Source organism: Pseudomonas guariconensis, from assembly GCF_015680235.1.
Classification (GTDB): domain Bacteria; phylum Pseudomonadota; class Gammaproteobacteria; order Pseudomonadales; family Pseudomonadaceae; genus Aquipseudomonas; species Aquipseudomonas guariconensis_A.
In genome coordinates, this window is record NZ_JADLJL010000040.1 from 1 (window position 1) to 42,307 (window position 42,307).

At 64.7% G+C, this 42,307-nt stretch carries 45 protein-coding genes and 3 pseudogenes; 20 read left to right on the plus strand and 28 right to left on the minus strand.

Features of this window, described 5'->3' with window-relative positions:
• Positions 1-336: 336 nt before the first annotated feature.
• The gene (locus tag IRZ56_RS20375) at positions 337-1,239 is read right to left on the minus strand and encodes a LysR substrate-binding domain-containing protein (protein WP_196146596.1); all 903 of its coding nucleotides are present in this window, start codon (positions 1,237-1,239) and stop codon (positions 337-339) included.
• A gap of 133 nt (positions 1,240-1,372) precedes the next feature.
• Between IRZ56_RS20375 and IRZ56_RS20380 the strand changes: the two genes are divergently transcribed.
• Positions 1,373-1,984: an FMN-dependent NADH-azoreductase gene (locus IRZ56_RS20380; protein WP_196146597.1), complete on the plus strand. Its 612-nt coding sequence runs from the start codon at positions 1,373-1,375 to the stop codon at positions 1,982-1,984.
• A 176-nt stretch (positions 1,985-2,160) separates the two neighbouring features.
• Here the strand turns inward: IRZ56_RS20380 and IRZ56_RS20385 are convergent, their stop codons facing one another.
• The 4 genes and pseudogenes from IRZ56_RS20385 to IRZ56_RS20395 all read right to left on the minus strand — a co-directional run bounded on the left by IRZ56_RS20385 (position 2,161) and on the right by IRZ56_RS20395 (position 5,682).
• The gene (locus IRZ56_RS20385; RefSeq protein WP_196146598.1) at positions 2,161-3,339 is read right to left on the minus strand and encodes an MFS transporter; all 1,179 of its coding nucleotides are present in this window, start codon (positions 3,337-3,339) and stop codon (positions 2,161-2,163) included.
• A gap of 197 nt (positions 3,340-3,536) precedes the next feature.
• Positions 3,537-5,123 carry an ABC-F family ATPase gene (locus tag IRZ56_RS20390; RefSeq protein WP_196146599.1) on the minus strand — a complete coding sequence of 529 codons (1,587 nt, stop codon included), beginning with the start codon at positions 5,121-5,123 and terminating at the stop codon, positions 3,537-3,539.
• Positions 5,124-5,143: 20 nt separating this feature from the next.
• Positions 5,144-5,330: pseudogene (locus IRZ56_RS23540) on the minus strand (site-specific integrase); the annotation flags it as partial.
• A gap of 94 nt (positions 5,331-5,424) precedes the next feature.
• Complete coding sequence (locus IRZ56_RS20395; protein ID WP_196146600.1) at positions 5,425-5,682, minus strand: hypothetical protein; 258 nt, start codon at positions 5,680-5,682, stop codon at positions 5,425-5,427.
• Positions 5,683-5,892: 210 nt separating this feature from the next.
• On the opposite strand from IRZ56_RS20395, the gene IRZ56_RS20400 reads away from it, so the two are divergent.
• The 5 genes from IRZ56_RS20400 (at position 5,893) to IRZ56_RS20420 (ending at position 8,470) form a co-directional block, all read left to right on the plus strand.
• A complete protein-coding gene (locus IRZ56_RS20400) occupies positions 5,893-6,387 on the plus strand; it encodes a hypothetical protein (protein ID WP_196146601.1) in 495 nt (164 codons plus the stop codon).
• A 166-nt stretch (positions 6,388-6,553) separates the two neighbouring features.
• Positions 6,554-7,078 (plus strand): anti-virulence regulator CigR family protein, encoded by a 525-nt coding sequence (locus tag IRZ56_RS20405; RefSeq protein WP_196146637.1) that lies wholly within the window; start codon positions 6,554-6,556, stop codon positions 7,076-7,078.
• A 130-nt stretch (positions 7,079-7,208) separates the two neighbouring features.
• The gene (locus IRZ56_RS20410) at positions 7,209-7,421 is read left to right on the plus strand and encodes a hypothetical protein (RefSeq protein WP_196146602.1); all 213 of its coding nucleotides are present in this window, start codon (positions 7,209-7,211) and stop codon (positions 7,419-7,421) included.
• Positions 7,422-7,550: 129 nt separating this feature from the next.
• Positions 7,551-7,877: a hypothetical protein gene (locus tag IRZ56_RS20415; protein WP_230381298.1), complete on the plus strand. Its 327-nt coding sequence runs from the start codon at positions 7,551-7,553 to the stop codon at positions 7,875-7,877.
• A gap of 92 nt (positions 7,878-7,969) precedes the next feature.
• A complete protein-coding gene (locus IRZ56_RS20420; protein ID WP_196146603.1) occupies positions 7,970-8,470 on the plus strand; it encodes a methylated-DNA--[protein]-cysteine S-methyltransferase in 501 nt (166 codons plus the stop codon).
• A gap of 8 nt (positions 8,471-8,478) precedes the next feature.
• On the opposite strand, the gene IRZ56_RS20425 is transcribed toward IRZ56_RS20420, so the two are convergent.
• Both IRZ56_RS20425 and IRZ56_RS20430 read right to left on the minus strand, forming a co-directional pair.
• Complete coding sequence (locus tag IRZ56_RS20425; protein WP_196146604.1) at positions 8,479-8,721, minus strand: hypothetical protein; 243 nt, start codon at positions 8,719-8,721, stop codon at positions 8,479-8,481.
• A 143-nt stretch (positions 8,722-8,864) separates the two neighbouring features.
• Positions 8,865-9,380: a DUF3016 domain-containing protein gene (locus IRZ56_RS20430; RefSeq protein WP_196146605.1), complete on the minus strand. Its 516-nt coding sequence runs from the start codon at positions 9,378-9,380 to the stop codon at positions 8,865-8,867.
• A 78-nt stretch (positions 9,381-9,458) separates the two neighbouring features.
• Between IRZ56_RS20430 and IRZ56_RS20435 the strand changes: the two genes are divergently transcribed.
• Positions 9,459-10,154, plus strand: coding sequence for a metallophosphoesterase (locus IRZ56_RS20435; RefSeq protein WP_196146606.1), 696 nt, complete (start codon positions 9,459-9,461; stop codon positions 10,152-10,154).
• Here the strand turns inward: IRZ56_RS20435 and IRZ56_RS20440 are convergent.
• Together IRZ56_RS20440 and IRZ56_RS20445 are read right to left on the minus strand one after the other, a co-directional pair.
• A complete protein-coding gene (locus IRZ56_RS20440) occupies positions 10,132-10,752 on the minus strand; it encodes a LysE family translocator (RefSeq protein ID WP_196146607.1) in 621 nt (206 codons plus the stop codon). The genes IRZ56_RS20435 and IRZ56_RS20440 overlap by 23 nt on opposite strands.
• Positions 10,753-11,016: 264 nt before the next feature.
• Positions 11,017-11,826 (minus strand): annotated as a pseudogene (locus tag IRZ56_RS20445) (helix-turn-helix domain-containing protein); the annotation flags it as partial.
• Positions 11,827-11,960: 134 nt separating this feature from the next.
• Here IRZ56_RS20445 and IRZ56_RS20450 point away from each other — a divergent pair.
• Positions 11,961-12,584, plus strand: a complete 624-nt coding sequence (locus IRZ56_RS20450; protein WP_196146608.1) for a LysE family translocator — start codon at positions 11,961-11,963, stop codon at positions 12,582-12,584.
• A 145-nt stretch (positions 12,585-12,729) separates the two neighbouring features.
• Here IRZ56_RS20450 and IRZ56_RS20455 read toward each other — a convergent pair whose 3' ends face one another.
• The 14 genes from IRZ56_RS20455 to IRZ56_RS20520 all read right to left on the minus strand — a co-directional run bounded on the left by IRZ56_RS20455 (position 12,730) and on the right by IRZ56_RS20520 (position 29,017).
• Positions 12,730-13,005, minus strand: a complete 276-nt coding sequence (locus IRZ56_RS20455) for a peptidylprolyl isomerase (RefSeq protein WP_196146609.1) — start codon at positions 13,003-13,005, stop codon at positions 12,730-12,732.
• A gap of 35 nt (positions 13,006-13,040) precedes the next feature.
• A complete protein-coding gene (locus tag IRZ56_RS20460; protein ID WP_196146610.1) occupies positions 13,041-14,996 on the minus strand; it encodes an acetoacetate--CoA ligase in 1,956 nt (651 codons plus the stop codon).
• Positions 14,997-15,133: 137 nt separating this feature from the next.
• On the minus strand, positions 15,134-15,613 hold the full coding sequence (eco, locus tag IRZ56_RS20465) for a serine protease inhibitor ecotin (RefSeq protein ID WP_196146611.1): 480 nt from the start codon (positions 15,611-15,613) through the stop codon (positions 15,134-15,136).
• A 56-nt stretch (positions 15,614-15,669) separates the two neighbouring features.
• Positions 15,670-16,440, minus strand: a complete 771-nt coding sequence (gene hbdH, locus IRZ56_RS20470; RefSeq protein WP_196146612.1) for a 3-hydroxybutyrate dehydrogenase — start codon at positions 16,438-16,440, stop codon at positions 15,670-15,672.
• 10 nt (positions 16,441-16,450) lie between these two features.
• Positions 16,451-17,842 carry a GntP family permease gene (locus IRZ56_RS20475; protein WP_196146613.1) on the minus strand — a complete coding sequence of 464 codons (1,392 nt, stop codon included), beginning with the start codon at positions 17,840-17,842 and terminating at the stop codon, positions 16,451-16,453.
• Between the two features lie 260 nt (positions 17,843-18,102).
• Positions 18,103-19,500 (minus strand): sigma-54 interaction domain-containing protein, encoded by a 1,398-nt coding sequence (locus tag IRZ56_RS20480; protein WP_196146614.1) that lies wholly within the window; start codon positions 19,498-19,500, stop codon positions 18,103-18,105.
• Positions 19,501-19,566: 66 nt separating this feature from the next.
• The gene (locus IRZ56_RS20485) at positions 19,567-20,583 is read right to left on the minus strand and encodes an ABC transporter permease (RefSeq protein ID WP_196146615.1); all 1,017 of its coding nucleotides are present in this window, start codon (positions 20,581-20,583) and stop codon (positions 19,567-19,569) included.
• Positions 20,583-21,641, minus strand: a complete 1,059-nt coding sequence (locus IRZ56_RS20490) for a microcin C ABC transporter permease YejB (protein ID WP_196146616.1) — start codon at positions 21,639-21,641, stop codon at positions 20,583-20,585. The genes IRZ56_RS20485 and IRZ56_RS20490 overlap by 1 nt, the downstream gene beginning before the upstream one ends.
• Complete coding sequence (locus IRZ56_RS20495; RefSeq protein WP_196146617.1) at positions 21,638-23,479, minus strand: extracellular solute-binding protein; 1,842 nt, start codon at positions 23,477-23,479, stop codon at positions 21,638-21,640. Before IRZ56_RS20495 ends, IRZ56_RS20490 begins: the two co-directional genes overlap by 4 nt.
• Before the next feature lie 127 nt (positions 23,480-23,606).
• Positions 23,607-23,888, minus strand: a complete 282-nt coding sequence (locus tag IRZ56_RS20500) for a peptidylprolyl isomerase (RefSeq protein ID WP_084857752.1) — start codon at positions 23,886-23,888, stop codon at positions 23,607-23,609.
• Between the two features lie 78 nt (positions 23,889-23,966).
• Positions 23,967-25,028, minus strand: a complete 1,062-nt coding sequence (locus IRZ56_RS20505; protein ID WP_196146618.1) for a 3-deoxy-7-phosphoheptulonate synthase — start codon at positions 25,026-25,028, stop codon at positions 23,967-23,969.
• A 664-nt stretch (positions 25,029-25,692) separates the two neighbouring features.
• Positions 25,693-26,844 carry an acyl-CoA dehydrogenase family protein gene (locus IRZ56_RS20510; RefSeq protein ID WP_196146619.1) on the minus strand — a complete coding sequence of 384 codons (1,152 nt, stop codon included), beginning with the start codon at positions 26,842-26,844 and terminating at the stop codon, positions 25,693-25,695.
• A 16-nt stretch (positions 26,845-26,860) separates the two neighbouring features.
• A complete protein-coding gene (locus IRZ56_RS20515; protein WP_196146620.1) occupies positions 26,861-27,925 on the minus strand; it encodes an enoyl-CoA hydratase/isomerase family protein in 1,065 nt (354 codons plus the stop codon).
• 189 nt (positions 27,926-28,114) lie between these two features.
• On the minus strand, positions 28,115-29,017 hold the full coding sequence (locus IRZ56_RS20520) for a bile acid:sodium symporter family protein (protein ID WP_196146621.1): 903 nt from the start codon (positions 29,015-29,017) through the stop codon (positions 28,115-28,117).
• 285 nt (positions 29,018-29,302) lie between these two features.
• Between IRZ56_RS20520 and IRZ56_RS20525 the strand changes: the two genes are divergently transcribed.
• The 7 genes and pseudogenes from IRZ56_RS20525 to IRZ56_RS20555 all read left to right on the plus strand — a co-directional run bounded on the left by IRZ56_RS20525 (position 29,303) and on the right by IRZ56_RS20555 (position 34,587).
• Positions 29,303-30,184, plus strand: a complete 882-nt coding sequence (locus IRZ56_RS20525) for a Dyp-type peroxidase (RefSeq protein WP_196146622.1) — start codon at positions 29,303-29,305, stop codon at positions 30,182-30,184.
• Between the two features lie 312 nt (positions 30,185-30,496).
• Positions 30,497-30,616: pseudogene (locus IRZ56_RS20530) on the plus strand (KGG domain-containing protein); the annotation flags it as partial.
• 62 nt (positions 30,617-30,678) lie between these two features.
• The gene (locus IRZ56_RS20535) at positions 30,679-30,867 is read left to right on the plus strand and encodes a hypothetical protein (protein WP_196146623.1); all 189 of its coding nucleotides are present in this window, start codon (positions 30,679-30,681) and stop codon (positions 30,865-30,867) included.
• An 18-nt stretch (positions 30,868-30,885) separates the two neighbouring features.
• Positions 30,886-32,214, plus strand: coding sequence for an iron-containing redox enzyme family protein (locus tag IRZ56_RS20540; protein WP_196146624.1), 1,329 nt, complete (start codon positions 30,886-30,888; stop codon positions 32,212-32,214).
• Entirely contained in the window at positions 32,214-33,167 is a 954-nt protein-coding gene (locus IRZ56_RS20545; protein ID WP_196146625.1) for a methyltransferase, read from the plus strand. Before IRZ56_RS20540 ends, IRZ56_RS20545 begins: the two co-directional genes overlap by 1 nt.
• Before the next feature lie 5 nt (positions 33,168-33,172).
• A complete protein-coding gene (locus tag IRZ56_RS20550) occupies positions 33,173-34,324 on the plus strand; it encodes a carboxylate-amine ligase (protein WP_196146626.1) in 1,152 nt (383 codons plus the stop codon).
• 29 nt (positions 34,325-34,353) lie between these two features.
• Positions 34,354-34,587, plus strand: a complete 234-nt coding sequence (locus tag IRZ56_RS20555) for a PLD nuclease N-terminal domain-containing protein (protein ID WP_196146627.1) — start codon at positions 34,354-34,356, stop codon at positions 34,585-34,587.
• 104 nt (positions 34,588-34,691) lie between these two features.
• Here the strand turns inward: IRZ56_RS20555 and IRZ56_RS20560 are convergent, their stop codons facing one another.
• From IRZ56_RS20560 to IRZ56_RS20570, 3 genes are read right to left on the minus strand one after another with little or no spacing between them, the layout of a single operon-like run.
• Positions 34,692-35,135, minus strand: coding sequence for a DUF421 domain-containing protein (locus tag IRZ56_RS20560; protein WP_196146628.1), 444 nt, complete (start codon positions 35,133-35,135; stop codon positions 34,692-34,694).
• A gap of 8 nt (positions 35,136-35,143) precedes the next feature.
• Entirely contained in the window at positions 35,144-35,650 is a 507-nt protein-coding gene (locus IRZ56_RS20565) for a hypothetical protein (protein WP_196146629.1), read from the minus strand.
• 15 nt (positions 35,651-35,665) lie between these two features.
• Positions 35,666-36,169 (minus strand): CinA family protein, encoded by a 504-nt coding sequence (locus IRZ56_RS20570; protein WP_196146630.1) that lies wholly within the window; start codon positions 36,167-36,169, stop codon positions 35,666-35,668.
• A gap of 189 nt (positions 36,170-36,358) precedes the next feature.
• Between IRZ56_RS20570 and IRZ56_RS20575 the strand changes: the two genes are divergently transcribed.
• The 3 genes from IRZ56_RS20575 to IRZ56_RS20585 all read left to right on the plus strand — a co-directional run bounded on the left by IRZ56_RS20575 (position 36,359) and on the right by IRZ56_RS20585 (position 38,332).
• Positions 36,359-37,264, plus strand: a complete 906-nt coding sequence (locus IRZ56_RS20575; RefSeq protein ID WP_196146631.1) for an SDR family oxidoreductase — start codon at positions 36,359-36,361, stop codon at positions 37,262-37,264.
• A 78-nt stretch (positions 37,265-37,342) separates the two neighbouring features.
• Positions 37,343-37,480, plus strand: a complete 138-nt coding sequence (locus IRZ56_RS20580; RefSeq protein ID WP_196146632.1) for a PSPA7_2676 family Cys-rich small protein — start codon at positions 37,343-37,345, stop codon at positions 37,478-37,480.
• Positions 37,481-37,489: 9 nt separating this feature from the next.
• Complete coding sequence (locus IRZ56_RS20585; RefSeq protein ID WP_196146633.1) at positions 37,490-38,332, plus strand: Ku protein; 843 nt, start codon at positions 37,490-37,492, stop codon at positions 38,330-38,332.
• A gap of 44 nt (positions 38,333-38,376) precedes the next feature.
• On the opposite strand, the gene IRZ56_RS20590 is transcribed toward IRZ56_RS20585, so the two are convergent.
• The gene (locus IRZ56_RS20590; RefSeq protein ID WP_196146634.1) at positions 38,377-38,625 is read right to left on the minus strand and encodes a hypothetical protein; all 249 of its coding nucleotides are present in this window, start codon (positions 38,623-38,625) and stop codon (positions 38,377-38,379) included.
• Positions 38,625-41,129, minus strand: coding sequence for a DNA ligase D (gene ligD / locus IRZ56_RS20595; protein WP_196146635.1), 2,505 nt, complete (start codon positions 41,127-41,129; stop codon positions 38,625-38,627). The genes IRZ56_RS20590 and ligD overlap by 1 nt, the downstream gene beginning before the upstream one ends.
• 158 nt (positions 41,130-41,287) lie before the next feature.
• On the opposite strand from ligD, the gene IRZ56_RS20600 reads away from it, so the two are divergent.
• Both IRZ56_RS20600 and IRZ56_RS20605 read left to right on the plus strand, forming a co-directional pair.
• Positions 41,288-41,764 (plus strand): phosphotransferase system, HPr-related protein, encoded by a 477-nt coding sequence (locus IRZ56_RS20600; RefSeq protein ID WP_196146636.1) that lies wholly within the window; start codon positions 41,288-41,290, stop codon positions 41,762-41,764.
• Positions 41,765-41,766: 2 nt separating this feature from the next.
• Positions 41,767-41,997, plus strand: a complete 231-nt coding sequence (locus tag IRZ56_RS20605; protein ID WP_084857788.1) for a metallothionein — start codon at positions 41,767-41,769, stop codon at positions 41,995-41,997.
• The last annotated feature ends 310 nt before the right edge of the window (positions 41,998-42,307 follow it).

The following is a 42,307-nucleotide window of genomic DNA, read 5'->3' on the forward strand; positions in this document are numbered from 1 at the left end:
GCCAGGCATCCATGCCTGGCACCCACCTGCGCAAGGCTTCCACTCGGCCTCCTGACGTCGCGTTTGGTGGCGCCTGGGCTATCGCGTATCACAAGCAAAGGCAACAGAAGGGCTGCTTGGTAGGATCAAGTTACTGTGCTGTTGTGATCAGAATCTTGGCTGCCTTTGCCTTAATGATTGGGCCGCTACGCGCCCCATCGCGGCACAAGGCCGCTCCTACAGGATCACGCAAACCTCGCCATTGGCGGGTGGCCTGTGGGAGCGGGCTTGTCCCGCGATGGGCTTCGCTCGGTCCGTCAGCAATTACACGTGCAAGCACCTGGTTCGCCTAGATGCTCACACATAGCGCTCCCCACAGGCCTCGAACGAAGCCGCCAGATGGTCGATCCACACACGCACAGCCGGCAGCAGGCCACGTCGGTGTGGGTACACCGCCTGCAACCAACCACCAGGCAACGACCAGTCCGGCAACAGGCGTACCAGCTCACCGCGCTCCAGTTCCTCCTCGCAGTACATGCTCGGCAGTGCGGTGAAGCCCAGCCCTGCACGCACGGCGGCCTTTCGCACCACGAAATCATCAATGGCCAGGCGCGGCTCAAGGGCGACTTCTTGTTGTTCGCCACCCGCCCCGATCAGGCGAAAATGCACTAGTCGATCCGCCTCCGTGGCGCCCAGCACCGGCAGGCCGGTAAGTTGTGACGGGTGGTGCAGATGGTCGGCGAAGCCTGGTGCCGCCACCAGTTGCATCTGCGCCTGGCGCAGGCGGCGGGTGACCAGGGCCGGGTCTTCGTCGCCCAGGTCACGTACGCGCAAGGCCACGTCGATACCTTCAGAAATCAGGTCGACCCGTCGGTTGAGCAGCACCATGTCCAATTGCACCAAGGGATAGTGCTCGAGAAAACGGCTGACCACCCCTGGCAGGAATGCGTGGGCCAAGGCCACGGGACACGACACCCGCAAACGCCCCCGCGGCTCGCTGCTCATGCTCGCCACTGCTTCGTCAGCAGCCTCCGCCTCCAGCAGCATGGCCTGGCAATGGTGCAGGTAGCGCTCGCCTACGGCAGTCAGTTTGAGTTGCCGGGTGGTGCGCTGCAGCAAGCGCGTGCCCAGGCGTTCCTCCAGCTCGGCGATACGCCGGGAAAGCCGCGACTTAGGGATGCCGAGCTGGCGACCGGCGGCGGCGAAACCACCGGCCTCGACCACGCGGGCGAAGTAGAAGAGGTCGTTGAGGTCCTGCATGGGGTTGTTCCATTGTTCTACTGATGGGACAAACTAACGCATTTTTGCCGACTTATCAGCTATTAGCTGGCTCTGTAGGATTCTCCCCAACGTGATCGCCCACCGCCGCGGTCTTCATTCACAGGAGAGTCCCATGAAACTGTTGCATATCGATTCGAGCATCCTGGGCGACAATTCCGCCTCCCGCCAGCTGAGCCGCGAAGTCGTCGAAGCCTGGAAAGCCGCCGATCCGAGCATCGAGGTGGTCTACCGTGACCTGGCGGCCGACGCCATCAGCCACTTCTCCGCCGCCACCCTGGTTGCCGCAGGTACCCCTGAAGAGATGCGCGACGCCGCCCAAGCCCATGAAGCCAAGCTGAGCGCCGAGACCCTGGAAGAATTCCTTGCCGCCGACGCCGTGGTGATCGGTGCGCCGATGTACAACTTCAGCGTGCCGACCCAGCTCAAGGCCTGGATCGATCGCGTCGCCGTCGCCGGCAAGACCTTCCGCTACACCGAAGCCGGCCCGGAAGGCCTGTGCGGTGACAAGAAAGTGATCCTGGTGTCCACCGCCGGTGGCCTGCACCACGGCCAGCCGACTGGCGTCGGCCATGAGGACTTCCTCAAGGTCTTCCTCGGCTTCATCGGTATCACCGACCTCGAGATCGTTCGCGCCCAGGGCCTGGCCTACGGCCCGGAACACCGCAGCCAGGCCATCGACTCCGCCCAGGCACAGATCGCCAACGAGCTGTTCGCAGCTGCCTGATCGCGCTGAATGGAAAAACCGGCTGCAGCCTCATGCTTGTCAATTAAGGACGCCGGGCGCTGCACGCCCATCGCCGGCAAGCCGGCTCCCACAAGTAACGCGCCAGCCTTGAGGGCAGCACTGTCCCTGTGGGAGCCGGCTTGCCGGCGATGGGCTGCGTAGCGGCCCCAAGTGCATCAGCTGCGCTGACCGCGACGGGCCAGCAGCATCACCAGGCCCACGCCCGCCAAGGCGAGCAGGGCCGCCACGGCAAAGATCGCGGTATACCCCAGGCGCACGGCCACCGCGCCCATGACTGGGCCGGCTATGGCCAACGCCAGGTCGAAGAACACCGCGTAGGCACCCAGCCCCGCTCCTCGGCTACTGCTGGGGACCTGCTTGATGGCCTCCACGCCAAGTGCTGGATACACCAGCGACAGCCCGAACCCTGTCAACCCCGCGCCCACCAGGGCCAGGGCTGGGGAGGGCGCCAGCCACAGCAGCGTCAGCCCCACGACTTCGGTGGCCATGCAGGCCATGGCCACGTTATAGCCGCCGAAGCGGTTGACCGCATTGACAAATAGCAGCCGCGAGACGATGAAACACAGGCCGAATGCGCTCAGGCACCAGGCCGCGCCGACCCAGCCGCGTTCCAGGTAGTACAGGGTGACGAAGGTGGTCAGGGCGCCATAGCCGATCGATGCCAAGGTGAGCCCCAGGCCAAAGGGCGCCACCCGGCCGAAGGCCGACCAGAACGGCAGCCGTTCGCCGCGCACCACCACCGCATCCGGGCGCGTGCGCAACACCAGCAGGGTCATCACGGCCAATACCAGCAGGGCGGCGCCGAGCACGCTGAAGCCTAGCGCGTCCACCAGCAGCACACCGGCCGGTGCGCCGATGGCGATGGCGCCGTAGGAAGCGATGCCGTTCCAGGAAATCACCCGAGCCGTGTGTTCGTTGCCCACCTGACCGATCCCCCAGCTCAAGGTGGCGACACCGATCAAGCCCTGGGCGATACCAAGGCATAGGCGCCCGGCCAGCAATAACAGCAGGCTCAGCCAGGGCAGGGCGATCATCCAGGCCGACAGCAAGGTCAGCACGCCGCAACCGGCGATGCCGTACAGGCCGTAGCGAATCGCCCGCTTGCCGCCCAGGCCATCAGCTACCCGCCCGGCAAAGGGGCGGCTGAGCAAGGTGGCGAGGTATTGCAGGCCGATGGTGAGCCCCGCGACCACCGCGCCGAAGCCAAGCTGGTCATGGACATAGCTGGGCAGCACTGCGATCGGCAGGCCGATGCACAGGAAGGCGATGAACGTATAGAAAACGATCGAGAGGATCTGCAGGGTGATGCCGGAAGCAGGTTGTTGCGCGGTCATGGAGGCGTTCGCGGGTCGGCGGTGGGGCGTGGCCCATCATCGCTGGAGCGCGGCGAAAAAGAAAGCAGGCTAACGAAATATCGACTGGGGGCTGCGTTGCAGCCCTTTCGCGGCGCAAGGCCGTTCCTACAGAGGTCAATGATTGCGCTGTAGGAGCGGCCTCGTGCCGCGAAAGGGCCGCAGGGCGGCCCCAAGGCTCAGACCACCACGCCCTGGCTGCGCAGGTAATCGTCGTAGGTGCCGCTGAAGTCCACCACACCGTCGGGCGTCAGCTCGATGATGCGGGTGGCCAGCGACGACACGAACTCGCGGTCATGGCTGACGAATACCAGGGTCCCAGGGTAGTTCTCCAGGGCCAGGTTCAGCGCCTCGATCGATTCCATATCCAGGTGGTTGGTCGGCTCGTCCATCACCAGCACGTTGGGCTTTTGCAGGATCAGCTTGCCGAACAGCATGCGGCCCTGCTCACCACCGGAGATCACTTTCACCGACTTTAGGATCTCATCGTTGGAGAACAGCATGCGGCCCAAGGTGCCGCGGATCAGTTGCTCGCCCTGGGTCCACTGGCCCATCCAGTCGAACAGGCTGACATCGTCTTCGAAGTCGTGGGCATGGTCCTGAGCGTAGTAGCCCACCTCCGCGCTGTCGGTCCACTTCACCGCGCCGGCATCGGGTTTCATCTCACCGACCAGGGTACGCAGCAGGGTGGTCTTGCCGATACCGTTGGGGCCGATGATCGCCACGCGCTCGCCGGCCTCGACGGTGAAGCTGAAGTCCTTGAACAGTACCTTGCCGTCGAAGCCCTTGGAGACCTTCTCTACGGTCACCGCCTGGCGGTGCAGCTTCTTGGTCTGCTCGAAACGGATGAACGGGCTGACCCGGCTCGACGGCTTGACCTCGGCCAGCTGGATCTTGTCGATCTGCTTGGCGCGCGAGGTGGCCTGCTTGGCCTTGGAGGCGTTGGCCGAGAAGCGGCTGACGAAGGTCTGCAGCTCGGCGATCTGGGCTTTTTTCTTGGCGTTGTCGGCCAGCAACTGCTCGCGCGCTTGGGTGGCGGCGGTCATGTACTCGTCGTAGTTGCCCGGGAACAGGCGCAGCTCGCCATAGTCCAGGTCGGCCATGTGAGTGCAGACGCTGTTGAGGAAGTGCCGGTCGTGGGAAATGATCACCATGGTGCTGTTACGCGCCGTGAGGATGGTTTCCAGCCAACGGATGGTGTTGATGTCCAGGTGGTTGGTCGGTTCGTCCAGCAGCAGCACGTCCGGGTCCGAGAACAACGCCTGGGCCAGCAGCACACGCAGCTTCCAGCCCGGCGCCACTTCGCTCATCGGGCCGAAGTGCTGCTCCAGCGGAATGCCCAGGCCCAGCAGCAGTTCGCCGGCACGGGACTCGGCGGTGTAGCCGTCCATCTCGGCGAACTCGGTCTCCAGCTCGGCGACGGCCATGCCGTCTTCCTCGGTCATTTCCGGCAACGAATAGATGCGGTCACGCTCGGCCTTGACCTTCCACAGCTGCTCGTGGCCCATGATCACCGTGTCGATGACGGTGAATTCTTCATAGGCGAACTGGTCCTGGCGCAGCTTGCCCAGGCGGGTGTTCTGCTCGAGCATCACCTGGCCTGCGGACGGCTCCAGGTCGCCGCCGAGGATCTTCATGAAGGTCGACTTGCCGCAGCCGTTGGCGCCGATCAGGCCGTAGCGGTTGCCGTTGTTGAATTTGACCGAGACGTTTTCGAAGAGCGGCTTGGCGCCGAATTGCATGGTGATATTGGCGGTGGAGATCAAAGCGCTTACCTATCAGTAACTTATGCGGCTGGAGGGTCAGCGATCCTGAGCGTTTCCAGCGCGCTCCAGTCGGAGCTTGAGTTGAGCCAACGGGCGTGCGTCGACAGCAGCACATGCATGCTGTGACCCAGCTGTTGGGCGATAAATGCGGGGGTTGAGGCCGGACATTGCGCGTATTGTCGCATAGGTGCGAGGGCAGTTGTACGGGGACGCGAAATCCGATGCCGAGGCCCCTGATGAGTGGGGCCGGCATTCAGCACCGCGAGCTGCCACGGTGCTGAGTTCGGGCTGGTGAGCGGTTCTAGCCGCGAAGGTGCTCCAGCCGAGCACGTCCAGCCTCTGTGATCGAATGTTCTCCCTGGTCGCTGATCCGATAACGTCCAGACGGCATCTGCGTTATCGAGAACCTTACCAGTCCGCTTTGGGACAGGGCTTGGCCAACTTCGAAGCTCATCGCGCGCTCCAGGTCGAATACCTTGATCTCACCGATCTTGAAGCGGTAGAACGCAATCAAAGCCAGGTCAAGAGCTTCTTGGCTTGTTGCTTGAACACGTTGCATTTGACCTCCCAGGTCTTTAAATGGCCGGGTCCATGGGCTTGCGGGCAAGTCACCAGGTAGTACATTCGAGGCGCACCGTACTATGGCCTTGCGGGAATCGGTACTGGCTTTGCATCCAAGCTGGATGGGTGGACAGGGATAAAGAGCGGTCTGCAGGGCGATGACGTCATGGCCTGTGGTAGATTCCGCCCATCAACAAGGAGAACAGGCATGAAGCGTTTGGCAGTGTTGGCCCTGGCGACAACGATGATCTACGGCTGCTCCGACGAGGGACCGTGGGAAGGTCCCGCAGGCACTAAGATGGGTCTCAAGCGCGAGCAGATCGAGCGGCATGCCATTCTGCAGAAGGTGGGCACCAACAATGTAGGTGCCTTGGTCTACACATCCAAGCAGGCGCCGAAGCTCGACGCCCAGGCCGATGGCTACAACTACGTGTTCAGCAAGGATGACGAGCTTTGCCTGGTACAGATGCGCTTCGATCGGTCGAACCGCTCCAGTGAGGCATTGATGGACGAATTGAAAGCCAGGTACGGCATGCCGGACCAGGATGATCGCGTCGCGCGAGGCGTGGTCTGGTCTTCCCGTGCATTCAAGTTGAGCGACGACTTGGCCGAGATCAGCAGTGAGTTCACCGGAAGAGAGCCGCGTGCCGCCCTGGTCAGTTTCTGGTTTGCCAACTTCGACACCTGCAAGGCCACCGAGTGACCCATCGCCCGTGCCGATGACGTCGGTAATGGGCGCTTTCTGAGAACTCGTTTCAACTTTTACAACGGATCTTTTCAGGCTGCAGATAACCAGGCCAAGGCAGGGAACTTTTCCCATGGCCATCGTCTACAGTGCAGGGGATCCACCCTCACGGAAGGAAGCAGTTATGGCCAAGTCTCGCGCTATCGTGATTGCAGTGACTTCGTTTGCTTTGGCTATCGGCCCTTGCCTGGGCTTTGCCGATCCCGGCAACGGGAAGGGGCAAGGCCAAGGCCAAGGCCAAGGGCACAACAAGAATCAGGTCCAGCACTCCCAGGGCAACAGCCACCCTGGCGGTGGCAACAAGGGGAGCGGCAACGCGGGCGGCGGCCACAAAGGTGGTGGCTACGACAACGATTATCGTGGCGATCGTTACCGCGGCCCCTCCATCGACCGTGGCGATGTGTTGGGCATATTGAGCGGCTACCGGAACTACTGGAGCCCTGGGCCAGCCCTGCCGCCGGGCATCCAGAAGAACCTGGCGCGCGGCAAGCCGCTCCCTCCTGGCATCGCCAAGAAGCTCGATGGTAGGTTGCTTGGCCATCTCCCTCACTACGATGGCTACGAATGGATGCAGGCCGGCGCGGACCTGCTCCTGGTCGCGGTAGCGACCGGCATCATCTACGAGGTGCTCGACGGCGCATTCGACTGAGCCAATTGACGCAATCTCCAGAGGCGATGGACCTTTTGCAGCGCTCGCAGGTCCAGAAGCAGGAAGCCCAAAACCATGAACCGAAAAGGCTTCCTGCTGCCCTTGTTGTGCAACATTGGAAGACAAGCCAATGCCTGAAAGAGAAAAGCGTTACCGTGCCTACCGTCTGTTGAGGGAACTCGACGCCTTGACCTCCTCGACCATGAACCAGATCGCCTATGGCCGCGTTGGCGGCCCCGAATGGAAAGGCATGTGCCAAGCCCATCGCAAGGCATTCGAAGAGTGGATGACCTTCGCCGAATCGCTACTTGAGCCGGGCTGCGAGAAAACGCCCGACTCCTGATTCCCCATAGCTGGGTCAAGCCGGCTGTCCGATTGTGCCCGCCATTGCGCGCAATGCGGTTGCGTGCCCGTGTGCTTCCGCTATGGTGCCTCTACCAACACATATAAGACTAAAGTCGTAGGAGGCGGCATGAGAATTCGTGGAGACGTATTCTGGTCGTGGGCAGACCCCACCCTTCATCATCGCGGGCACGACGAGACCCTCGATGGTGGTACCTGCATCGACGTGCAGGTCAGGTTGTCCCGTACTGGTGCCACGCAAATGTTCATTGGCATCTACGCGCCCTCGGGCATGGCCTTGCATGAAGAAGCGTTCGACTCCCGCCCTGGCGAGTCGATGACCAGGGCATTGGCCTGGGGCGTCGGGCGGGCCAGGAAGGTGGCCGGCGAACCGGCCCTTCAATCGTGTAGGCGTGCTGCCAAGCCCAGCGTCGTGGCGGCGTGCGCGGGGCGTTGAGCGTCGACAGCTTCGCGGGTGAGAAAGCGGATGCGCGAGACGGCTGCCGGGCGTAGAGTGCCGGCAGCCGTTTTCTCGTTCGGAGTTCATCAATGTCCAGCGCCTTCACCCTCATGCAATCTCCCGTCGGCACCCTGACACTGGTGGCGCGGGGCAACAGCCTGGCGGCGGTGCTGTGGGAGCAGGAGCGGGAAAACCGCGTGCGCCTCGGTGCGCTGCACCGCAACGACACCCACCCCACCTTGAAGGAAACGGCTCGCCAGCTGGGTGAGTATTTCGCCGGACAACGCCAGCGTTTCGAGTTGCCACTGGATTTTCTCGGCACCGATTTCCAGCGTCAGGTCTGGGCAGCACTGCTGACCATTCCCTTCGGTGAAACCCGTAGCTACAGCGAGATCGCCCGGCAGATCGGCAACCCCAGCGCCGTGCGGGCGGTGGGTGCCGCCAATGGGCGCAACCCGATATCGATCATTGCCCCCTGTCACCGGGTCATCGGTGCCTCGGGCAGCCTGACCGGCTTTGCCGGTGGCTTACAGGCCAAGCAGTATCTGCTCGCTCTGGAAGGGCGGCAGAGCCTGGCGCTGAATTTTTGACCCTAGCGTCAACCCAGCCAATACAGCAACAGGCAACCCACCATCGCCAGCACCGAGCCCACCGCCAGGCTGTATTGGCGGTGTGAGCGGCGGGCGTATCGCTCTACCTTGCGCAGGTATTCCCCCGGCCTCGGGGCATCAGGCCGGTGCCGCAGGCCTTCGGCGAGGTCCGCCAGGCGCCCCTGGATCAACAGGCCGGTGAGGTAATAGGTGCAGGCGTAGCTGACCAAGGCGGTGAGCAGGTATTTCATTGCCTCAGGCCTTGCAATTGCAGGATGCAGGGTGTCATGTCGTCCATCCATGGAAAGCGAAAGCCCGAGCATACCCTGCGGGAGTGGCCTTGTGTCGCAAAAGGGCGCGCAACGGCCCCAGGGCTCAGGCAAGCAATCGCGGTTCAGGACGCCGGCCCATGCGCGAACCGCTGGCGGAACCAGTCGCCGAGCATGACCTTCTCGGCATAGAGCCTGTCGCTGCTACTTGCCTGGCGGCCGGGGCGGCTGAGGTACATCTTGTCACTGACCCGCTCCTGGGCCTGTCGTTCGGGTTGCCCCGGCTGGCTCAGGGTGTAGTTCAGGTCGATGCTCGGCCAGGTGATTTCGCGCATGAAACGCACATCGTAGGCGCCGCCGTGCCAAGGTTCGAAACGGCCTGCCAGGTCAATGTCGCGGATCACGATGCGCAGCTGCTGGCCCGGCTGCAGGTAGCGCTGCCCAAGCGTTTGCAAATGCTGGGTGAGCGTCTTCATGACGTATTCATCGGCGCCGCGCTCGTAGCCGGGGCTGTCGAGGCTGGCATCGCGGAATTTTTCAGGATGGTCGAAGCGTACCTCGACCTGCGTGGCCGGGGCGGCTTGTGCCATGCTGTCGAAAGCCAGCACCATCATGACGGCACAGGCGAGGGCGGTACGCATGATGCACCTCCAGGTGCGCGAGCGGCTTGCCCCTTCATTCTACGCCTGCCGTGGGCGCCGCAGCAGAGGACCGATGCAATGAGCCGTTTTCGGCGGGTAGCCGCCAATACCCGGGGGCGTGACCTGGCCGTGGGCGATATCCACGGGCATTTCGCTCGCCTGCAGCAGTGCCTGGACACCGTGGGGTTCGACCCGTCGGTCGACCGGCTGTTCAGTGTCGGCGACCTTGTCGATCGCGGCCCGGAGAGCGCCCAGGCGCTGGAATGGTTGGCCCAGCCTTGGTTTCACGCCGTGCAGGGCAACCACGAAGCCCTGGCTATTGCGCATCTGCGCGGTGGCCGGGTCGAACTGGACATGTACCGTGCCGCGGGAGGGGCCTGGTTTCTCGACTTGCCCGAGGCTGATCAGCAGCGCTATGTAGAAGGGTTCGCCCAGATGCCGCTGGGCATGGAAGTGCAGACCCCCGGCGGTCTGGTCGGGTTGCTGCATGCCGACAGCCCGTTCCCTGACTGGCCGACCCTGCGGGCCAGTTTGGAAACCGTGGACGACCCGCACGTACGCGAGGTCTGCCAATGGTCGCGGCGTCGCTTGCGCGAAGGCGACACGGAGCCGGTCGCCGGTCTGCGGGCCTTGCTGGTGGGGCATACACCGGTGGTGCAGGCCAAGCGGTTGGGCAACGTCTGGCACCTGGATACCGGCGGCTGGGCCAGGGGCTTTTTCAGCGTGATGGACCTGCATTCGCTGGCATTGGTCAGCCCCATGCCAGGTGCATGAGCACAACGCTGGCCAGGAGCATCAGCATGGCGCCCGAGGCGCGCTCCAGCCAGGGCAGGGCGCGGGCGAACCGGCGCAGCACGCGGCGGTTGCCGATGGCCATGGCCACCAGCAGGTCCCAGGCTCCCACGACGGTGAACATCCACGCACCATAGGCGATCTTCCAGGCACTGCTGGTGGCGGCGACCATGCTTGCCAAGCTGGCATAGAACAAAGCGTTCTTCGGGTTGAGAATGCCGGAGACGAAGCCTTGGACGAGGCTGTGCAGCCAACCGCGAGCGGGTTGGGCGAGGCCGCTGTCAGTGGGCGCGAGGCTGCTGTGCCCGGCGTGGCGCAAGAACAGTCCGCCGATGTACAGCAGATAGGCACAGCCGGCCAGTTGCAGGGTGACGAACAGCGTGCTGCCTTCGTGCAGGATCGAGACGCCGGCGAAGGCGGCGACGATGAAGAGACCATTGGCCAAGGCGATGCCCAGGCAAGCGCCGCTCGCTACACGCCAACCGGCGTTGGCCGAGGTGCGGGCCACCAGGAAGAAGTCGGGGCCTGGGGAGAGCAGGGCGAGGAAGTGGGCGGCGGCGACGATCAAAAATTGCTCCATGGGGCTAGGCTTCTGCAGTGGGGAAAGCCGCAGTCTGCTCGTCGGGTGTTCGTATGTATTGAAGATAATTGCAGGCTACCCGGCCCAATCGCGGGGCAAGCCCGCTTTCATAGAGCAACGCATAACTATTTGATTTTCAGGGCCTTGTGGGAGCGGGCTGGTCCCGCGATTAGGCCGGGCCTGGTATCACCGTCGCGTGGCAAGGGCTTCGCCCTTGATCGCGGGGCCAGCCCGCTCCCACAGAGGGACAGTGTTGCCGGCCCCACCTCGATAGCGTCCCGGTGTCATGCCTGCATGGGCCTTGAACACGCGCTGGAAATGGGCCTGGTCGGCGAACCCCAGTTCATAGGCTACCTCCGCCAACGGCCTGCCTTGGCTGAGCAGGCGCCGGGCGCGATTGACCCGGGCATTGAGCAGGTAGGCATGGGGTGTGAGCCCGGTGGCGGCGCGCAGGGCTCGGATCAACTGGTAACGGCCAAGGCCCACGTGGGCGGCCAGATGGCTCAGGCTCAACTGAGCCGAATCTTGCGCTTCGATCATGTCGAGCGCCTCACGCAAGGCCGGTGCGCTCAAGGTCGGAGCCGGCGCCGCATCGAGGGTGTCATGGGCGGCAAAATCGAGGTCGCCGATGAATGCCACCAGTGCCGCTTCCTTTTCCGCTGCCCCCGCTTTGGAAAACAACAGTGCATTGAGCTAGCAGAACTGGCGGTACACCAATGCTGACCGGCTGATTCGTGCCGGTGCGCCGGGTTCGCCGGCCGCGACCCCGGCCTCCAACCGCAGTTGCTGCAACCATTGCGCATCCAGGTGCAGCATCTGGTAGCTCCAGGCTTGGCCCGGCTGCGGGTTACAGGCATGCACCCGCTGCGCCGGAACCAGCACCAGGGAGCCAGGCGTCAACCGCTCACGGCCTTCGCCGGCACCGGTGAAATGGCTCAGGCCCGCATCTACCGCCCCGATGGAAAACGTTGGGTGGCTGTGCGCCTTGTAGCAGGCCCGACTATGGCAGGCGCGGCGGCTTTCCACGAACGGCAGCGCCGGGTCGCGCCAGATTTCGCTGTGTGAGCGGGTCATGCAAAGCCTGCCTTGCCGAAGTCCAAGGTCCGAAGTGTAAACGCTGGCCACTGTTACGGCCATTTGCCCAGTGACTGTGCTTGACGCCGTACGACGCCAGCGCGACGCTTCTGGCGTCCTGATGGAGAAGAATAATGGACCTGTCGAGCCTGCTGCTGTTCATCCCCGCCTGTTTCGCCCTGAACATGGCGCCGGGCCCCAACAACCTGCTGTCGCTGCACAACGCCAGCCGTTATGGCCTGCGCACCGCCTGCATGGCCGGCGGCGGGCGTATCCTGGCCTTCAGCGGCATGATCGCCCTGGCCGCCATGGGCCTGGCGGTGGTGCTGCACACCAGCGAATACTTGTTCCTGGCAATCAAGGTGCTGGGGGCTGCGTACCTGTTCTATATCGCCTGGCAGCTGTGGCGCGCACCGGTGGGCGAAGCCGTGGTGAGCGGCGATCACCCGCGGGGTACCTGGCGGTTGGCGCGGCAGGAGTTCTGGGTCGCTGCAGGCAACCCCAAGGCGATCCTGATCTTCACCGCCTTCCTGCCGCAGTTCGTCTCGGTGGGCAGCCCTACGCCTGTGGCTGAGCAGTTCCTCTGGCTGGGCGTGTTGTTCCTGCTGTTGGAGTGGGCGGCCATCGCCATCTATGCGGGCCTTGGCGCCTACATGCAGCGCTGGTTCAGCCGCCCGGGGCCGCGCCGCCTGTTCAACCGCGTCAGCGCCTCGCTGCTCGGTTGCGCCGGGCTGGGCCTGCTGGCGGCGCGGCGATAGGCCCTGCCTGAAAAGTCTTGAGACGCCGGTCAGGCAAGGCGAAAACAGCCGAGGAAGCGGAGTTTACGGGTTGTAAATGAGCATTCCGAGGCTGTTTTCAACGCAGCATGACCAAGTATCAAGGCTTTCAGACAGAGCCTAAGGGTCAGTCGCGGTAGAAGGTCTGCACCAAGTGGTAGCCGAATTTGCTCTTGATCGGCCCATGTACCACGCGCAGGGCCTTCTTGAAGATCACTTGGTCGATGGCGCCGACCAACTGGCCTGGGCGGATCTCGCCCAGGTCACCGCCGCGCTTGCCCGAGGGGCAGGTTGAGAATTTCTTTGCCAGCACGTCGAAGGCTTCGCCCTTGGCGAGCCGTTGCTTGAGCTGTTCGGCTTCGGCAGCGGTCTTGACCAGGATGTGACGGGCTTGGGCTTTCATGGGAACACCTGTGCTTGGGGCGAAAAAGGGCGCCATTATGCCTGATCGCGCAGCTCCGCGCGGTCGCGGAATTGCGCCAGTGCTTCAGGGTTGGCCAGGGCGTCGGTGTTCTTCACCGGCAGGCCGTGCACCACGTTGCGGATGGCCAGCTCCACCAGCTTGCCGCTGATGGTGCGTGGAATGTCCGTGACCTGGGCGATGACGGCGGGCACGTGGCGAGGTGTCGTGTATTGGCGAATCACCTGGCGGATGTGTTGGCGCAGCGCGTCGTCCAGCTGCAGGCCCTCGCGCAGGCGCACGAACAGCACCACCCGTACGTCGTTGTGCCAGTCCTGGCCGATGGCGACGCTTTCGAGCACTTCCTCGACCTTTTCCACTTGGCGGTAAATCTCGGCTGTGCCGATGCGTACCCCGCCGGGGTTGAGTACCGCATCGGAGCGGCCGTGAATGACCAGGCCGCCTTCGGCGTGCTCCTCGGCGTAGTCACCCTGTGCCCAGACGCCGGGGTACTGGCTGAAATAGGCGTCGTGGTAGCGGCTGCCGTCATCGTTCCAGAAGCCCACGGGCATGCAGGGGAAGTTGCGGGTACACACCAGTTCGCCTTTTTCGCCCGTGACCGGTTGGCCGGCCTCGTTCCAGACTTCCACGGCCATGCCCAGGCCCTTGCACTGGATCTGGCCGCGGCGTACCGGCAATACCGGGTTGCCGAGCACGAAGCAGGAGACGATATCGGTGCCGCCTGACATCGAGGCCAAGCACAGGTCCGGCTTGATCTTGCGGTAGACGTAGTCGTAGCTATGGGGCGAGAGCGGTGACCCGGTGGACATGATCAGGCGCAGGCTGCCCAGGTGATGGCTGTCGCTCGGCACGATGCCTTCCTGCTCCAAGGCCGCCAGGTACTTGGCGCTGGTGCCGAAGGCGTGGATGCCTTCGGCGTCGATCAAGTCGAGCAGGCGCTCGGGCCCAGGGTGGAACGGCGAACCATCGTACAGCACCAGGGTGGCGCCGACGGCCAGGCCGCTGGCGAGCCAGTTCCACATCATCCAGCCGCAGGTGGTGTAGTAGAACAGGACGTCGTTGGCCTTCAGGTCGTTGTGCAGGCCGTGTTCCTTCATGTGCTGCAGCAGTACGCCACCTGTGCGGTGGACGATGCACTTAGGCACGCCCGTGGTGCCGCTGGAATAGAGGATGCACAGAGGATGGTCGAAGGGCAGCGGTGCGAAGCGCGGCTCACCGCCCGGTTGGTAGAAGTCATTCCACAGGCTGACCCGTGGTGCGGCGAATTCGTCGGCGCGGGTCTGCGGACGGGTGTAGGGCACGATCAACAGGTGCTCCAGGTCGGTCAGTTGGGCCGTCACCTGGTTGATCTTCTCCACCTGATCGATGGCCTTGCCGGCGTATTGGTAACCTGCGCAGGCGATCAGCAGCTTGGGCGTGATCTGGCCGAAACGATCGATGATGCCATGCAGGCCGAACTCGGGCGACGAACTGGACCAGATCGCGCCGAGGCTGGCGCAGGCCAGCATGGTCACCAGGGTTTCCCAGGTGTTGGGCATGACCGAGGCGACCCGGTCGCCCGCCTGGATGCCGATACCCTGCAGGGCCCTTTGCATGCCGGCGACATGGGCCGCCAGTTGCGCATGGGTCAGGGCCTGACGCTGGCCATCCTCGCGTATGGCGATCACGGCCGGGCGATCATCGCGGCGCTGCAGCAGGTGTTCGGCGTAGTTCAAGGTGGCACCGGGGAACCAGTGCGCGTCGGGCATGAGCGGGCCTTCGTCGAGCACCTGGGAAGGCGGCGTGTGCCACTGGACCTGGAAATATTCGGCAAGGGCCTGCCAGAAGGCAGGGCGTTGTTCGACGCTCCAGCGGTGCAGAGCGGTGTAGTCGTCGAGCTGGAGGTTGAACCGCAGATTGACCCGGCGGCGGAAGGCGTCCATCCGGCTGGCCTGGATCTGCGCCGTGGAAGGGCGCCAGAGCACGTCGTTCATGCCGAAACCTCCCATTGCCGTTCAAGGCCCCCTGTGTGAGCGTGCTTGCCCCGCGATTGTCGTCGTCTGACCGGGCGCAATCGCGGGGCAAGCCCGTTCCCACAGGAGGGCGTCGCTAAACCACTGCGGGGTGGCCTTTACTCCACTTTAGCCTTTTGTACGTCTTCGGAAGCCGACCAGACGCGATAGCGCACTTCGATGCCTTCCGGCACGTACACCACCACCGGCAGCTTGCTGTTGTAGCGCAGCATGAAGCCTTCGCCGACCACCGGCACGAAGGCCTCGGCCTTCTTGCCGTCCGGGCAGGCCATCAGCGTGCTCATGGGCCCGGCGACTTTCTCCAGGCGGTAGTAGCTGTAGCCCCAGCCTTCGAGATTGTGCTCTTCGAGCTTGCCGCTCAGGCGCTGCTTGTTGCAGTCGACCGTGAGGGTCTTGCCGGCAAGGATCTCCAGCTGATGGGCCGACTCGTCGGTTTGCGAGGGCAGGTGGATGACCTGCCGCGTGAAGCCTTTTTCCGCCTCGGGGTAGGGCGCGACATCCTTGAGCCCGGCAGCTATAGCGGGTGCTGCGCAGGCCAGGGTCAGGGAAAGGATCGCGGTCAATGGGAATGGGCGCATTAGGCCTCCTTGCTAATTAAAGACAACGCGAAGCCGCGCCAGATCCCGGCAGGCCCTCACTGGGCCAGCCAACCGCCATCGACGTTCCAGGCGGCACCGCGGACCTGGCTACCGGCTTCGCTGCACAGGAACAATACCAGCTCTCCGAGGTGCTGGGGTGTTACAAAGGCCACGGAAGGCTGCTTTTCGGCCAACAGATCGTGTTGCGCCTGCTGTGGGTCAACACCAGAGGCGGCGCGGTCGTCGATCTGTTTCTGCACCAGTGGCGTAAGCACCCACCCGGGACAGATGGCGTTGCAGGTGACATTACTGGTGGCGGTTTCCAAGCCTACGACCTTGGTCAGCCCCACCACGCCATGCTTGGCTGCCACATAGGCCGCCTTGCCAGTGGAGCCCACCAGGCCATGCACCGAGGCGATATTGACGATCCGCCCCCAGTTGCGCGTGCGCATGCCGGGCAGCGCCAGGCGGGTGCCATGGAACACGGCGCTAAGGTTAAGGGCGATGATCTTGTCCCAGGTCTCGATGGGAAACTGCTCCACCGGCGCCACGTGCTGAATGCCCGCATTATTGACCAGGATATCAACGCCCCCGAATTCGCGTTCGGCCAGGGCGAACAGCGCCTCGAACTGGGCTACATCGGACAGGTCGGCCGGGTGATGAATGACCCGCACGCCCAACCTGGTGATTTCGGCGAGCGCCGGGGCCGGGTCGCCGAAGCCATTCAACACGATGTTCACACCCGCGCCGGCCAACACCTGGGCTATCCCCAGGCCGATGCCGCTGGTGGAACCTGTGACCAGTGCGGTCTTGCCGTTGAGTGTCATGCCAGTCTCCTTAGACGATGCCCGTGGCGTAGAACGTGGCGATGACCACGAAAACCGCCAGGGTCTTGATCAGGGTAATACCGAAAATGTCCTTGTAGGCTTCGCGATGGGTCAGCCCGGTGACGGCCAGCAAGGTGATCACCGCGCCGTTGTGCGGCAGGGTATCCATGCCGCCGCTGGCCATGGCGGCCACTCGGTGCAGCACGTCGAGGGGAATATTGGCGGCATGGGCGGCTGCGATGAAGCTCTCGCTCATGGCCGCAAGCGCAATGCTCATGCCACCGGATGCCGAGCCGGTGATACCTGCCAGCAGCGTGACGGTGATCGCTTCGTTGACCAGCGGATTGGGGATGGCCCGCAAAGCGTCGGCCAGTACCAGAAAACCGGGCAACGAGGCGATCACCGCGCCGAAGCCATACTCCGAAGCGGTGTTCATGGCCGCCAGCAGGGCGCCGCCGACTGCGCTCTTGGTGCCCTCGGCCAGGCGCTGGCGGATGGCGCCGAAGGCACATACCAGCACCATCAGAATCCCCACCAGCAAGGCCGCCTGCACCGCCCAAATGGCGGTCAGCTTGGCCACGTCGCTTTGTACCGGCGCGCCCATGCCCGGCAGTTGCAAGGTATGGCTGGCGCCGTACCACTGGGGGATCCAGTGGGTGAATAGCAGGTTCATCACGCCTACCAGCACCAGCGGCGAGAGGGCCAGCCATGGGTTGGGCAAGGCCAGGTCGTCTGCGGTTTCCGGTTCGTTACGCAAGTCGTTGCCGTAGCCTTCGCCCGCGCGCTGGGCCTTGTTGCGCTGTCGACGCAGGTAGAGCATGCCGGCGCTGAACACGAACAGGGTGCCGATCAGCCCGAGCCAGGGTGCTGCCCAGGCGGTGGTGTTGAAGAACGTGCTGGGGATGATGTTCTGGATCTGCGGCGTACCGGGCAGGGCGTCCATGGTGAAGGAGAACGCGCCCAGGGCGATGGTGGCCGGGATCAGCCGCTTGGGGATGTCGCTCTGGCGGAACATCTCGGCGGCGAACGGGTAGACCGCGAACACCACGACGAACAGCGACACCCCGCCATAGGTGAGCAGGGCGCATACCAGTACGATCACCAGCATGGCCTGGCGCGTGCCGAGCAAGCCGATGGCAGCGGCGACGATCGAGCGCGAGAAGCCTGACAGCTCGATGAGCTTGCCGAATACGGCACCGAGCAGGAACACCGGGAAATACAGCTTGATGAAGCCGACCATTTTCTCCATGAACACGCCTGTGAAGGCGGGCGCCACGGCGGCGGGGTCGGTGAGCAGGACGGCGCCGAGGGCGGCGATGGGGGCGAAGAGGATCACGCTGTAGCCACGGTAGGCGGCGAGCATCAGCAGTGCCAAGGCGGCGAGGGCGATGAGCACGGTCATCGGGGTGTCTCCAGGTCTTTGTTTTTATGATGGACAGGGAGATAGCGGGAATCGTGCCAAAATTATAAGCGACTGATTTATAAGGATTTTATGCGCGACGAGGTCAGTTTTGTCTCTACATGGAGACCGAGGTGCCTGCATCCCGGGCCAAGCCCGTTCCCACAAAGGAGGTTCGGGAAGTAGCGTAGCTCCCTGTAGGAGCGGCCTTGTGCCGCGATCGGGCGCAGCCCTCGCGCTGTCTACAACTGTAGACTCGAGTCTCAAAGAATGGACGAAATGCCCAGCGCGACCATCTTCTTGTACAACGTCGACCGCCCCAACCCCAGCGCTTTCGCGGCCTGCGGCACGTTCCCCGCACTGTCGGCCAGCGCATCGACAATCAACGTCCGCTCGAACGCCTCGCAGGCCTCCCGATACCCCTGGCGAGTCGCTCCGGTCGACGCCACCGGGCTCAAAGGCCCGAGTGCTTCGCGCACGTCCTCTACGCCCAAGCGTGAGCGGTCGGCCAACAAGGACGCCCGCTCCAGCACATTGCGCAGTTCGCGGATATTCCCCGGCCAGGCATGCCGTGCCAACAGCGCCTGGGCGTCGGGCTCGAGCTCGTACTGGCTGCCCAGCTCGGCGAGAATCGCCTCGCACAGCGCCGGCAGATCCTCCAGCCGTTCACGCAGCGCCGGCACCTGGATCGGCAATACATTGAGTCGGTAATACAGATCGGCACGGAAGGTGCCGCGTGCCATGGCCGCCTGCAGGTCGATCGAGGTGGCCGCGATGATGCGTACATCGCTGCGCAGCATCTGGTTGGAGCCGACCGGCTCATACTCCTTTTCCTGCAATACCCGCAGCAATTTGCTTTGCAGGGCCAGCGGCATGTCGCCGATCTCATCGAGGAACAGGGTGCCTCCTTCAGCCAGTTGCAACTTGCCGCTGCGTCCCTTGCGATCGGCGCCGGTGAACGCGCCCGGCGCGGTACCGAAGAATTCGGCCTCCAGCAGCGTCTCTGGAATGGCGGCGCTGTTGATGCTGACGAAGGCTTTGTGCGCCCGTGGCGAGGCGGCATGGATGGCGTGGGCCAGCAGTTCCTTGCCGGTGCCGGTCTCGCCCAGCAGCAATACCGGCGAGTCGCTGCCCGCGCCACGGCGGGCGCGGCGCTTGGCCTCCAGGCTAGCGGCACTGGTGCCGACGAATTGGGCGAAGCTGTACTTGGCCTGGCGTGCCTTTAGCTGCGAACGTGTCGAAGCCAGCTCCTGCTGCATGCTCGAATAGCGCTTGAGCAAAGGCGAGAGGCTGCGCAATTCATCGAACAGGGCAAAACCGATGGCCCCGATCAGCTCGCCGCGCTCATCGTGGATCGGCAGGCGCATTACCACCAACGGCTCGTTGGGCGTGTCGAGCATGTCCAGCAGGATCGGCCGCCCGTTGGTGACCACATCGCGCATCAGGCTACCGGGGATCACCGCCTCGCAGGGCTGGCCGATGGCGCTGGCCGCATCGGCCAGGCCAAAGCGCCGGGCATACCGCTCGTTCATCCAGACGATCCGCGCTTGGCGATCGACGATCACCGTGCCTTCGCTGGATTGCTCGATGATCTCGAACAGCGAGCGGATCGCCAGTTGGCGGACCTTGGGGTAGTCCTTGAGGCTGTCGCTTTCTTGCATGGGGCCGGGCCTTTGGAATGCGGTGGCAGGGATTATGGCTATAAGCGCTGCCTTTGTGAGAGCAGGCTATGCCCGCGGGTCGAACGCCTCGCGCAACGCATCGCCGATGAACACCAGCAGCGAAAGAATCAGCGCCAGGGCAAAGAACGCCGTGAACCCCAGCCAAGGGGCCTCTAGGTGCTGCTTGCCCTGGGTCACCAACTCGCCCAGGGAGGCACTGCCTGCCGGCATGCCGAAACCGAGGAAGTCCAGGGCTGTCAGGGTGGTGATGGCCCCGGTGAGCATGAAGGGCACATAGGTCAGGGTGGCGTTCATGGCGTTGGGCAGGATGTGCCGCAGCATCACCTGCCCATCCGACAACCCCAGGGCCCGCGCAGCTTTCACGTACTCCAGGTTGCGCCCACGGAGAAATTCGGCCCGCACCACATCCACCAGGGTCAACCAGGAAAACAGAGCCATGATCCCCAGCAACCACCAGAAATCCGGCTCGACGAAACCACTGAGGATGATCAGCAGGTAAAGCACCGGTAGCCCCGACCAGACTTCCAGCAAACGCTGGCCGAGCAGGTCCACCCAACCGCCGTGGTAGCCCTGCAGGGCTCCGGCAGTTACGCCGATCAACACGCTGACCACGGTCAAGGCGAAGGCGAACAGCAGCGACACCCGCGTGCCATACAACACTCGCGCCAGTACATCGCGACCCTGGTCATCGGTGCCCAGCCAATTGTGGGCACTCGGCGGGCTGGGCGTGGGCACCTGCAGGTCGTAGTTGGGCGTGTCGGCGCTGAACGGAATCGGCGCGAACAGCATCCAGCCACCCTGGCCTTCGATCAACTGGCGGACATAGGCGCTGCGGTAGTCCGGCTGGAAGGGCAGTTGGCCGCCGAACTGCTGCTCGGTGTAACGCTTGAGTGCCGGGGTATACAGCTCGCCTTTGTACGAGAGCAGCAGCGGCTTGTCGTTGGCCACCAGCTCCGCGCCCAGGCTCAACAGCACAATGCCGGTGAACAGCCACAGCGAGACCCAACCCAGGCGGTTGCGCCGGAAACACTGCAAGCGACGTCGAGCGACCGGGGAGAGCATCAATGTGCCCTCGCGTCGAAATCGATGCGTGGGTCGAGCAGGGTGTAGCCGAGGTCGCCGATCAGGCGGATCAACAAGCCGGCCAGGGTAAAGATGAACAGGGTGCCGAACACCACCGGGTAGTCCCGCGACACGGCCGCTTCATAGCTCATGCGCCCCAGGCCGTCGAGGGAGAAGATCACCTCGATCAGCAGCGAGCCTGCGAAGAATACCGTGATCAGTGCCTGGGGCAGCCCGGCCAGGACCAACAGCATGGCATTGCGCAGCACATGACCGTAGAGCACCCGACGTTCGCTCAGGCCCTTGGCACGGGCGGTGACCACATACTGGCGGGATATCTCGTCGAGGAAGGCGTTCTTGGTCAGCAGCGTCAGGGTGGCGAAGCCGCCGATCACCAGGGCGCCGACCGGCAGTACCAGGTGCCAGAAATAGTCGGCCACCTTGCCCAGCACGCTGAGCTGGTCGAAGTCCTCCGAGACCAGGCCGCGCACCGGAAACCAGTTCAGCGAAGTGCCCCCGGCGAACAGCACGATCAACAGCAGGGCGAACAGGAACGACGGCAGGGCGTAGCCGACGACGATCAGGGCGCTGCTCCAGGCATCGAAGCGGCTGCCATGGCGCACGGCCTTGCGGATGCCCAAGGGGATCGACACCAGGTAAGTGATCAGCGTGGCCCAGAAGCCCAGCGACAGGGTCACCGGGAGTTTTTCCAGGATCAGGTCGGTGACCTTCGCGCCACGAAAGAAGCTCTGGCCGAAGTCCAGGCGGGCATATTGGCCGAGCATCAACCACAGGCGCTCAGGGGCAGACTTGTCGAAGCCATACTGGCGCTTGATTTCCTCGATCAACTTGGGGTCCAACCCCCGGCTCGCGCGGGACTCGCCATGCACCGTTTCGGCCCGCGCACCCGGCGCGCCACCACCGAGGCCCTGCAAGCGCGCCACGGCTTGTTCTACCGGCCCGCCCGGGGCCGCCTGGACGATGGCGAAGTTGACCAGCAGGATCGCCAGCAAGGTGGGGATGATCAGCAGCAAGCGGCGCAGGATGTATGCCGTCATGGGGTGGCCTTCAGGCGCTCGGCCATCTGCTCATTGGTCAGCGGTGTCGGGCTGATTTCCCACCAGGTGTCCAGACCCTCGTCGTAGGCAGCTTGCACCTTGGGCAAGCCGAAGCGGTTCCACCAGACCGTGGAACTGCCCGGTGGGTAGTAATTGGGGATCCAGTAGTAGTTCCACTGCAGCACTCGGTCCAGGGCATGGGCGTGGTGCAGCATGTCGGCTTGGGTTTCGGCGCGTACCAGCCCATCGAGCAAGGTGTCCACGGCCGGGTCGCGCAGCACCATGAGGTTGTTCGAGCCAGGGTCCTTGGCGGCGGCCGAGCCGAAGTAGTTGTACAGCTCGGCGCCAGGCGAGAGGGTCACCGGGTAGCCGGTGACGATCATGTCGTAGTCGCGCGCCATCAGGCGGTTGACGTACTGGGCCGAGTCGACGTTGCGGATGTTCAGGGTAATGCCGATTTGCGCCAGGTTGCGCTTCCAGGGCAGCAGCAGGCGCTCCAGGCCCGCCTGGCCATTGAGAAAGGTAAAACTCAGAGGCTCGCCCGCGGCATTCACCAGGCGGTCGTCCTGTGGATGCCAGCCGGCCGCTTGCAGCAGGGCCAGGGCCTGCAACTGCTGGGGACGGATGATGCCCGAACCATCGGTCACCGGCGCCTGGTAGACCTGGGTGAAGACTTCGTCCGGCACCTGGCCGCGCAGCGGCTCGAGCAGCTTAAGCTCGGCGGCATCAGGCAACTGGCGCGCCGCCAGCGGGGTATTGGAAAACACGCTCTGCTGGCGGATGTACAGGTTGCGCATCATCTGCCGGTTGCTCCATTCGAAGTCCCAAAGCATGGCCAGGGCCTGGCGCACGCGGCGGTCGTGGAACACTGGCCGCTCCAGGTTGAATACGAAGCCCTGGGCGGTCTGGGGCTTGGCCGGGCCCAAGTGCGCCCGTTGCAGGCGGCCGTCATCCAGGGCGTCGCCGTTGTAGCCGAGCGTGAATGCAGTGGCGGAGAATTCACGGTTGTAGTCATAGCCACCGCCACGCAGCACCTGACGGGCCACCTCGGTGTCGCCGAAGTATTCGATGCGGATGCGCGCGAAATTGTAGCGGCCGCGGCTGGCAGGCAGGTCCCGGGCCCACCAGGTCGGGTCGCGCTCGAAGGTGATGCTGCGACCGTTGTCGATCCGCGCGATGCGATAGGGGCCACTGCCCACCGGTGTGTCGAAGCCTGCGCCATTGGCGAAGTCGCGCCGCTGCCAGTCATGTTCGGGTAGTACCGGCAGGCTGGCCAGGTCCAGGGGCAGGGTGCGGCCGTGGGGTTGCCTGAAGTCGAAGCGCACCGTGCGTGGGCCTTCAACCACCACGGCGGCGACGTCGGCGAACTGGGTGCGATAGCGCAGGCTGCCCTTGCTCATCAACAGCTCGAAGGTAAAGCGCACGTCTTCGGCGCGTACCGGCTTGCCATCGGCGAAGGTGGCCTTGGGGGCGATCTCGACGCGCAACCAGGCATCGTCGGGGCCGCGCTCCATGCGTCGGGCGACCAGGCCATAGACGGTATAGGGCTCGTCGAACGAGCGCACCGCCAGCGGGGCGTAGAGCCAGCCATCGACTTCGCTGACGCCGATGCCCTTGTCGATATACGGCAGGATATGGTCGAACTGGCCAATCTCCAGGGCCGAGCGCCGCAGGGTACCGCCCTTGGGGGCGTCGGGGTTGACGTAGTCGAAATGGCGGAAGGAGGCGGGGTAGCGCGGGGCTTCACCATAGACGGTGAGGGCGTGGGTGGGCGCGGCGTGGCTGGTCGAGGGCAGGCCGAGGAACCAGACGATGCACCAGGCTATCGAGCGACGCATGCCCCGGTGGGAACGGGCTTGCCCCGCGATAGCGGCAGAGGCGGCAACAGTGTCGCCCCTGCTGGCGCAATCGCGGGGCAAGCCCGCTCCCACAGGGGGGAGGCGGGCGGACAGGGCCAAGTCAGGCTCAGTCCTGGCGGCTGGTCACTTCCAACAGGTGGTAGCCGAACTGGGTCTTGACCGGGCCTTGCACGGTGTTGACCGGGGCGCTGAACACGACGGTGTCGAACTCCTTGACCATCTGGCCCGGGCCGAACGAGCCCAGGTCGCCGCCCTGACGGCTGGATGGGCAGGTGGAGTTGGCCTTGGCGACTTCGGCGAAGTCGGCACCGGCTTCGATCTGTGCTTTGAGCTCGTTGCACTTCTCTTCGGTGCTGACCAGGATGTGGCGGGCAGTGGCACGTGCCATGGGAAGGGTACTCCTTGGGTGAAAAAGGCAAGCCTAGCGCACTTGTCCGGGGTATGTCTCGCCAGGCTTGCACCGTGCTCACAAACGCTCGGCCGCGCGTCGCAACAGTGCCTCGGTCGAGTCCCAGCCCAGGCAGCCGTCGGTGATCGACACGCCGTATTTCAACGGGCCTTTGCCCAGCGCCTGGCAGCCGTCGAATAGGTGGCCTTCGAGCATCATGCCGATGATCGAGCGGTCGCCCTGCAGGCGTTGCTCCAATACATCCTCGAACACCGCAGGCTGGCGGGCCGGGTCTTTGCCGCTGTTGGCGTGGCTGCAGTCGACCATGATGCGCGCGGTCAAGCCGGCCTTGGCAAGCCCCTGGCGGGCCTGGGCGAGGCTTGCGGCATCGTAGTTGGGGCCCTGGTGACCGCCGCGCAGAACCAGGTGGGTATCGGCGTTGCCGAAGGTCTCGATGATCGCCGGGTGGCCTTGGGCGTCCATGCCGAAGTGGCGGTGTGGATGGGCGGCGCTGCGCATGGCGTCGCAGGCGATGCCGACGCCACCGTCGGTGCCGTTCTTGAAGCCCACCGGGAGCTCCAGGCCGCTGACCATCTCGCGATGGATCTGCGACTCGGTGGTACGTGCGCCGATGGCGGCCCAGCCCAGCAGGTCGTCGAAGTAGCCGGCGGCCATCGGCTGCAGCAGCTCGGTGGCGACCGGCAGGCCACGCTCGATCATGCCCAGCATCAGCCCGCGGGACAGGGCGATACCCCCGTGCATGTCGTCGCTGCCGTCCAGGTGCGGGTCGTAGGCCAGGCCTTTCCAGCCCACCGTGGTGCGCGGCTTTTCGACATAGGCGCGCATCACCAGCAGCAGCTTGTCATCCACTTCGCGGCTTAGGGCGGCCAGGCGGTCTGCGTATTCGAGCGCCGAGCGCGGGTCGTGGAGCGAGCATGGGCCGACCACCACCAGCAGGCGTGGGTCGAGGCCTTCGAGGATGGCGCGTATGGCCTGGCGATGGTGCTGGACTTGCTGGGCGAGGGCACTGCTCAGTGGCATTTGCTGCTTGAGCAGATGCGGGCTTGGCAAGCGTTGGCTGACGGCGGTGTTGGCAGCCTGGGGCTGGGTCAGGGGCAGGGCGAGGTTCGATGATTGCATGGCGTATTTCCCTGGGCGGACGGCGGGTTCAAGCCCGCGCGGTCGGCCCTATCGAGGTGTTCGACAGATATTCGGTGAGGTACTGCGTACGGCGTTGCCACCCAAGGTCGACCGAACGGAGGCGGCAGGCTGGCCCGAACGGGATTGGCTAAATCGCCAGGTGTAGGTGTCTGCGTAGTGATAAGTGATGTAGTTCATGAATCTGTCCTCAACGTGAATCGGTGTTTTTCAAAAGCCTGGAAAAGCAAAACCCCCGGGGCGGGGAGCCGACCGGGGGTTTGAGTATTCTCGTATTCGGCGGCCCCTCGAAGGTGGGCGCCGTGTGGGTATCAGCGGCGCCTAGTGGCTAAACCAATACCCAAAATAAAAGCTGGCAACGGACTGGCAGCGGGCAACGGCCGACACAGGGCGCGCGGTGCGACCGGTGTGGTTGGCGTGGTTGCGGATGCTGTGGGTCATGTTGCTCTCCAGTGAATGAGCCCGAGCTTACTGCACCTTTGCCGTGGCATTCAATGGATAAATGCTATGGCGTCGATCATTTTTGAGCGGTCTTCGAGGCTGCTCTGCGGCCTGTTCGCGGCGCAAGGCCGCGCCTACAGCAATCGCGGCGACCTTGTAGGAGCGGCCTTGCGCCGCGAAAGGGCCGCGTAGGCCCCAATGGACCTCACAACGGATAGTGCTTGAGTTCCCGCGCGATCAGCATGCGCTGGATCTCGCTCGACCCCTCGTAGATCTGCGTGATACGCGCATCGCGGTAATAGCGCTCCACTGGGTAGTCCTCGAGGTAGCCGTAGCCGCCATGCACCTGGATCGCCATCGAGCACACCCGTTCGGCCATCTCCGAGGCGAACAGCTTGGCCTGGGAGGCTTCGGAGAGGCACGGTTTGCCGGCGCTGCGCAGGCGCGCGGCGTGGAGGATCAACAGGCGTGCGGCATTGACCTGCACCTGCATGTCGGCGAGCAGGTTGGCGATGCTCTGGTGTTCATTGATCGGCTTACCGAACTGCACGCGATCGCGGGAGTACGCCAGCGCCGCCTCGAACGCGGCGCGGGCGATGCCCAGGGCCTGGGCGGCGATGCCGATACGGCCACCCTCGAGGTTGGACAAGGCGATGGCCAGGCCCTTGCCACGCTCGCCCAACAGGTTGGCGGCTGGGATGCGGCAGTCGTCGAGGGTCACTGCGCAGGTATCGGAGGCGCGGATCCCCATCTTGTGCTCGCTGCGGTCGACCTTGAAACCGGGGTTGTCGGTGGGTACCAAGAACGCCGAGAGGCCTTTTTTGCCAAGCTCCGGGTCGGTCACCGCGAAGACGATGGCCAGCCCCGCGCGGCGGGCATTGCTGACGAATTGCTTGGCGCCGTTGATCACCCAATGGCCATCTATCAGCTCGGCGCGGGTGCGCAGGTTGTGGGCCTCGGAGCCGGCCTGGGGTTCGGTCAGGCAGAAACAACCGATCACCTCGCCGCTGGCCAGGCGCGGCAGCCAGGCCTGTTGCTGCTCGGGCGTGCCATAGGCCAGCAGCGGGCCGCAGCCGACCGAGTTGTGAATGCTCATCAAGGCACCGGTTGCGCCGTCGCCGGCGGCGATTTCCTCGACCGCGAGGGCATAGGCCACGTAGTCGGTGTAGCTGCCGCCGAAGGCTTCCGGCACCACCATGCCGAGCAGGCCCAACTCGCCCATCTTGCGCACCACTGCATCGTCGATCCAGGCCGCCTTTTCCCACGCCTGGGCGTTGGGCGCGATCTCGCCACGGGCGAAGTCCCGGGCCATGTCGCGGATCATGATCTGTTCTTCGCTCAGTTCCAGGTCTTGCATCTGTGTACTCCTCGGCTCACAGGCCTTCGAAGAATTGCTCCACGCGTTGGCGGTCGAGCCCGGCGAGGGTCGGCGGGTTCCAGCGTGGCTGCTTGTCCTTGTCGATGATCAGGGCGCGCACGCCCTCGATGATGTCGCCGTACTCGAACCATTGGCGGTCCAGGTGCAGCTCCATGGCGAAGCACGCCTCCAAGCTCAGGTGGCGCCCGCGACGCAGCATCTCCAATGTAACCGCCATGGCCAGGGGCGAGCGGCTTTCCAGCTGGTCGGCGGTGGTCAGGGCCCATTGGTGGCTGTCGCCGATGCTTACGGCGCGCAATTGCTCGATGATGCTGGGCAGGTCGGGCAGGGCGAAGAAATGATCGATCACCGGGCGCAGCTTGGCCAGGGGCGCGTCGTCCAGCACCTGGGTGCCGAGCTTGGCCAGCAGGCCTTGCAGGTCCTTGAGCGGGTGGTCGCCGAAGGCCAGGCGGTCGAGGCCGGCGTCCAGGGCGGCGAGTTTGTCGCTCTCCAGGTACCAATCGGCCAGGCCGCAGTAGAGCGCGTCGGCGGCCTGGATCTGCGTGCCGCTGACGCCCAGGTAGGTGCCCAGCTCGCCGGGAATGCGTGACAGGAAATAGCTGCCGCCGACATCCGGGAAATAGCCGATGGCCACTTCCGGCATGCCCAGGCGGCTGCGCTCGGTGACCACGCGCAGGTCTGCGCCTTGTGCCAGGCCCATGCCGCCACCGAGGGTGAAGCCGTCCATGAGCACCATCACCGGCTTGCGGTAGTGATGGATGCACAGGTCCAGGGCGTACTCTTCGACGAAGAAATCCGTGTGCAGGCGGGTGCCGGCCTTGAAGCTGTCGTGCAGCGAACGGATATCGCCGCCGGCGCAGAAGCCCTTGGGGCCTTCGCCACGCAGCACCACGGCGTGCACCTGCGGGTCTTCGGCCCATTGGTCGAGGTGACTGTGCAGACTACGCACCATGTCGAGGGTCAGGGCATTGAGGCCGGCGGGACGGTTGAGGGTCAGGTGGCCGATATGGTTACGGATTTCGGCCAGCACCTGGGCCTCGGAATGAGCGTGCGCGTTCATCGCGGTCTCCCTGCTTTGTTATTGATTTTCCAAGTGAAGTTTGGAGTGCGCTGGAGGATCGCAGGATCCTGGCATGCGAATATGCCATGCACAATCGACAAATCTGCAGCACCTTTTTGCATTTTTGCGTGGTACGGTCCTCCAGGCCCGTCCTGTCACTGTAGCGCGTGGGGGCGTGCCATACCCGGTTCAATCGCCCGCGGCGGGGCGCTGGGCCGGGGATACACCCTGCGTCTGGCCGCGGCTGACCCACCAGCCGAACGCCGCGGCGGTGAAGAACATGATCAGGCTGTACAGCGCTGCGGGCACCGCCATGGTCGCATTGTTCAGCAGCGAAGGGCTCAGGGCCAGGGCGATCGCCAGGGTGCCGTTGTGGATGCCGATCTCCATGCCGATGGCAATCGCTTGCCGGCGCGGGATGTTCAGCATTCTTGGCACCCAGTAGCCCACCCCCAGGCTGAGCAGGTTGAACAGCAGCGCGGCACCGCCCACCACCGGCGCATACTCGACCACGGTTTGCCAGTCCTTGGCCAGGGCCAGGATGATGGTAAAGGCCAGGAACAATGCCGCCAGCAGCTTCATGGGTTTCTCCATGCGGTTGGCGAAGGCGGGTGCCCAGCGGCGGACGAGCATGCCCAGGGCCACCGGCAGCAGGACGATGGCGAACACCTGCATGACCTTGGCAAATTGCAGAGGGATGGCCTGGTCCGAGGCCATGAACCACATCAGCGACAGGTTCACCAGCAGCGGCATGGTCAGTATGGCGATCAGCGAATTGACCGCTGTCAGGGTGATGTTCAGCGCCACATCACCATGGGCCAGGTGGCTGAACAGGTTGGCCGTGGTGCCGCCGGGCGAGGCAGCCAGCAGCATCAGGCCCACCGCCAGGGCCGACTCCAGGCCCAGGCCGTTGGCGATCAAAAAGCATACCAGCGGCAGCAGCAGGATCTGGCATGCCAGGCCCACCACGACCGGCTTGGGATATTTCACCACCCGGGCGAAGTCGGCCAGGGTGAGCGAGAGCCCCAACCCAAGCATGATGACGCCCAGGGCGAGAGGCAGGACAGCGGTGAGCAGCGGCGACGCGGTCATGGTGGCATTCCTTTGGCAAGTTGAAGGCAGTCTAGCCGCAACCTGATACCCGGCACGTTGCAGTTGTGCGAACGCTAAAGCGGGTCGTTGCGCCTGCCCCGAGTCGATTTGCCGCTTGAAGGCAGCGCCCTACGGCTCTAGCATTCCGGCTTTCTGAGGCTGCCGCGTGGCCCATCGCGAGACAAGCCTGCTTCTACGACCTCCTGTAGGAGCGGGCTTGCCCCGCGATGGCCTGCATAGCAGGCCCAACCAAGCACTACGCTCTTACCCGAGGATTAGCCACACATGCCGTTCCAGCAAGGTCTGCTTGCCACACCCGTTCCCGCCCACGCCCGCCACCTGTTCTTCGCCGTACAGTCGGCCGAAGCGCTGCCGGCGGCACTCGACGCCTTGTTGCCGCAGGTCGATGGGCAGAGCCTGATCCTCTGCGTGGGTGCCCCCCTGGTCAAGGCGCTGGGCCGTGAGGTTCCTGGCCTGCGCGCCTTCCCTCAGTTGGATGCGATAGTGGAAAACCCCAGCACCCAGCACGCCCTGTGGCTGTGGTTGCGCGGCGAGCAACGTGGCGACCTGTTCCTGCGCGCCCAGTCCCTGGAGCAAATGTTGGCCCCGACATTGCGCCTGGTGGACAGCGTCGATGGCTTCCTGCATCGCGGCGGCCATGACCTGACCGGCTACGAGGACGGCACCGAGAACCCGCTGGACGAAGCGGCCGTGGAGGCTGCCATCGTCGCCGGCGACCAGGCCGGCCTGGCCGGCTCCAGCTTCGCCGCCTTCCAGCTGTGGAAGCACGATCTGAACTACTTCAAGTCGTTGCCCCAGCAGGAGCAGGACAACATCATCGGCCGTCGTCTGAGCGACAACGAAGAGCTGGACGACGCCCCCGCATCGGCCCACGTCAAGCGGACCGCCCAGGAAAGCTTCGCCCCGGAGGCGTTCGTCGTGCGGCGCTCCGTGGCCTGGGCCGACGAGCGTGGCGCGGGCCTGGCCTTCGTGGCCCTGGGCCATTCGCTGGATGCCTTCGAGGTGCAGCTGCGGCGCATGAGCGGCCTGGAAGACGGCATCATCGATGGCCTGTACCGCTTCAGCCGCCCGCTGACCGGCGGCTACTACTGGTGCCCGCCCATGGGCCCGGCCGGTGTCGACCTGAGCTTGTTGTTGCAGGCCTGACCTTCGAATGCCGCCGGCCACGCGCCGGCGGTTGCCTACCCCACCATCCATCGGCTAACCCACGCCATCCTCGTATGCGGCGAAGTGCTCCAGGGCATGACCAAGGCCCAGTGAGGGCACATCTTGCGCGCCAAATAAACCGTGGCCGCTTATTTAACGCCACCGGTCCGGCGGTGCCGGAATAATGCGAATCCCGTTTTATCGCCGTACTCCCAAGCTATGTACGGCAGCGGCCGTGCATCCCGAAGCCACACGAGGTAACAGACCATGGCCAATAAAGAAAACAGCAGGACCGGCAGCCAGGGTGGATCGAAGAACCCAGGCAATTTCGCCAACGACCGCGAGAAAGCTTCCGAAGCCGGCCGTAAAGGCGGGCAGCACTCCGGTGGCGGCCGTTCCAGCGAGTCGAGCCGCAAGGGCGGCCGCTCGTAAGTGAGGCAACGCAGTGCCAGGTGTCCTGGCACTGCGATTACTTCCTGCCAGGAGGATTTCCTATGCGCATGGCCCCATTGATCTGCCTGCTCGGCAGCTTGACGCTCGTGGGCGGATGTTTCGATCGCGACGACGATCACCCGGCCAAGGACGCCGACCCCAGCAAACCGTCGCTGCAAATGCAAAAGCCTGACGCGCCGGCCACCGAGCCTGCCCCTGACTCGCAGCCGGTACCGTCCCAAGACAACTGATCGCGCAAGGAGTGAGGCATGACGGTCATGACCCGCAAGGCCGCCCCCGTGGCGCCGGCCTTGGCCGCGAACGACAGCCTGGAGCGACGCTACCAGGCCCTGCTGCAAGGCCGTTGCGAAGACAGCGCCCAGTGGCTTGCCGAACAACTGGACCGGGCTGACACGCTGCCCGATGACCTGCCCACTTCAGCCGCGCAACTGGACGATTGGTCCGCGCGACATGCCGCCAAGGTCGCCCGTGACCATGCGGCCTACCTGCAGGCGCGGCGCCAAGGGGCGCCACGCCGCTACTTCGCCAACCGCGCCCAGGCCCTGTGGTTCCTCCAGCAGGTGGCGCCGACCAAGGCGGTGGATGGCGCATGGCTGCAAGGCCTGCTGCACCAATGGCCCGACCCACGCTACCACGGGTTGATCCGCACCTACCTGGAAGAACTGGGCGACGGCGACCCACGCTGCAACCATGTGCTGATCTACCAGCGCCTGCTCAGCCGCCTGGGCTGCCTCGAACCGCTGCCTCTGGCGCCGGAGCGCTACCTGCAAGGGACCGTGCAGTTGGCCCTGGGGCAGAACACCGAGGCGTTCCTGCCCGAGGTGATCGGCTATAACCTCGGCTATGAACAACCGCCGTTGCATCTGTTGATCACCACCCATGAATTGGCCGAGCTGGGCATCGATGGTCATTATTTCCAGCTGCACGTGACCATCGACAATGCCGCCAGCGGTCATGCCCACAAGGCCATCCAGGCGCTGCGCCAACTTTGGCCGGCAGAGGACGGCGAGGGGTTCTATCAACGGGTCCGGCGCGGCTATCGGCTCAACGACCTGGGCACCGACACCCCCAGCCTGATCGCCAGCTTCGACCTCGAGGACGAATTGCTCGCGGCCCTGGAGCGCAAGCGCGCTTTCGGCCAAATGATGCATTCGGACCACTGCCGCCTGCAGGGGCGCAGCATCAACGAGTGGTTGTCCGAAGCCGACGCCATGCCGGGCTTTCTCAAGGCCCTGCAGGGCCAGGGCTGGGTGCGCCGGGGTGAAGATCCGGCGCGCAGTCGCCTGTGGAAGTTGATCGAAGGCCCGGCCGCCGCCATGTTCGGCGTGTTCAGTGCCTACGAGAAGCAGCTTTGGCACGACTGGATCGCCAATGGCTGGGAAGCGCCCCGGCAACCCCGGGTGGCGCCTGGTAGCTGGCAGCTGGATGTCGAGCCGGACGACACCGGCATCGAGCGCACGCCGGTGTCGGTGCTGATCGAACGCATGGCTGGCAACGGCCACGCCCTGCCGGAAGGCCTGCGCGCAACCCGCGCGTATATCCAGGCCACCGGGCTTGCCCAGGAGGAGTCCCGCTGATGCTGCTCGCCGAAGAACAGATCCAGGCCGACGAGGCCCTGCTACAACTGGGCCGGCGTTTGCGCGCCGATGGCTATCGCTTCACCTGCGTGACGCCGGCGACCCATGCCCGCAACAACGCCCGCGAAGGGGCCGGACGGGCGCGTACGCTGCGCGATGTGTTCGGCTGGAGTCGGCCGTTCGCCGCTTCGTTGATTTCGGCCGACGAGCTTGCACAGCTGACCGCGGCGCAGGTGGTGGTCGAGGAGGGCGAACTGCTGCGCAGCACGGTGCGCTGGTCCAGCCTGGACGACCTATTGCTGGTGCATTCGGCATTTCCCACCGATGCCAGCGACGCTGTGTTCTTCGGCCCGGACAGCTACCGTTTCGCCCAGGTGATCCATGACCATCTCCAGCGCTGCCCCAACCCTGTCCAGCATGCGGTGGATATCGGTTGCGGCAGCGGTGTCGGCGCACTGCTGATCGCGCGTGCTGCCCAGCACGCCCAGGTCAGCGCGGTGGACATCAACCCGCTGGCCCTGCGCTACACCGCCATCAACGCAGCCCTGGCGGCCGTGGGCAACCTCTCGGTGGAGCCGAGCGACCTGCTTGACGGCATCACCGGCACCTTTGACCTGATCGTCGCCAATCCACCGTACATGCTGGATACGAGCGAGCGGGTCTATCGCCATGGGGGTGGGGCGCTGGGCGCTGGACTGTCCTTGCGTATCGTCGAGCAGGCGCGCGAACGCCTGAGCCCTGGCGGCTCGCTGTTGCTTTACACGGGCGTGGCCATCGTCGAGGGCCGGGACGCGCTGCTCGAGGCCGTCCGCCTGTGCCTGGCCGGGCCCCAATGGAGCTGGGTGTACCGCGAAGTGGACCCAGATGTGTTCGGCGAACAGTTGCTCGAGCCGGGCTACGAGCAGGTCGAGCGCATCGCAGCGGTGGCGTTGACCGTCACCCGTAACACCTGATGGCCATGTACCGACCCTGCACGTTTGGTATCGAGGAAGAATACTTGCTCGTGGACCTGGGCAGCGGCCGGGTACTGGCCACGCCATCGCTGGGGGTGGCTCGGCGTTGCCGGGAGATCATGGGCCCGTATTTCGCCGAGGAGATGTTCCGCAGCCAGATCGAGGTTGCCTCGCCGGTGTTCGGTAACCTGCATGAGGCGCACCAGTTTCTGGCGAGCAGCCGCCAGCGCCTGGCTGAGGCCCTGGCCCAGGAAGGCGTGGGTCTGTACTGCGCCGCCAGCCACCCCAGCGCCCAATGGCTGCGCCAACGGGCCAGGACCACGCCGCATTACCGGCAAGTGTTCGACGACTACCAGCACGTGGCCCGGCGCAGCCTGCTGTCCGGCTTGCATGTCCATGTCGGCGTGCCGCCGGGGTGCGACCGCATCCAGTTGATCAACCGGGTGTTGTACTGGCTGCCGTTGTTCTTGCTGCTGAGCACTTCGTCGCCGTTCTGGGGTGGGCACTGCACAGGCTACATGAGCTACCGGCGGGTGATCTGTGCCGAGTGGCCGCACATGGAACTGCCCGAACCCCTGGTCGACTGGGGGGCCTACGAGCGCTACCGGGCATTGCTCGAACGTACGGGAGCGTTGGCCAAGGACGGAGACTTCTGGTGGGCGATCCGCCCGTCCCGACGCTTCCCCACGGTTGAGCTGCGCATTTGCGACGCCTGCCCGCGCCTGGAGGATGCGCTGTGCATCGCCGGGCTGTTCCGTCACCTGGTGGAAAGCTGCCTGGCCAACCACCATGCCCTGGACCCACTCACCCGAGAGACGCGCTGGATCACCCAGGAGAACTACTGGCGCGCCAAACGCCATGGCCGGCATGGGCAATACATCGGCGTGCACGAGCAGGCGCCGGTCACCGCCGAAGGCTGGCTCGCGCAGTTGCAGGCCCGTTACCCGGCCGCCACGGTGGATGCCGAGCGCGCTTTCATCCAGGCCCAGCGCATCCTGCGCGAGGGCACCAGCGCTGACCACCAGCTCGACTGCCTGGAGCAGGCCCGCGGCGTGGGCCTGGATGCACGCCAAGCCTTGCACGCGGTGGTCGACCAGGTGTTGGCCCAGGGGCGGGGCTGCGAGCCGGTGCTCGCCCTGGCCCAGGGGCACGTCTGAACCCATTCGTATTCGAGGAGGTACTCGCCATGGGCGATCTGATGATCTACTTCTGGATAGCGGTTGCGGCAATCATCCTGTTGGTGGACCTATGGGCCATCGTCAGTGTGTTCCGCAGTGAAAAACGTGACAGCACCAAGATCCTCTGGGCCTTGCTGCTGGTGATCTTCCCCGTGGTCGGGCTGGTCATCTGGGGCCTGTTCGGGCCCCGGGGTATCAAGCCTGGCGCCGGGCCTACATCGCCGGAGCACAGCAAGGGTTGAAATCCCATCGCGGGGCAAGCCCGCTCTCATAGAACAACGCATAACTATTTGAGTTTGCAGGTCCTTTGTGGGAGCGGGCTTGTCCCGCGATGAGGCTACGCCGATCATGCCTCCTTGATGATCGAGATCTTGCCGTTACGCTCCACAATCGCATAGCGGATCTGCTCCACCGTCTCCACCCCTTGGCTGTCGCGCGCCGACTCGAGGATATCGTCCTCGGTCAGGCGCGCCTTGCGCATGCGTCCATGCAGGAATCGCCCATGTTCCACCACCAAGGTGGCATGGCCGTCCAGCACTCGGGCCAGGCGCCGGGATTTCAACTTGGCCAGCGACAATCCCACGTCCAGCATGATCAAGGTGGCGATCACCAGCATGGCGTTGATGAACGAGAAGTCTTCACCCAGCAACGCTTGCTGGGTCGCTTCGCCGATGATCATCAGCAGCACGAAGTCGAAGGTGGTCAAATCGCCCAGCGAGCGCCGGCCAGCGATGCGGAACAACAGCATCAGGGCGACGTACATGGCAGCGGCGCGAAGGATCGAATCCATGACGGCTCCTAGGGATAGACGAAGCTGGAAAAGCGTACGGCGCTGTTCGGCCCCGCGCGCACCACGCCTTCGAGCGGGCCGGGTGCATCGGCTCGCAGTGTCAGGTAGAGGGTGGCCTTGCCATCGCCGCCGGTGCCCAGCTGCAGCTGCAAGGCCCGGCCCTGGGACAGCGACGCCAGCGGTTGAGGCTGCATCGTCTCGATGCTGGCCTCGCGAAACAGCGAGCCGCTGAGCACCACCGTCACCGGCCCGTCGCCGCTGCCATGCACGCTGATGCGCATGCTGTCCATGGCCCCGGCACGGTTGAAGCGCTGGTATTCGACCTTCACCCGACCGTCGGCGCTGGAAACCTCGGCCCGGCTGAGCGGGCCGTTGCCGAACAGCCCCGCCAAGGCCAGCAGTACCAGCAGCACCAGCATGTACCAGCCGACCCGCTCGAAACGCCAGACCCGGCGCTGCATGGGCATGTCTTCCTGTACTGGCTGGTTTCGCGAGCGCTGTTCATCGTCGCTCATCGGTGGCTCCTTCGGTCAGGCCCGCTCACCCCGCAGCCAGCGCTCGTGATAGTGACGCAGGCGGGTCAGCCCATACAGCGCGGCCTGGCGCAACACCTCGGCGCGGTCGCCGAAAAAGCGCTGGCTGCGGGTGAAGACGGCGATCGGCTCGCCATCGAAGGCCCAGGCGAAGCACAAGGTGCCCGGGGCGATACCGTCGGTGCCCTCGGGGCCGGCCACGCCGGTGGTGGCGATGGCGACATTGGCGGAGCTGTCCTTGAGCGCACCGAGGGCCATTTCCCAGGCGACTGCCTCGCTGGTCAGCCCATAGCGCTCGATGGTCGCCGTGCTGACCCCCAGCAGGCGCTGCTTGGCCTTGGGCGAGTACACCACGTAGCCGCTCTCCAGCGACTCGCCAAGCCCTGGGTGCTCGGCCAGCAGGGCGACCATGCGCCCGGCGGAACACGACTCGGCTGTGGTCAGGACCAGCTCATGGGCTTTGAGGTAGTCCAGGACATCCTGGACGGGATCGTCATGCATTGGCTGCGCCTCGTTCGGGCCTTTTGCGATGGACGCCAGGCCTAGGCCAATGGTTCATCCGGCCTGCATCTACCACCCGTCGGCACACCCGGCGGGCCGGACAAACCTTCGTTTGCCGGGCGGCCTCGAACGCTTAGGTGCCCTCGCGGGCCAAGCCGTTCGTTGAAATGCCGAATAAGGAGGCACGCCATGCCCAACAAACCCCGTGACCAGTTCAGCATGCAGAACCCGCTGACCCAGTACCCGCACCCGCCATTTCCCGACCAGACCCAGGCTCCACCAGGCCTCGATGCCAACATGCAGCCCAAGCCCGACCATGGCGAAGACACCTACAAGGGCTTCGGCCGCCTGGCCGGGCGCAAGGCGCTGATCACCGGAGCCGACTCGGGGATCGGCCGCGCCGTGGCGATTGCCTTCGCCCGCGAGGGGGCCGACATCGCCCTCAACTACATGCCCATGGAGCAGGCCGACGCCCGCGAGGTGATCAAACTGATCGAGGCCGAAGGGCGCCAGGCGATCGCCATTCCCGGTGACCTGAAAGACGAAGTGTTCTGCAAGGAATTGGTCGACCAGGCCCATGAACAACTCGGTGGCCTGGATATCCTGGTCAACGTGGCCGGCAAGCAGGAGGCACGCAAGGACATCGGCCAGATCAGCCATGAACAGTTCGACCATACCCTCAAGACCAACGTCTACGCGCTGTTCTGGCTGTGCCAGGCGGCCGTGCCGCTGATGCCGGCCGGGGCGACGATCATCAACACCGCCTCCATCCAGTCCTACCAGCCTTCGGCGACGCTGCTCGACTATGCCACCACCAAGGCGGCCATCGTTGCCTTCACCAAGGCCTTGGCCAAGCAGGTGGTCGAGCGTGGCATCCGGGTCAACGCCGTGGCGCCGGGGCCGATCTGGACGGTGCTGCAGCCTAGCGGTGGCCAGCCGCCGGAGAAAATCCCGGAGTTCGGTTCGCAGTCGCCGATGAAGCGCCCGGGGCAGCCGGCCGAATGTGCTCCGGTGTACGTGCTGCTGGCGTCCCAAGAGTCCAGCTACATCACCGGCGAGGTGTTCGGCGTCACGGGTGGCAACCCGCTGCCGTAGGGCAGGGCGAGCAAACCTTCAGGGCGGCATGCGGTCCTTGGTAGTAGTTGCCCCGGTGAAGGGGCAGGGAGGTGGCCGATGACATTCATCTGCCTACTGCGTGGTTGCCAGTGGTGCGCCACGCCCATTTCCGAAATCGCCGGGCTGCAATGCCAGTGCTGCGAACGGTGTGGCGCGCAGCGCTACTGCCGGCCCGGCCAACCGTTCGAACCCTAGGAGCAAGCCATGGCCCGGGCAATCTGGAAAGGCGCGATCAGTTTCGGTCTGGTGCACATCCCCGTTAGCCTCAACACGGCCGTGCGTACCGAGCGTGTGGATTTCGACTGGCTCGACAAGCGCAGCATGGAGCCGGTGGGCTACAAGCGGGTGAACAAGGTCACAGGCAAGGAGATCGACAAGGAAAACATCGTCAAGGGCGTGGAGTACGAGAAAGGGCACTATGTGATCATCAGCGAGGAGGAGATCCGCAATGCCCGTCCGGAAGCCACCCAGACCATCGATATCTTCTCCTTCGTCGAAGCCACCGATATCCCCCTGCAGCATTTCGACACGCCCTACTACCTGAGCCCTGACCGGCGCGGTGGCAAGGTCTATGCGTTGCTGCGCGAGACGCTGGAGAGCACCGGCAAGGTGGCCCTGGCGACCGTCGTGCTGCATACCCGCCAGCACCTGGCATTGTTGCGCCCGCTGGACGACGCCCTGGTGATGATTACCCTGCGTTGGCCCGAAGAAGTGCGTGGGCTCGAGACCCTGGAGCTGGACAAGAGCGTGACCGACGCCAAGGTGGACAAGCGCGAGCTGGACATGGCCAAGCGTCTGGTCGAAGACATGAGCGGGCCCTGGACGCCGGAGGATTACCACGACGCCTTCCGCCAGACGATTCTCGACCTGGTTGAGGAAAAGGCCAGCAAGGGCAAGATCAGTGTGGTCGAGAAGGGCGAGGGCACCGCAGAAAAAGGGGCCGATATCATCGACCTCACCGAGCTGCTCAAGCGCAGCCTAGGCGGCAAGAAAGCGGCACCGGAAAAGAAACCGACCAAGCGTTCGCGCAAGGCATCGAGCGGTTAGCGCGGGCTCTGCAGGAGCGGCCTTGTGCCGCTTCTACGGGGCCATCACGGGCTCGGTTGCGTCGAGGTGTTCTTCCTGAAACCCCGTAGGTTCATCGCGCACAGGCAGAACTGCAGGATGATCAAGGCCCAGGCCTGCACCTGCCAACCCCAGATCACCCACAGCACGTTACTGCTGATGAAGCAGCAGAAGCCCACGCGGCGTCTTCGCGGCTGCCGCGAGCCGATGCACCAGGCCGCCAGCACCGTCAGCAGCATGGCCGGCCATTGCAACAGGTCGATCACCAGCCCCATCAGCCCATCCCCATCTGCTTGCGCATGCGCGCCGTGATCGACTGGCGGGTCTTGGTCAAGTCGGCCCAAGGGTCTTGCACATCGGCCAGCCGCTCGGCCAGGTTGCCGATATGCCACTGGTTGGCGCCCTTGAGCTGGGCCAGCTCCTCGCGCCAGATCGGCACCGACACCGGCAACCCTTCACGGGCACGCAACGAATAGGCGCTGACCGTGGTGGCGCCCTTGCCGTTGCGCAGGTAGTCGATGAAGATCCGCCCGACCCGGTTCTTCGGGCCGGATACCGCGCTCAGGCGGTCGGGGAACAATCGGGCCAGGTAGTTGACGATGGCATGGCTGAAATCCTTGACCTCGTCCCAGCCGGCGCGCCGGGTCAGCGGCACCACGAGGTGGATGCCCTTGCCGCCGCTGGTCTTGAGGAACACCTTCAGGCCCAGCTCGTCAAGCAGGGTAAGGGTCAGCTGGGTGGCCTCGAGCATCGCCTTCCACGGCAGCGCCGGGTCAGGGTCCAGGTCCAGAACGAAGCGGTCGGGCTTGTCGAAGTCCTTGTCGGTGCCGTTCCAGGTGTGCAGCTCGAGCATGTTCATCTGCACCGCGCCCAGCAGGCTTTCGGCATGGTTGAGGACCATCGCCGCCTGGCCGGCCTCGGCCTTGCTGTAGCTGATCACCTTGGGGATGTGCAGTTGCCCGGCGTTCTTCTGGAAGAACAGCTCGCCGCCCAGGCCGTCCGGGGCGCGCACCAAGGCGACCGGGCGGTCCTTGAGCTGCGGCAGGATCCAGCGGGCGACTTCGGCGTAGTACTCGGCCACCTGGCGCTTGGTCACGCCGGTGGTGGCGTCGATCACCCGGTCGGGGTGGGTCAGGCGCAACTCGCCGAGCTCGGCCGCTTGGGCCTTGGCGCCGGAGGTAGGCAGGCGGGTCTTGGGCATGGCGCGCTCCAGGTCGATGGCAGTGGCCGGCTTGTCGTCGCGCAGGCCATGGAACACCGAATGGCGTACTACACCGTCGCGGGTCATCTGGGCATAGGCGACCTCGGCCAGCAGTTGTGGTTTGAGCCAGTGCACGGCACGGGCCTCGGCCCCGGTGGGCGGTTTGGCCAGGGCCGGCTTGGGCACCTCCAGCGGTTTTAACCGCGCATGGATGCTATCGAGCGTGGTGGCGCTGAAGCCCGTACCGACCTTGCCGGCATAGCGCAGCTGGCCGCTGTCGTTGTCATGCAGGGCCAACAGCAGGGCGCCGAAGCCGTTGCGGCTGCCCTTGGGGTCGGTGTAACCGACAATCACGAATTCCTGGCGTTGCTTGCACTTGAGCTTGACCCAGTCGCTGCTGCGCCGGCCAACGTAGAAGCTGTCAGCGCGCTTGCCGATCAGGCCTTCGAGTTCCAGCTGGCAAGCGCTGTCGAGCAGTGAGTCGACGGGCTGGTCGAAGTCGGCGGAAAACCGCACGTGCTCCGACTCGCGCCCCTCCAGCAGTTGGCGCAGGGTCTCGCGGCGGTCCTGCAGCGGCACTTGACGCAGGTCCTGTCCACCGAGGAACGGCAAATCGAACAGGTAGTAGACGATGTGCTCGTCATGGGCGGTGTCGAAGGCGTTCTGCAGGGCCTGGAAGTCGGCCATGCCGTTTTCGCCGGCGACCACCACCTCGCCGTCGAGCCACGCGGATTCGAGCTTGAGCTTGCGCAGGGCCTGGACCTGATGGGGCATCTTTTCGCTCCAGTCATGGCCATTGCGGGTGAACAGGCGCACGTTGTCACCGTCGATACGGGCGAGGATACGGTAACCGTCGAACTTGACCTCGTAGCGCCAATCCCCGGCCGGGGGCGAATCGACCAGCGTGGCCAGCTGCGGCTGCAGGCGCTCGGGCAGCTCGGCTTTCTTCTCCGTGCTGGCGCGTGCGCGTGCCGCGACGGGGCGTCTGGCCGGCTTGGCGTTGCTCTTGGCCCGGCGCGGCACCAGGGTTCGTTCGCTGAGCACGCTGTCGGGCTGGGCCTCGACGATGCTGTACTCGGCCTCGCTGCGCGCCTCGCCGTCGTGGGACTTGACCAGCATCCACTGCTCCTTCTTGCCGGCCAGGTGGGTACGGAACAGGTTCCAGGTACCGGACAGCTTTTCACCTTGCAGGCGAAAACGCAGCTTGCCCTTGGCGTAACCGACATGGGGGTCGCCTTCGGGCTCCCAGACCCCGCGGTCCCAGACGATCACATCGCCTGCGCCGTAATGCCCCTCGGGGATATTGCCTTCGAAGTCGGCGTAGTCCAGCGGGTGGTCCTCGACATGCACGGCCAGGCGCCGCACCTTGGGGTCCAGGGAAGGGCCCTTGGGGATTGCCCAGCTCTTGAGGGTGCCATCGAGCTCCAGGCGGAAATCGTAGTGCAGGTGGCTGGCGTCGTGTTTCTGGATGCAGTACTGCAGCGCATGGGCGGCCTGGCCACGTCGGCGCGTACCGGATGGTTCGGGCGTGGCATTGAAGTCGCGCTTGCGCTTGTACTCCTGCAGAGGCTTGGCCATGTCGGGCTCCGGGACGGTACGCGGGTCTCTAGAAGTGGGAGGGAGCCGCGCCAGGCAGAGTTCAAACTTTCCGCTTGCAAGCGCCACCGGGCAGAAACTCTGAATCATTACCCGGCCTTGGCAGTCGACCGCATGAACCCACCTGACGGAGAGCCGTGATGCCCAAGCCAGATGATCCGAAAACCAGGCCCCAGGTCGACATCGACGATACCGAGGACCGCATGGGCAGCGTGCGTGAATTGGACTTCAGCGACCGTCAAGACGAGCGCGAAGGCCGGGCCGGCGATGAACGCCCAGCCCAGGAAGTGGCCCAGGAATACCCTCCGCGGCGCGTGGTCGAAAGCGGCATGAGTGGCGGCGAAGCCTTGAGCGACAGCTTGCACGAGGACAACGTCACCCTCGACGACCTGAGCCCGGACACCCTCTATGACCAGACCGGTGCCCGCGATCCCCATGAACCCGGTGGTGCGGGCGGGCCGGCGGACAAGACCCTGCGCCGTGTCGAGGAACACGAGATCGGCGGTGGCATCGGTTTGGATGAAGCCGAGCTGGCCCGTTCCGCGCCGCTCGATGGCGAGCCCTGGACCGACGAGGTATCGCCGGTCGAACCCGATGACGATGAACAAAGGAGCTGACCATGACCGAGCAACGCTGTGCCTGCAACCACTGTGCCTGCACTGTCGACGCCAACGCCGTGCTGCAAGATGACAAGGCCTACTGCTGCGAAGCCTGTGCTACCGGCCACCGCAACGGCGAGCCATGCCGCATGGCCGGCTGCAATTGCGCCGAGATGGTGCAGCCCAAGGAGAGCAATGTGGACAATGCGCTGGACGAAACCTTCCCAGCGAGCGATCCGATTTCGCCTTGAGCCGATGACGAAACGAGCAAGCGGTTAGCGCTGAATCCGAGGATCACGCAAATTTCAATGCAGTCGATTTTTTGAAACTGCTGGTTTTGACATAAGCGCAAAGTCCGTTTGCGAGGGCGACGCTGAGTCATCTTTCCGCCTTTACGGCGGGTCACTTTTTGTCAAACGCGACAAAAAGTAACCAAAAAACGCTGGCTCCTGCATCCGGCCCCTGCGCTTCGCTCCGGGGTTCCCTCGCTCCAGCCTTGCTCCGGCGGGGCGCGGCGAAGGGCCATCCATGGCCCTGCGCCGCTTGCCAGGCATCCATGCC

Coding starts and splice junctions, on each gene's coding strand:
- IRZ56_RS20560 (WP_196146628.1), bottom strand. CDS start 35,135: ATGGATTCGATCCTTCGCGCCGCTGCCATGTACGTCGCCCTGATGCTG.
- IRZ56_RS20415 (WP_230381298.1), top strand. CDS start 7,551: ATGAGAATTCGTGGAGACGTATTCTGGTCGTGGGCAGACCCCACCCTT.
- IRZ56_RS20520 (WP_196146621.1), bottom strand. CDS start 29,017: ATGACCGCGTCGCCGCTGCTCACCGCTGTCCTGCCTCTCGCCCTGGGC.
- IRZ56_RS20510 (WP_196146619.1), bottom strand. CDS start 26,844: ATGCAAGACCTGGAACTGAGCGAAGAACAGATCATGATCCGCGACATG.
- IRZ56_RS20545 (WP_196146625.1), top strand. CDS start 32,214: ATGCTGCTCGCCGAAGAACAGATCCAGGCCGACGAGGCCCTGCTACAA.
- ligD (WP_196146635.1), bottom strand. CDS start 41,129: ATGGCCAAGCCTCTGCAGGAGTACAAGCGCAAGCGCGACTTCAATGCC.
- IRZ56_RS20435 (WP_196146606.1), top strand. CDS start 9,459: ATGAGCCGTTTTCGGCGGGTAGCCGCCAATACCCGGGGGCGTGACCTG.
- IRZ56_RS20490 (WP_196146616.1), bottom strand. CDS start 21,641: ATGACGGCATACATCCTGCGCCGCTTGCTGCTGATCATCCCCACCTTG.
- IRZ56_RS20605 (WP_084857788.1), top strand. CDS start 41,767: ATGACCGAGCAACGCTGTGCCTGCAACCACTGTGCCTGCACTGTCGAC.
- IRZ56_RS20535 (WP_196146623.1), top strand. CDS start 30,679: ATGCGCATGGCCCCATTGATCTGCCTGCTCGGCAGCTTGACGCTCGTG.
- IRZ56_RS20455 (WP_196146609.1), bottom strand. CDS start 13,005: ATGAAAGCCCAAGCCCGTCACATCCTGGTCAAGACCGCTGCCGAAGCC.
- IRZ56_RS20525 (WP_196146622.1), top strand. CDS start 29,303: ATGCCGTTCCAGCAAGGTCTGCTTGCCACACCCGTTCCCGCCCACGCC.
- IRZ56_RS20505 (WP_196146618.1), bottom strand. CDS start 25,028: ATGCAATCATCGAACCTCGCCCTGCCCCTGACCCAGCCCCAGGCTGCC.
- IRZ56_RS20580 (WP_196146632.1), top strand. CDS start 37,343: ATGACATTCATCTGCCTACTGCGTGGTTGCCAGTGGTGCGCCACGCCC.
- IRZ56_RS20405 (WP_196146637.1), top strand. CDS start 6,554: ATGGCCAAGTCTCGCGCTATCGTGATTGCAGTGACTTCGTTTGCTTTG.
- IRZ56_RS20460 (WP_196146610.1), bottom strand. CDS start 14,996: ATGAACGACGTGCTCTGGCGCCCTTCCACGGCGCAGATCCAGGCCAGC.
- IRZ56_RS20420 (WP_196146603.1), top strand. CDS start 7,970: ATGTCCAGCGCCTTCACCCTCATGCAATCTCCCGTCGGCACCCTGACA.
- IRZ56_RS20410 (WP_196146602.1), top strand. CDS start 7,209: ATGCCTGAAAGAGAAAAGCGTTACCGTGCCTACCGTCTGTTGAGGGAA.
- IRZ56_RS20485 (WP_196146615.1), bottom strand. CDS start 20,583: ATGCTCTCCCCGGTCGCTCGACGTCGCTTGCAGTGTTTCCGGCGCAAC.
- IRZ56_RS20385 (WP_196146598.1), bottom strand. CDS start 3,339: ATGACCGCGCAACAACCTGCTTCCGGCATCACCCTGCAGATCCTCTCG.
- IRZ56_RS20565 (WP_196146629.1), bottom strand. CDS start 35,650: ATGAGCGACGATGAACAGCGCTCGCGAAACCAGCCAGTACAGGAAGAC.
- IRZ56_RS20515 (WP_196146620.1), bottom strand. CDS start 27,925: ATGAACGCGCACGCTCATTCCGAGGCCCAGGTGCTGGCCGAAATCCGT.
- IRZ56_RS20555 (WP_196146627.1), top strand. CDS start 34,354: ATGGGCGATCTGATGATCTACTTCTGGATAGCGGTTGCGGCAATCATC.
- IRZ56_RS20495 (WP_196146617.1), bottom strand. CDS start 23,479: ATGCGTCGCTCGATAGCCTGGTGCATCGTCTGGTTCCTCGGCCTGCCC.
- IRZ56_RS20380 (WP_196146597.1), top strand. CDS start 1,373: ATGAAACTGTTGCATATCGATTCGAGCATCCTGGGCGACAATTCCGCC.
- IRZ56_RS20540 (WP_196146624.1), top strand. CDS start 30,886: ATGACGGTCATGACCCGCAAGGCCGCCCCCGTGGCGCCGGCCTTGGCC.
- IRZ56_RS20475 (WP_196146613.1), bottom strand. CDS start 17,842: ATGACCGTGCTCATCGCCCTCGCCGCCTTGGCACTGCTGATGCTCGCC.
- IRZ56_RS20425 (WP_196146604.1), bottom strand. CDS start 8,721: ATGAAATACCTGCTCACCGCCTTGGTCAGCTACGCCTGCACCTATTAC.
- IRZ56_RS20430 (WP_196146605.1), bottom strand. CDS start 9,380: ATGCGTACCGCCCTCGCCTGTGCCGTCATGATGGTGCTGGCTTTCGAC.
- IRZ56_RS20480 (WP_196146614.1), bottom strand. CDS start 19,500: ATGCAAGAAAGCGACAGCCTCAAGGACTACCCCAAGGTCCGCCAACTG.
- IRZ56_RS20450 (WP_196146608.1), top strand. CDS start 11,961: ATGGACCTGTCGAGCCTGCTGCTGTTCATCCCCGCCTGTTTCGCCCTG.
- IRZ56_RS20570 (WP_196146630.1), bottom strand. CDS start 36,169: ATGCATGACGATCCCGTCCAGGATGTCCTGGACTACCTCAAAGCCCAT.
- IRZ56_RS20600 (WP_196146636.1), top strand. CDS start 41,288: ATGCCCAAGCCAGATGATCCGAAAACCAGGCCCCAGGTCGACATCGAC.
- IRZ56_RS20575 (WP_196146631.1), top strand. CDS start 36,359: ATGCCCAACAAACCCCGTGACCAGTTCAGCATGCAGAACCCGCTGACC.
- IRZ56_RS20500 (WP_084857752.1), bottom strand. CDS start 23,888: ATGGCACGTGCCACTGCCCGCCACATCCTGGTCAGCACCGAAGAGAAG.
- eco (WP_196146611.1), bottom strand. CDS start 15,613: ATGCGCCCATTCCCATTGACCGCGATCCTTTCCCTGACCCTGGCCTGC.
- IRZ56_RS20395 (WP_196146600.1), bottom strand. CDS start 5,682: ATGCAACGTGTTCAAGCAACAAGCCAAGAAGCTCTTGACCTGGCTTTG.
- IRZ56_RS20400 (WP_196146601.1), top strand. CDS start 5,893: ATGAAGCGTTTGGCAGTGTTGGCCCTGGCGACAACGATGATCTACGGC.
- IRZ56_RS20550 (WP_196146626.1), top strand. CDS start 33,173: ATGTACCGACCCTGCACGTTTGGTATCGAGGAAGAATACTTGCTCGTG.
- IRZ56_RS20440 (WP_196146607.1), bottom strand. CDS start 10,752: ATGGAGCAATTTTTGATCGTCGCCGCCGCCCACTTCCTCGCCCTGCTC.
- IRZ56_RS20590 (WP_196146634.1), bottom strand. CDS start 38,625: ATGGGGCTGGTGATCGACCTGTTGCAATGGCCGGCCATGCTGCTGACG.
- IRZ56_RS20375 (WP_196146596.1), bottom strand. CDS start 1,239: ATGCAGGACCTCAACGACCTCTTCTACTTCGCCCGCGTGGTCGAGGCC.
- hbdH (WP_196146612.1), bottom strand. CDS start 16,440: ATGACACTCAACGGCAAGACCGCACTGGTCACAGGTTCCACCAGCGGC.
- IRZ56_RS20585 (WP_196146633.1), top strand. CDS start 37,490: ATGGCCCGGGCAATCTGGAAAGGCGCGATCAGTTTCGGTCTGGTGCAC.